The 55,542-nt window shown below is 64.7% G+C and carries 57 protein-coding genes, 3 tRNA genes and 1 pseudogene (2 of these 61 running past the window's edge); 28 read left to right on the top strand and 33 right to left on the bottom strand.

Features of this window, described 5'->3' with window-relative positions; genetic code table 11:
• From alsS to G557_RS0105915, 3 genes and pseudogenes are all read left to right on the top strand, one after another.
• On the top strand, positions 1-1,164 hold the 3' portion of the coding sequence (gene alsS, locus G557_RS0105925; protein ID WP_036961501.1) for an acetolactate synthase AlsS. Its footprint begins 561 nt before the window's first position; 1,164 of the gene's 1,725 nt are visible here — the last part of the coding sequence; its start codon lies off the left edge, out of view; it ends in the stop codon at positions 1,162-1,164.
• On the top strand, positions 1,161-1,901 hold the full coding sequence (gene budA, locus G557_RS0105920) for an acetolactate decarboxylase (protein ID WP_028245315.1): 741 nt from the start codon (positions 1,161-1,163) through the stop codon (positions 1,899-1,901). The genes alsS and budA overlap by 4 nt, the downstream gene beginning before the upstream one ends.
• A 199-nt stretch (positions 1,902-2,100) precedes the next feature.
• Positions 2,101-2,526, top strand: a pseudogene (locus G557_RS0105915) (MFS transporter); the annotation flags it as partial.
• Positions 2,527-2,663: 137 nt separating this feature from the next.
• On the opposite strand, the gene G557_RS0105910 reads toward G557_RS0105915, so the two are convergent.
• From G557_RS0105910 to galU, 3 genes are read right to left on the bottom strand one after another with little or no spacing between them, the layout of a single operon-like run.
• Entirely contained in the window at positions 2,664-3,596 is a 933-nt protein-coding gene (locus G557_RS0105910) for a hypothetical protein (RefSeq protein WP_028245313.1), read from the bottom strand.
• A gap of 59 nt (positions 3,597-3,655) precedes the next feature.
• Positions 3,656-4,252 (bottom strand): GNAT family N-acetyltransferase, encoded by a 597-nt coding sequence (locus tag G557_RS12050; RefSeq protein ID WP_036961498.1) that lies wholly within the window; start codon positions 4,250-4,252, stop codon positions 3,656-3,658.
• Between the two features lie 37 nt (positions 4,253-4,289).
• The gene (galU, locus tag G557_RS0105900) at positions 4,290-5,204 is read right to left on the bottom strand and encodes a UTP--glucose-1-phosphate uridylyltransferase GalU (RefSeq protein WP_051224739.1); all 915 of its coding nucleotides are present in this window, start codon (positions 5,202-5,204) and stop codon (positions 4,290-4,292) included.
• A 40-nt stretch (positions 5,205-5,244) separates the two neighbouring features.
• Here galU and G557_RS0105895 point away from each other — a divergent pair, with 40 nt between their 5' ends.
• Together G557_RS0105895 and mscL are read left to right on the top strand one after the other, a co-directional pair.
• The gene (locus tag G557_RS0105895) at positions 5,245-5,844 is read left to right on the top strand and encodes a 5-formyltetrahydrofolate cyclo-ligase (RefSeq protein ID WP_028245311.1); all 600 of its coding nucleotides are present in this window, start codon (positions 5,245-5,247) and stop codon (positions 5,842-5,844) included.
• Positions 5,845-5,977: 133 nt separating this feature from the next.
• Entirely contained in the window at positions 5,978-6,406 is a 429-nt protein-coding gene (gene mscL / locus G557_RS0105890) for a large conductance mechanosensitive channel protein MscL (protein ID WP_028245310.1), read from the top strand.
• An 11-nt stretch (positions 6,407-6,417) separates the two neighbouring features.
• Here the strand turns inward: mscL and G557_RS0105885 are convergent, their stop codons facing one another.
• Both G557_RS0105885 and G557_RS12045 read right to left on the bottom strand, forming a co-directional pair.
• Positions 6,418-6,624, bottom strand: coding sequence for a hypothetical protein (locus tag G557_RS0105885; protein ID WP_028245309.1), 207 nt, complete (start codon positions 6,622-6,624; stop codon positions 6,418-6,420).
• Positions 6,624-10,244: a DEAD/DEAH box helicase family protein gene (locus G557_RS12045; RefSeq protein WP_156877089.1), complete on the bottom strand. Its 3,621-nt coding sequence runs from the start codon at positions 10,242-10,244 to the stop codon at positions 6,624-6,626. The genes G557_RS0105885 and G557_RS12045 overlap by 1 nt, the downstream gene beginning before the upstream one ends.
• 199 nt (positions 10,245-10,443) lie before the next feature.
• Between G557_RS12045 and G557_RS0105875 the strand changes: the two genes are divergently transcribed.
• Entirely contained in the window at positions 10,444-11,376 is a 933-nt protein-coding gene (locus tag G557_RS0105875) for a CHAP domain-containing protein (protein WP_028245308.1), read from the top strand.
• Positions 11,377-11,409: 33 nt separating this feature from the next.
• Positions 11,410-11,485 (top strand) — tRNA-Arg (locus G557_RS0105870).
• A 23-nt stretch (positions 11,486-11,508) separates the two neighbouring features.
• Here the strand turns inward: G557_RS0105870 and G557_RS13725 are convergent.
• From G557_RS13725 to G557_RS0105855, 3 genes are all read right to left on the bottom strand, one after another.
• Positions 11,509-12,153, bottom strand: a complete 645-nt coding sequence (locus G557_RS13725) for a C40 family peptidase (RefSeq protein WP_084627037.1) — start codon at positions 12,151-12,153, stop codon at positions 11,509-11,511.
• A 67-nt stretch (positions 12,154-12,220) separates the two neighbouring features.
• Complete coding sequence (locus G557_RS13340; RefSeq protein ID WP_169337748.1) at positions 12,221-13,006, bottom strand: M23 family metallopeptidase; 786 nt, start codon at positions 13,004-13,006, stop codon at positions 12,221-12,223.
• A gap of 262 nt (positions 13,007-13,268) precedes the next feature.
• Positions 13,269-13,964 carry an iron-dependent transcriptional repressor DtxR gene (locus G557_RS0105855; RefSeq protein WP_028245307.1) on the bottom strand — a complete coding sequence of 232 codons (696 nt, stop codon included), beginning with the start codon at positions 13,962-13,964 and terminating at the stop codon, positions 13,269-13,271.
• Between the two features lie 102 nt (positions 13,965-14,066).
• Here G557_RS0105855 and serC point away from each other — a divergent pair, with 102 nt between their 5' ends.
• Entirely contained in the window at positions 14,067-15,173 is a 1,107-nt protein-coding gene (serC, locus tag G557_RS0105850) for a phosphoserine transaminase (protein ID WP_028245306.1), read from the top strand.
• Here the strand turns inward: serC and G557_RS12030 are convergent.
• A complete protein-coding gene (locus tag G557_RS12030; RefSeq protein WP_051224732.1) occupies positions 15,144-15,653 on the bottom strand; it encodes a DUF3027 domain-containing protein in 510 nt (169 codons plus the stop codon). The genes serC and G557_RS12030 overlap by 30 nt on opposite strands.
• Before the next feature lie 13 nt (positions 15,654-15,666).
• The gene (locus G557_RS0105840; RefSeq protein ID WP_028245305.1) at positions 15,667-16,050 is read right to left on the bottom strand and encodes a cold-shock protein; all 384 of its coding nucleotides are present in this window, start codon (positions 16,048-16,050) and stop codon (positions 15,667-15,669) included.
• A gap of 69 nt (positions 16,051-16,119) precedes the next feature.
• Between G557_RS0105840 and G557_RS0105835 the strand changes: the two genes are divergently transcribed.
• Genes G557_RS0105835 through G557_RS0105825 form a run of 3 tightly spaced genes read left to right on the top strand, consistent with a single transcriptional unit; the run spans position 16,120 to position 19,470 of the window.
• Positions 16,120-16,359, top strand: a complete 240-nt coding sequence (locus tag G557_RS0105835; protein ID WP_028245304.1) for a hypothetical protein — start codon at positions 16,120-16,122, stop codon at positions 16,357-16,359.
• A 4-nt stretch (positions 16,360-16,363) separates the two neighbouring features.
• Positions 16,364-17,848 carry a helicase-associated domain-containing protein gene (locus G557_RS0105830; protein ID WP_028245303.1) on the top strand — a complete coding sequence of 495 codons (1,485 nt, stop codon included), beginning with the start codon at positions 16,364-16,366 and terminating at the stop codon, positions 17,846-17,848.
• Entirely contained in the window at positions 17,836-19,470 is a 1,635-nt protein-coding gene (locus G557_RS0105825; protein WP_028245302.1) for a DNA repair helicase XPB, read from the top strand. Before G557_RS0105830 ends, G557_RS0105825 begins: the two co-directional genes overlap by 13 nt.
• Before the next feature lie 116 nt (positions 19,471-19,586).
• On the opposite strand, the gene groL is transcribed toward G557_RS0105825, so the two are convergent.
• The 4 genes from groL to G557_RS12025 all read right to left on the bottom strand — a co-directional run bounded on the left by groL (position 19,587) and on the right by G557_RS12025 (position 23,408).
• Positions 19,587-21,206 carry a chaperonin GroEL gene (gene groL / locus G557_RS0105820; protein ID WP_028245301.1) on the bottom strand — a complete coding sequence of 540 codons (1,620 nt, stop codon included), beginning with the start codon at positions 21,204-21,206 and terminating at the stop codon, positions 19,587-19,589.
• A gap of 122 nt (positions 21,207-21,328) precedes the next feature.
• A complete protein-coding gene (locus G557_RS0105815; protein WP_028245300.1) occupies positions 21,329-22,471 on the bottom strand; it encodes a DUF3048 domain-containing protein in 1,143 nt (380 codons plus the stop codon).
• Positions 22,472-22,508: 37 nt separating this feature from the next.
• Entirely contained in the window at positions 22,509-23,144 is a 636-nt protein-coding gene (locus G557_RS0105810) for a LytR C-terminal domain-containing protein (RefSeq protein ID WP_028245299.1), read from the bottom strand.
• A gap of 21 nt (positions 23,145-23,165) precedes the next feature.
• A complete protein-coding gene (locus G557_RS12025; protein ID WP_051224730.1) occupies positions 23,166-23,408 on the bottom strand; it encodes a DUF3263 domain-containing protein in 243 nt (80 codons plus the stop codon).
• An 86-nt stretch (positions 23,409-23,494) separates the two neighbouring features.
• On the opposite strand from G557_RS12025, the gene msrB reads away from it, so the two are divergent.
• From msrB to G557_RS0105780, 5 genes are all read left to right on the top strand, one after another.
• Complete coding sequence (gene msrB, locus G557_RS12020; RefSeq protein ID WP_036961494.1) at positions 23,495-23,914, top strand: peptide-methionine (R)-S-oxide reductase MsrB; 420 nt, start codon at positions 23,495-23,497, stop codon at positions 23,912-23,914.
• Entirely contained in the window at positions 23,901-25,160 is a 1,260-nt protein-coding gene (locus tag G557_RS13335; protein ID WP_051224728.1) for a sensor histidine kinase, read from the top strand. Before msrB ends, G557_RS13335 begins: the two co-directional genes overlap by 14 nt.
• Entirely contained in the window at positions 25,157-25,819 is a 663-nt protein-coding gene (locus G557_RS0105790) for a response regulator (RefSeq protein ID WP_028245298.1), read from the top strand. The genes G557_RS13335 and G557_RS0105790 overlap by 4 nt, the downstream gene beginning before the upstream one ends.
• Before the next feature lie 96 nt (positions 25,820-25,915).
• Positions 25,916-26,716: an ABC transporter ATP-binding protein gene (locus G557_RS0105785; protein WP_084627033.1), complete on the top strand. Its 801-nt coding sequence runs from the start codon at positions 25,916-25,918 to the stop codon at positions 26,714-26,716.
• Positions 26,713-28,155 (top strand): FtsX-like permease family protein, encoded by a 1,443-nt coding sequence (locus G557_RS0105780; RefSeq protein WP_051224726.1) that lies wholly within the window; start codon positions 26,713-26,715, stop codon positions 28,153-28,155. The genes G557_RS0105785 and G557_RS0105780 overlap by 4 nt, the downstream gene beginning before the upstream one ends.
• A gap of 230 nt (positions 28,156-28,385) precedes the next feature.
• Here the strand turns inward: G557_RS0105780 and G557_RS0105775 are convergent.
• Positions 28,386-28,461: transfer RNA gene (locus G557_RS0105775), tRNA-Thr, on the bottom strand.
• A gap of 54 nt (positions 28,462-28,515) precedes the next feature.
• Positions 28,516-29,391, bottom strand: coding sequence for a DsbA family protein (locus G557_RS12010; protein ID WP_169337747.1), 876 nt, complete (start codon positions 29,389-29,391; stop codon positions 28,516-28,518).
• A gap of 117 nt (positions 29,392-29,508) precedes the next feature.
• Here G557_RS12010 and G557_RS0105765 point away from each other — a divergent pair, with 117 nt between their 5' ends.
• Positions 29,509-30,603, top strand: a complete 1,095-nt coding sequence (locus tag G557_RS0105765; protein WP_028245295.1) for an ABC transporter ATP-binding protein — start codon at positions 29,509-29,511, stop codon at positions 30,601-30,603.
• Here G557_RS0105765 and rlmB read toward each other — a convergent pair.
• The 4 genes from rlmB to G557_RS0105745 are packed head-to-tail and all read right to left on the bottom strand — an operon-like array spanning position 30,591 to position 34,010.
• The gene (gene rlmB / locus G557_RS0105760; RefSeq protein ID WP_028245294.1) at positions 30,591-31,568 is read right to left on the bottom strand and encodes a 23S rRNA (guanosine(2251)-2'-O)-methyltransferase RlmB; all 978 of its coding nucleotides are present in this window, start codon (positions 31,566-31,568) and stop codon (positions 30,591-30,593) included. The two genes, G557_RS0105765 and rlmB, sit on opposite strands and share 13 nt — an antisense overlap.
• A complete protein-coding gene (gene cysS / locus G557_RS0105755) occupies positions 31,561-32,967 on the bottom strand; it encodes a cysteine--tRNA ligase (RefSeq protein WP_028245293.1) in 1,407 nt (468 codons plus the stop codon). Before cysS ends, rlmB begins: the two co-directional genes overlap by 8 nt.
• 30 nt (positions 32,968-32,997) lie before the next feature.
• Positions 32,998-33,507, bottom strand: a complete 510-nt coding sequence (gene ispF / locus G557_RS0105750; RefSeq protein WP_084627031.1) for a 2-C-methyl-D-erythritol 2,4-cyclodiphosphate synthase — start codon at positions 33,505-33,507, stop codon at positions 32,998-33,000.
• 20 nt (positions 33,508-33,527) lie between these two features.
• The gene (locus G557_RS0105745) at positions 33,528-34,010 is read right to left on the bottom strand and encodes a CarD family transcriptional regulator (protein ID WP_028245291.1); all 483 of its coding nucleotides are present in this window, start codon (positions 34,008-34,010) and stop codon (positions 33,528-33,530) included.
• A 152-nt stretch (positions 34,011-34,162) separates the two neighbouring features.
• On the opposite strand from G557_RS0105745, the gene G557_RS13330 reads away from it, so the two are divergent.
• Positions 34,163-34,720 carry a hypothetical protein gene (locus G557_RS13330; protein WP_051224722.1) on the top strand — a complete coding sequence of 186 codons (558 nt, stop codon included), beginning with the start codon at positions 34,163-34,165 and terminating at the stop codon, positions 34,718-34,720.
• Positions 34,721-34,781: 61 nt separating this feature from the next.
• Here G557_RS13330 and G557_RS0105735 read toward each other — a convergent pair whose 3' ends face one another.
• Together G557_RS0105735 and G557_RS12000 are read right to left on the bottom strand one after the other, a co-directional pair.
• Positions 34,782-35,459 (bottom strand): response regulator transcription factor, encoded by a 678-nt coding sequence (locus tag G557_RS0105735; protein WP_028245290.1) that lies wholly within the window; start codon positions 35,457-35,459, stop codon positions 34,782-34,784.
• Complete coding sequence (locus tag G557_RS12000) at positions 35,456-36,664, bottom strand: sensor histidine kinase (RefSeq protein WP_051224720.1); 1,209 nt, start codon at positions 36,662-36,664, stop codon at positions 35,456-35,458. Before G557_RS12000 ends, G557_RS0105735 begins: the two co-directional genes overlap by 4 nt.
• A 138-nt stretch (positions 36,665-36,802) precedes the next feature.
• Between G557_RS12000 and phoU the strand changes: the two genes are divergently transcribed.
• Positions 36,803-37,462 carry a phosphate signaling complex protein PhoU gene (gene phoU / locus G557_RS0105725; RefSeq protein WP_028245289.1) on the top strand — a complete coding sequence of 220 codons (660 nt, stop codon included), beginning with the start codon at positions 36,803-36,805 and terminating at the stop codon, positions 37,460-37,462.
• 74 nt (positions 37,463-37,536) lie between these two features.
• Here phoU and G557_RS0105720 read toward each other — a convergent pair whose 3' ends face one another.
• The 3 genes from G557_RS0105720 to G557_RS0105710 are packed head-to-tail and all read right to left on the bottom strand — an operon-like array spanning position 37,537 to position 40,000.
• On the bottom strand, positions 37,537-38,295 hold the full coding sequence (locus tag G557_RS0105720; RefSeq protein ID WP_028245288.1) for a phosphoglyceromutase: 759 nt from the start codon (positions 38,293-38,295) through the stop codon (positions 37,537-37,539).
• A gap of 26 nt (positions 38,296-38,321) precedes the next feature.
• On the bottom strand, positions 38,322-39,389 hold the full coding sequence (ygfZ, locus tag G557_RS11995; RefSeq protein WP_036961490.1) for a CAF17-like 4Fe-4S cluster assembly/insertion protein YgfZ: 1,068 nt from the start codon (positions 39,387-39,389) through the stop codon (positions 38,322-38,324).
• Complete coding sequence (locus G557_RS0105710) at positions 39,386-40,000, bottom strand: heme-binding beta-barrel domain-containing protein (RefSeq protein WP_028245287.1); 615 nt, start codon at positions 39,998-40,000, stop codon at positions 39,386-39,388. Before G557_RS0105710 ends, ygfZ begins: the two co-directional genes overlap by 4 nt.
• Before the next feature lie 207 nt (positions 40,001-40,207).
• On the opposite strand from G557_RS0105710, the gene G557_RS0105700 reads away from it, so the two are divergent.
• The 8 genes from G557_RS0105700 (at position 40,208) to pstB (ending at position 49,143) form a co-directional block, all read left to right on the top strand.
• Entirely contained in the window at positions 40,208-40,918 is a 711-nt protein-coding gene (locus G557_RS0105700) for a winged helix-turn-helix transcriptional regulator (protein WP_028245285.1), read from the top strand.
• Positions 40,915-41,796, top strand: coding sequence for a mycothiol synthase (mshD, locus tag G557_RS0105695; RefSeq protein WP_028245284.1), 882 nt, complete (start codon positions 40,915-40,917; stop codon positions 41,794-41,796). The genes G557_RS0105700 and mshD overlap by 4 nt, the downstream gene beginning before the upstream one ends.
• Positions 41,797-41,803: 7 nt before the next feature.
• Complete coding sequence (locus G557_RS11990; protein ID WP_036961487.1) at positions 41,804-43,948, top strand: RNA degradosome polyphosphate kinase; 2,145 nt, start codon at positions 41,804-41,806, stop codon at positions 43,946-43,948.
• Entirely contained in the window at positions 43,945-44,901 is a 957-nt protein-coding gene (locus tag G557_RS11985; protein WP_051224718.1) for an NUDIX hydrolase, read from the top strand. Before G557_RS11990 ends, G557_RS11985 begins: the two co-directional genes overlap by 4 nt.
• Positions 44,902-45,024: 123 nt before the next feature.
• The gene (gene pstS / locus G557_RS0105680) at positions 45,025-46,116 is read left to right on the top strand and encodes a phosphate ABC transporter substrate-binding protein PstS (protein WP_028245283.1); all 1,092 of its coding nucleotides are present in this window, start codon (positions 45,025-45,027) and stop codon (positions 46,114-46,116) included.
• A 111-nt stretch (positions 46,117-46,227) separates the two neighbouring features.
• Entirely contained in the window at positions 46,228-47,190 is a 963-nt protein-coding gene (pstC, locus tag G557_RS0105675) for a phosphate ABC transporter permease subunit PstC (protein WP_028245282.1), read from the top strand.
• 11 nt (positions 47,191-47,201) lie between these two features.
• Entirely contained in the window at positions 47,202-48,329 is a 1,128-nt protein-coding gene (gene pstA / locus G557_RS0105670) for a phosphate ABC transporter permease PstA (protein WP_028245281.1), read from the top strand.
• Between the two features lie 34 nt (positions 48,330-48,363).
• Positions 48,364-49,143 carry a phosphate ABC transporter ATP-binding protein PstB gene (gene pstB / locus G557_RS0105665; protein WP_028245280.1) on the top strand — a complete coding sequence of 260 codons (780 nt, stop codon included), beginning with the start codon at positions 48,364-48,366 and terminating at the stop codon, positions 49,141-49,143.
• 10 nt (positions 49,144-49,153) lie between these two features.
• On the opposite strand, the gene G557_RS0105660 is transcribed toward pstB, so the two are convergent.
• The 4 genes from G557_RS0105660 to G557_RS0105645 all read right to left on the bottom strand — a co-directional run bounded on the left by G557_RS0105660 (position 49,154) and on the right by G557_RS0105645 (position 52,578).
• Complete coding sequence (locus G557_RS0105660) at positions 49,154-49,975, bottom strand: siderophore-interacting protein (RefSeq protein ID WP_051224716.1); 822 nt, start codon at positions 49,973-49,975, stop codon at positions 49,154-49,156.
• A gap of 148 nt (positions 49,976-50,123) precedes the next feature.
• Positions 50,124-50,750 carry a hypothetical protein gene (locus G557_RS0105655; RefSeq protein WP_028245278.1) on the bottom strand — a complete coding sequence of 209 codons (627 nt, stop codon included), beginning with the start codon at positions 50,748-50,750 and terminating at the stop codon, positions 50,124-50,126.
• Positions 50,633-52,129 (bottom strand): MFS transporter, encoded by a 1,497-nt coding sequence (locus G557_RS11980; RefSeq protein ID WP_084627047.1) that lies wholly within the window; start codon positions 52,127-52,129, stop codon positions 50,633-50,635. The genes G557_RS0105655 and G557_RS11980 overlap by 118 nt, the downstream gene beginning before the upstream one ends.
• Positions 52,126-52,578: a MarR family winged helix-turn-helix transcriptional regulator gene (locus tag G557_RS0105645; RefSeq protein ID WP_028245277.1), complete on the bottom strand. Its 453-nt coding sequence runs from the start codon at positions 52,576-52,578 to the stop codon at positions 52,126-52,128. Before G557_RS0105645 ends, G557_RS11980 begins: the two co-directional genes overlap by 4 nt.
• 100 nt (positions 52,579-52,678) lie before the next feature.
• Between G557_RS0105645 and G557_RS0105640 the strand changes: the two genes are divergently transcribed.
• Positions 52,679-52,751: transfer RNA gene (locus tag G557_RS0105640), tRNA-Lys, on the top strand.
• Positions 52,752-52,945: 194 nt separating this feature from the next.
• Here G557_RS0105640 and G557_RS0105635 read toward each other — a convergent pair.
• The 4 genes from G557_RS0105635 to prpB form a co-directional block, all read right to left on the bottom strand.
• Positions 52,946-53,296, bottom strand: a complete 351-nt coding sequence (locus G557_RS0105635; protein WP_028245276.1) for a fluoride efflux transporter FluC — start codon at positions 53,294-53,296, stop codon at positions 52,946-52,948.
• Positions 53,293-53,742: a fluoride efflux transporter FluC gene (locus G557_RS13325; protein ID WP_051224714.1), complete on the bottom strand. Its 450-nt coding sequence runs from the start codon at positions 53,740-53,742 to the stop codon at positions 53,293-53,295. Before G557_RS13325 ends, G557_RS0105635 begins: the two co-directional genes overlap by 4 nt.
• 135 nt (positions 53,743-53,877) lie before the next feature.
• Positions 53,878-55,005 (bottom strand): bifunctional 2-methylcitrate synthase/citrate synthase, encoded by a 1,128-nt coding sequence (locus G557_RS0105625; RefSeq protein ID WP_028245275.1) that lies wholly within the window; start codon positions 55,003-55,005, stop codon positions 53,878-53,880.
• Between the two features lie 30 nt (positions 55,006-55,035).
• Positions 55,036-55,542, bottom strand: partial view of a methylisocitrate lyase gene (prpB, locus tag G557_RS0105620; RefSeq protein WP_028245274.1) — the 3' portion only. The gene runs 405 nt beyond the window's last position; the window shows 507 of its 912 coding nt (coding positions 406-912); its start codon lies off the right edge, out of view; its stop codon occupies positions 55,036-55,038.

Genomic DNA, 55,542 nt, shown 5'->3' with positions numbered 1-55,542 from the left:
CCAACCAGTGTGCCGCTGCCGCCGCTGCATCGCGTGCCCGCTCTCGGGCCGGCCCGCGCCGAGTCGATCGCGCAGGCAGCGAAACTGCTGCGCGAAGCGCGCTTTCCGGTGGTGCTCGCCGGAGTGCGCTCGGCCTGTGCCGAGGGCGCCGAGGCCCTGCACACACTGCTCGAACACACTGATCTGCCCGTGGTCGAAACGTTCCAGGCCGCCGGGCTGGTCTCGCGCGAACTTGAGGATCACTACCTCGGCCGCGTCGGACTCTTCCGCAACCAGCCGGGTGACGTGGTGCTCGACCAGGCCGACGTGGTGCTCGCGATCGGGTACGACCCGGTGGAATACGATGCGAAGCTGTGGAACCACGACGCCTCGCGCACCATCATCAACCTTGACGAGGTGGCCGCCGACATCGACGCGTTCTACGCGCCGACCCTCGAGCTGCGGGGCGACATCCCGACCACCATCGAAGCGCTGGCCGAGGCACTTGACGGCCTCGAGCATCCTGCCGCCGACCGCACTGTGATCGACGAACAGCGCGCCCGGCTCGATGCCACTGCACAGGTCGACGCCCGGCACGACGACAGCTTCGGCCTCGACCCCAAGGCGGTGACGCTTACCCTGCGCGAGCTGGTCGACGACGACACCACCGTGATCTCTGACGTGGGCAGCCACTACATCTACCTGGCCCGCTACTTCCGCACCTACCGGCCACGGCACCTGCTGTTCAGCAACGGGCAGCAGACCTTGGGCGTCGCGCTGCCCTGGGCCATCGCTACCGCACTGGTGCGGCCCGGCAAGCCGGTACTCTCAGTCTCCGGTGATGGCGGGTTCTTGTTCTCGGCGATGGAGCTCGACACCGCGGTGCGTCTCGGTGTGAACTTCACTCACATCGTGTTCAACGACGGCACCTACGACATGGTCGCCTTCCAGCAGATGAAGAAGTACGGCCGCACCTCTGGCGTGCAGCTCGGCCACCCCGACTTGGTGGCCTACGCCGAGGCGTTCGGCGCCCACGGCCACCGCGCGACCACGCTCGAAGAGCTTGCCCGGGCCATCCGCCTGGGTCAGACTGAAGACGGGCCCACGATCATCGACGTGCCCGTCGACTACCGCGACAACCTCGCCGGTCTCGCCGGCGACCTCAGAGAAGGAGTCCTGTCATGAGCGACGGAAACAACGGTCACATCGTGCGCCACGAGGTCTTTCAGACCTCGCTGATGAGTGCACTGCTCGACGGCATCTACGACGGCGAGATGAGCATCGCCGAGTTGCTCGGGCAGGGCAGCTTCGGCCTCGGCACCTTCAACGGGCTCGACGGCGAGATGATCATCCTCGACGGCAAGTGCTGGCAGATGAAGGTCGACGGCAGCGTGCGGCCGGCCGATCTCGATCAGCGCACCCCGTTCGCGGTGGTCACCAATTTCGTGACCAACCTCACGGCCCAGGTGAAGCCCCACTCCACCCGCGATGAGGTGTCGGCGCTGGTCGACTCGCTGACCGTCTCGCCGAACTACCTGTACGCGCTGCGCATCACCGGCACGTTCGACTGGGTCAAGACGCGCACAGTGCAGTTGCAGAGCAAGCCCTACCCGCGCATGGTCGACGCCACCGACAACGAGCCGACGCTGCGTTTCGAGAACGTCACCGGCGTGGTCGGCGGCTTCCGCACTCCGGTGTACGAGCAGGGCATCTCGGTGCCCGGCTGCCACGTGCACTTCATCGACGACGACCACACCAGGGGCGGGCACGTACTCGACTTCCAGATGGCCGAGGGCACCGTCGAGGTGTGTCTGGGCACCGACCTGCGTCTGTCGCTGCCACGCACCGAGGCCTTCGAGGCGGCCAACCTCTCGCCCGAAGACCTGCACGAGGAGCTGCACAAGACCGAGTCGCACAGTTAACCCAGCACCCATATACGATTCTGGTCGGCAGGATGCGCCACTCCAGCACCAGCCGCTTGATGCGGCCGTTCGCGGGAGAATTCGATTCTGTGCGCTAACGCACAGATATTGTGCAGAATCGTCCCCCGGTGCTGCAGAGACGCACCACCTTCGATGTTTCAGGATGATCTGAAGATTCCTGACTACAAGGAGGTAGCAGATGTCCGCACTCACCCCCGCGTCCGCACCCACGAAGGGCCTGCGCCGCGTGGTGGCCGCCTCAATGGCCGGCACCATCGTCGAATGGTACGAGTTCTTCCTCTATGCGACGGCGGCCACTCTGGTGTTCAACAAGGTGTTCTTCCCGCCGAGCGAAGACCCCTATATGCCGATCATCGCAGCATTCGTCACCTATGCTGTGGGCTTCATTGCGCGCCCACTCGGCGGCATCGTCTTCGCGCACTTCGGCGACAGATACGGTCGCAAGCACCTGCTGCAGGTGGCCATCATCATGGTCTGTGCCTCGACGTTTTTGATGGGCTGCCTGCCCACCTTCGACACGGTCGGCTACTGGGCGCCTGCACTGCTGGTCACCCTGAGATTTCTACAGGGCATCGCCGTCGGCGGTGAGTGGGGCGGCGCCATGCGGCGTGTGTAGGCCACCGAGCCACACAAGTGTCGTCAATTGCGCAAAAGAAAGCTCATACCCGCATTTCACGACACCTCTTACGCGGCAGAGCTGAAAAACAGCCCGCTCGCAGTGTCACACGCAGTGTAGGAGGGTCAGCCGACGTCGCGACGGCGATCAAGGATGTCGTCGAGTCGTTCCGAGTCGAAGCTCGCGTCGACCCCGGCCCGCTGGTCCATCCAGGCATAGCCGGGCTCGACCTCTTCGTTTTCAAGGGCAGCGACCACTTCGTCGACCTCGGCGTTGTGCCCCGAGACCTCGGGGTGCAGGCGATGCACTTCGGCATCTGGTCCTGTCGGCACGCCAGGTCGCAGACCGGGTGCATCGACCGACTCGCCGGTACGCGCTGCTTCGGCGAGGGCGGCCGCAATGACGGCCTCGCGGGTCACCCCGAGTGGCTCGGGAATCGGCGTCGGGGTCCATTGGCGGTGTTCGGCGCTGGCCTCGTCACGCTCATCTTCGGCCTGCGCATCGGCGAAGCCTGCCTGATCGAACACCGGCACGTCAGCTGGCGCAGCGGCAGGCTGAGCGCTCTGATGGTGGCCACGCAGGTTGCGCAGCGCAGTCGAACGCATGAGCAGACCGAGCGCACCAAAGACCAAACCCGCAGTGATCAGCAGGATGCCGAACAGACCGGTCTGAATCTGAGTGACTCCGATGAGCAGCCCCATGATCGACACCAGGGCAACGCCAGAGCCCACCGCGATGCCACGGCGAGCTTGGCGCACATACTCAGGCACGGCACGACGCGCGGCCTGGCGCTCGTTGTGCACCCGCTGCCGCTCGAGGCGGCGAGCCTCGCGCTCAACGATCATGGCCCGTCGAGCATCGACCTCTTGCTCGTATTCTTCAGGAAGCTCTTGGTTGCGTGCGATGACGTTGACCGCGCGCTGCACCCGTGCTGCGTTTCGGGCGGTGGTGCGCATATTGCGGCGTTCTACCCAGCCCGGCACCAGCACCGCGAGCCACAGGCCGACGACGCAGAGCACCAGCAGCGCCCCACCGATCTGACCGAAGACTCCATCCATGCTCACTAAGGTACGAGCAAACCGCATCCGCGGCACGCATTGACACGGTGTGGCGCAGATCAGCCCTGAAGACGTCGCTGTTGCAGCGCCGCCAGCACACCCCCGGCGGGAACGTCTTCGGCGAGCATGGCGAACACATGATGGTCACGCCACGCACCGTCGATGTGAATGTACCCCCTGCGCACGCCTTCATAGTGAAAGCCGAGTTTCTCGGCCACCCGTCGTGAGGCCTGGTTCTCAAGCCGCATGCAAATCTCGATACGGTGCATGCCGAGTGCCTGAAATAGGTGATCGGCCATGAGCGCGACGGCAGTCGGGGCAAGACCGTGCCCGGCCATCCGCTCGGCGATCCAATACCCGATCGAGCACGATCGCAACGACCCCCACGCAATCTGCGAGACGCTCACCTGTCCGATAATGTGCTCCCGCCAACACATCACGCAGGTGATGCTCTCGCCACGGCGCATCCATGAGACCATCGCACGCACCGCTGATCGGGTGCCGGCTTGCCCCGACACACCCGGCTGAGTGGCCTCCCAACGCTGCAACCAAGCTCGACCCACCGCCAGCTCATGGTCGAGTTCTCGCCAGTCAGCGTTGCGAATGGGCCGAACCGTCAAGTCACCGCTGACCAGCGCCGGAACACTGCTCAGCATGCCGCCTCATTCTCGGGCGACTGATCGGCGTGTCGGGTCACTGCTGTGCACGCTCGGCCAGCCATGCGTTGAACGCCGGGCCGAGGTCATCGCGCTCTGATGCGAGCGTGACCACCGTTTTGAGGTACTCGAGCTTGTCGCCCGTATCGAAACGCCGACCGGTGTAAACCACACCAAGCACCGGCCCTGCGATGGATGCGTCGCTTGCGAGCGTCTGCAGGGCGTCGGTCAGCTGAATCTCGCCGCCACGACCGGGCTCAGTCTGTTCGAGCACGTCAAAGATCTCGGGGCGCAGCACGTAGCGGCCGATCACGGCGAGGTTCGAGGGTGCGGTGCCTGCCGGGGGCTTCTCGACCAGCCCAGTGATGGTCACCACATCTGCTTCTTCGGTGGGTTCAACTGCGGCAACGCCATACAGGTGAGCGCGGTCTTCGGGCACCTCGAGCAACGCCACCACGGTCGCCGAGCGAGTGCGCTGCACCTCGAGCATGCGCTCGAGCAGCGGTTCGTCGGCGTCGATCAGATCGTCACCGAGCAGTACTGCGAAGGGTTCATCGCCCACATGCTCCCGGGCGCGCAGCACAGCGTGGCCCAGCCCCTTGGGGTTGCCCTGTCGCACCGCGTGCACCTCGGCCACCTCGGTGGCATGTTGCACCTCGGCCAGCAGAGCGTCTTTGCCGTCAGCGGCCAAGCGCTCTTCGAGATACGGTGCAGCATCGAAGTGATCTTCGATGGCGTCTTTGCCACGGCCGGTGATCAGCAGCAGATCGTCGAGGCCAGCACGTGCAGCCTCTTCAACCACATATTGAATGGCTGGCCGGTCAACCACCGGCAGCAACTCTTTGGGAATCGCTTTCGTGGCCGGCAGAAATCTCGTGCCGAGCCCCGCCACCGGAACCACCGCTTTGCGCACGCCAGTGACCGGTGAAGAGGTGTTCGCATACTCATTCATGTGCCCCAGCCTACCGTCTCGCGCATTCTAGACTGGCAGCGTGGCCGTAACCGACATCTCACCCGAGCAGCGCAAAGCGCAGCTGCGCACCCGGTTGCGCGCCGCCCGAAAGGCTCGATCGAGCACTCAACGAGCACGTGACGAGCAGGCGATCGCCGCCCAGATTGTCACGCTTGCCAAGCAGCAGTCGGTGGGCAGCCTGGCCGCTTTTCTCTCTGCCCCCACCGAGCCGCCCACTGCGGCTCTGCTGCACTGGGCCGCCGACTGCCAGATGCCGGTGCTGCTGCCGCGCACCCGCCCCGACGGCGCGCTCGACTGGGTCTGGGCAGCTGAGGTCGAAGACACGATCACGCATTTAGGCATCCCCGAAGCACAAGGCCCGCTGGCCGAGGCGCAGGCGATCGAACACGTCGACCTGATCATCATCCCGGCTCTGGCGGTATCACCACGCGGTGCCAGACTCGGCCAGGGCGGCGGCTTCTACGACCGCACGCTCGCTGCTCTGTCGCACGTGCCGCCCACGGCTGCACTCGTGTTCGACGAAGAGGTTCTCGACGATCTGCCGCTCGAGCCCCACGACCGCTCTATCGACCTGATCGTGACGCCGAAACGCATCATCACCTGCACCCCAGGCGAGTGACCGGCGGCGCCCAGCCCCGTCATCCGTGCGCTGACGGCCAATGCCAACTAGCATTAAGACGTGTGGAGCGCACATCTCCGCACTCTCTGCCCTGCATCCGCACGGCTGAACCGCACACACAGGAGTTTCCAGCATGAAACAGGTCTTCGCCGGCTTCCGCGACTTCATCTCTAAAGGCAACGCCATTGACCTCGCCGTCGGCGTCGTCATCGGCACTGCATTCACCGCTCTGATCACCGCCCTGGTCGAGAAACTGATCATGCCGCTGATCGCCGCCATCTTCGGTCAGCCCAATTTCGACTCCGTCGGCAACTTCACCATCAACGGTGCCGATTTCTCGCTCGGCGCGGTCATCACCGCCGTCGTGAACTTCCTGCTGGTGGCTGCAGCGCTCTACTTCGTGATCGTGCTGCCGTTCAACAAACTGCGTGAGTTCCAAGAAAAGCACAAGAAGGCGGTCGCTGAAGAGCCCGGCGACACCCGCACCGAGCTCGACGTGCTCAAAGAGATCCAGGCAGCCCTCGCCGCGCAGCAGGGTGGGTCAGGCGCACCCCGCGCATGAGTTGAGGCGTCTCAGCCCCAATGAGGAGGCCGCTGTGCTTTGAGCCAGCGGTCTTCTTCATGTTCGGGCGAAGCATCGCCCCAGCTCTCAGCCCGTTCACCGTCGGCCGCAGCCGCGAGCGTCTCGTCACGCACCACCGCCTGTTCGGGGTTCGGCAACTCGCCATAGACCACCCGGCGCGGGCCGAGCCGGCGAACCTGAGGCTGGTCACCAGTCATCACTGCCCCTGTTCGGCCGCGGTCTCGCGTCGCTGCTGCTCAATCTGCTCGTGCTGCCGCGCCAGCTGCTGAAACTCAGCCTGAATCTCGTCGGCGATGTGCTGCGGATTGGCGAACAACTCGAACGAGTACACGCGGCGGAAGCGCCAGCCCATACGCGTCAGCAGCGACGGATGCAGGCGAAGCGACTCGCGCAGTGTGTCACGGCTGTAGTCGGCGTCGGTTTCGATGACCATCTTGGTGATGCCATCGGTGACGGTGAGCCCCAGTTGGTCGTCGAAGTGGTCGTCGACGGTGAGCCCCTTGCGCTGCAGGCGCCGACCAAGATCGACCAGCAGCGCCTGCGCCGAGAAGTAGGTGCGCTCCGGTTCGGGCTCACGTGCTCCACCGAGCAGATCGAGCAGCGCACGGGGAGCGCCCTCGAGCCGACGTACCTCTTCGTCACGGGCACCGAGTGCTGCGACCACGGTGAGGTGTCGCCGAGCGCGGGTCAGGGCAATGCCGAGCCAACGCCATCCGGTGTCATCGGCGCGAATGGGGCCGAATTCGCTGAGCAGCCGCCCATGCGGAGTGCGGCCATACCCAAGCGAGAAGATCACCCGATCGCGACGCCGAGTGGCTGCCTGGGCGATGGTGAGCACCACGAACGGGTCATGCCGTCGCGTGTCGAAGAATTCGGCGACTTGAGGATGCTTCAGCACCTCGGCGCGCACGGCTGCCCGAATGCGGTGAGCCGTGAGCGCACTCGCCGAGACTACCATCAGTGACTCATCGGGGCGCCACACAGCGTGAGCGATCACGAGTTCGACCACGCGCGTCACCTCGGCCGGCATAGCCTCGACCGTGCCACTGTCGGGGTTGGGCTGTTGGCGCCCGTGCACCTCAAGATCGATGGTGGTCAGCGCAGGTTCACCAACGAACTCGGCAGCTGAGGGCAGTGAATGGATGGCCTGGTCGTACCAGCGTCGGTTCACCAGCGCGGCAAGCGCGCGCCCGCCCGGCTGGTAGCTGAAGTCGAGACGCAACTGCGGCAACAAGTCGGCCAGGGCACGGAACGCAGAAGGTTCATCGACCACCGGCCGCAGGCTGGCGTCGGCGGCGTCGATGCTGAACCCGGTGGGCGCTCCGAGCACTGGGTCGCCGATGGCGATCACCTGTTCTGCCTGCGCGATGGGCAACACGGCCTCGGTCAGGGTGATGCTCGCCGCATCAAGCAGAATGACTGTGTCGAAGTGCGCTCGCTCAGGCACCTCGCCGCCGTACTGATAGGGCGAGAACAGCCACACAGGAGCGACCGCTCGGCCAACGTGCGGCAGGTGCTGAATCAGCGTCTCGGCCGAAATGGTGCCGTCGAGCAGCTGCTCGCGCAGCACCTTCGCCTCGTTCGGGTACACATCGACGGCATCGGTCCAGCGCTGGGCAAGCGTGGCCGCGAGTTCACGTGCATGGTCTTCGAGAATGCGGCGGTCTTCGAGCACGAAGTCGCGCTCGAGCCGGGCGAGCACCTGTGTGTTGGCGTTAAGGAGCGATCCGTCGCGCTCGAGCAGCAGTTCGAGCACCGACTGCCACCAGGCGAGTTCGAGTTCATCACCGGCACGCTCAGCGGTGACGTGACGACGTGAGAAGTCCTCGACGAGTTCGGCCAGCCCCATGCGCTCGAGCGCAGCCAGCAGTTCGGCGCGCTCATGCAGATGCCCGAGCGCACTGACATCTCGGGTGAGCTGATCGAGCAGCGTCTGCAGCTGGTCGAGCGACTGGGTGTTGACATCGCCGGCCTGTGCAGAGTCAAGCGGCAGAGCAAGCACTTTCAGGTCGGCCGCCACGGCAGTGAACACGATGTTCGCATCGCCCAGCCCCGTCGGCACCGACGGCGGCTGGTGCGAGCGCGCCAGGCGCTGCCACAGCTGGCGATCCCGCTGAATCTGCTGCAGCGCGACATGCACATCGGAGACGTGAGCACCGGGGCGCAGGTATTCTTTGGCCAGCTGCCGCAGACGTCGCCGAGCACCAGAAGCCATCTCTTGGTCACGCCGCGGCGCGGTCGCCGCGATGAGCTCTTCAAGAGAACGGTCATACACCACCGGGTGGAAGCGGTCGAGGGTGTCTCGCACACTGAGCAGCAGCTGCAGCCCCTCGTTGATCTCGGTCAGTGTCTGAGGTTCGCGCAGACCAGCCTCGTCGAAGACGGCCCAGACTTTTCTGACCATCGTGCGCAGATCGGTCTCAGACAGACGCTTGGCCAGCAGATACATGTTTTCGGCATCTTGCGGCGAGTGAAACGTTGCCCCGTACCACGGCGAGTCTTCGGGGCCGAAGTCGAACTGGCCGAGATCGGCAGCCTGTCGCAGCAGGTTGGCCGCGGAGGAACGATCGATGGCTAAGGCCTCGAGCACACTGGAGTGCAGTCGCACACGAGTCTGCGGAGCGTCTGGCAGCAGCGACAGGCGTGCGAGCTCACTGAGCGCCTGCGATACCGAGACGCCGTATGAGGGGTGCACTGCCTGCAGACTGCGCCGGTAGCCCAACAGTGCATCACGCAGCCGGGCGTAGCCAGCGGCACGCTGCTCGCGGTCAGTGACTGGCTGAGCGTGCTCGTTGCGATTGATGGCGCTGATCAGGTCACGGCGCAGTGAGGCTGGTGAGACGGCCAACCCGCCCAAGCCGCGACTGCGCAATTTGTCGGCCACGGCATCCAGCGATGCGCGCGACGGCGCCACGATGGCAATGCGTCGCCCCATCGGCACCAGTGTGGCGACAATATTGGCGACTGCCTGCACCACGCCGGCGCCGGGCACGCTGCGCACCACAAACGAGGTGCCGGTGCTGGCCTGAGCCACAATATTCTCTTGCTCTGCACTGGCGTCGAGAATGAGCGCATCACTCAGCGCGCTGCGTTCATCGGCGCTGTTGACCGTGACGAGTCGCACGTTCTCGGCCAAAGCCGAGCGCGCGCCGGGCACGTCGATGACCGCATCGAGCAGCGGGTGGATGCGGTCGACCGCGCGTGCAGACAGCTCTTGAGGTGCACTGCTGAACATGCCGAGTCTCAGCGCACGGGCGAATTCGAGACCTTCGACGAGTCGAAACTCCTGACTCAGGCGGCGCAGCGCCTCATCGGGGTGAAACCCGTCGGTGCTGTGCGCCAGCTCTTGCAGGCCGGCCACGTCGATGTCGGCGTTGAAGCGCCGACTCAGCTGCCGCACGACTTCGGGGTTGATGACCGGCACCGAAGTGATCTTGAGCTCGAAATCGCCGGGAACGCCTTGGATGATCGCCGGCTGCAAGATGACGGGAAGTCGTTGTGAACGAGCACCGTCATGCCAGAGCATCTCGCCAGCGAGCAGCTGAACGGCATCAAGGCCACGATCTTGCGAGAGCTCTGCGGCCTTGTGCTCGATCTGACGGGCGATGCGAGCCGCACGCACGTAGTTTTTTTCGTCGCGAATCAGGTTCGACAGACGGGTGACTCTGCCAGAGAGCAGTTGCGCGATGCCCCCGGGATGGCCGGTGCTGAGTTCGAGCACCGCCGGCTGTTGAGCGCGCGCCGATGCCCCGACCGCAGCAAGTCTGGTGCGCCACTGCGACCACGCCGTCGCACGCTCGCCGTCCTGTGCCGTCACCTGCACCTCCAATTGCCTCAGTGATCACAGCCCAGACTACCCGTGATCGCCCGGTGGGCTTCGCATTCCTCGCCGATTGCCACGCAACCAGCTACTGCTTCTGTGCATTCTCCATCACACTGTGACGCCTACGTCATCGACGGGTAAGATTGGTTGAACGATTTCTGTTTTCTCTGTGTTGAAGGGGCGAGTACCAGTTTTGTCGAAGCACGCGCTGAACGCCACGGCCACTGCCCCGAACAGCGATCTTCAACACCCTCTCACCCGCCGTGAGCTGCGCGCACTTGAGCGCCGCGGCAGTGCTGCCACACCACCTTCGGCGCTTCTCCCTGTCGGGGTCACCCGCCGCTCCAAGGCCTCCTCTCTAAAGATCTCAAGCGCCGTCGACCGAACCTCTGTCTTCGAGCACCGCGGAGTACGGCCAAATTCCTCGCGCAAGTCGCGGCGCATCGCCGCCACTGCTTCCACATTCACGCTCACCAGTGCACTCGTGCTCGGCATCAGCCTTCCCTCTTATGCAGACAGCACTGCAGCGCTGATCTCGGCTCGAGCCCAGCGTCAAACACTGACCGCCTCTCAGATCGAATATCTGTATCAGCATCCCGAGGCTCTCACAGCTGAGACCATTCAGCCGATCGCCGGCCCGAGCAGCAGCCAGGCAAACCCCACGCAGCTGCCCGACGAATCACTGGTTGCAACAGAGCGGCCCACCGGCGACGATTACCCCGGCGCCCTGGGTGTCGGGTACGTGGTCAACAACTGCACCGACTTTGTAGCGTGGCGCATCAATCGTGACGCCGGGGTCACACATTCACCGTGGCTTTACACAAACGCTGTGCTTACGCCGAATGGCGGCAACGGCGGCGAATGGGCTCGAAGCGGCAACTTGGTCGGCTGGGAGACCACCACTGAGCCTCAGGCCGGCGACATCATCGTCTACCCAAAGACCGGTCTGTTCAACTCCAGCACCACCTATGGTCACGTGGCCTATGTCGGCAAATCTTATATCGATGGCAGTATCCTCACGGAGAACTACGGAGCCTCGTCCGGTTACTTCACTCGGTACATTCCAGCTGCCGAAGTACAGCAGTACATTGCCTCCGGCGACCTGATCTTCAAACACAAGATCTGATTGGCACCTGCTGGTAGGCTTAATCGCTGGTGAGCCGCCGTAGCTCAGTGGATAGAGCGACAGTTTCCTAAACTGTGCGTCGCGAGTTCGATTCTCGCCGGTGGCACCAACCTGCGAGGCTTCTCAGAGGCCTCAGCCGATGTGCGAGTAATACGGCGTGCCGTAGACCGGAGCCACAACCGTGCCCACACCAGGCTTGGAGGCATGCACCATCATGCCGTTGCCAATGTAGATGCCGATATGGCTGCTGCCATAAACCACAAGGTCACCGGGCACTGGTGTGGTGGTGCGAGTGCCCGCCGCCCCCTGAGCACCTGATGTGCGCGGCAACTGGATGCCGTTCTGTGCGTAGACCCACTGCACAAAGCCTGAGCAGTCCCAGCCGGACGGCGACGCACCGCCCCAGACATAAGGCACACCGACATATGCAAGACCGGTGGCTACGATGCCCTGTGCCCCTGCGCCTGTGCCATCAACCACAGCAATGGCTGCATTACTTGTTGTCGAAGATGCTGCCCGAGTAGAGGAAGAATTGCTCGTCGTGGTGGTTGTCACCGGAACCTCAACGACCGGAGTCTCAGCACCGACGCTGCCGCTGCCGGCCACATTGACTGCGCTGGCACCAGCGTGAAGCTCTTGGGCGCTGTAGCCGGTCTGGACGGCCTGCTCGACCTCCGCAGCTTGAGAGGGCACAGCAGTGGCAAAAACCAGAGCGCCCGAAACCAAGACGGTGGCGAATGTGCTGGACAGTTTCACTGCAGGCGTTCTCTTCAGCATCTGTTCAGTATAGCGCACATGGCCTGAATCGCATTGAGTCGACTACCTCAGAACAACATGTGAGGCTTCAAGCACACCCTGGAAGGACGTACGCACCATGAGCGCTGAGCCAATTGAGCCCGTCGATGGTCTCTCCGCCGACACCCGGATAGACGCTATCGCCACCGTTGAGCCGCATCTCGAAATGTAGGTGATTACCTGTCGACTGCCCCTCGCTAGCAACCGCGGCGATCACATCTCCGGTGCGCACAGTATCGCCCTCTTTGACCTGAACAGAGTCAAGCGTCTCATGCAGATAGAAGCTGTCGATCTGGGTGCCATCTGAAAGATAGGTGCGAACCTGCACCGTGGGGTTGGCATTCACCAGGCCGACACTGATCACGGTGCCCGACATGGCAGCAACAATCGTGGTGCCGTAGGGCGCAGCCATGTCAACACCGTTGTGCTGACGCCCCCAGCGCGCGCCTGGGCGGGATGTGACGGTGTAGCTGCCGGCTGGCAGCGGGATGACATAGTCAGTGCCTTCGGGTACGACATTTTCGTCGAGTGTGCACGCACGCCCAGAAGTCAACCGCGCCACAGCGCGAGCCTCTGCCCCGACCGACGACGCGTCGGTGGCCGAGACCAAACCAGAGGAGCCGGTGAGCGCTTGGGGCTCAAGTGCACCCGTGGCCACAAGTTCAGCTTCACGGTCTGCGAACTCTTGGTAATCTGCACTGCTCAGATCTACGGTGGCCGACACGGATGGCGAAACAGCATAGGCCGGAACGGCTGTCGTGAACCCTAAACCGAAAGCGATGAGCACACCGGTGACTGCTTTGGCCTGGGGAGAACGGAACAGCGTGGACCGCATGGAGGCAGCCCTGCGAGGAGCAGTTTGCGAGGCTGCGGTCGAGGAACGAGTTGTCGAACGCTGCTGTGCGCGAGCTGGACGATGGGCAACTGCGCAAATGCGAGAGGTCGCTTCATGAACCTGCTGGTCGCGAAGTGCACGCAGTTGTCTGCGTGTCATCGGCTGCTCGGTCATCGGCGTAAAAAGTTCCTCTGTGCATGTGGGCCACCAGAAAAAGATGGCCCAAGGGTCAGTTTAGCCGACCCAGAAGAGGGCGATCTAGTCAGTGATCCGCAACGAAGATATGCGTCGCAATCTCAGGCGCGAGCTCAAGCCCCTCGTCGCGGCCCTCGACTTTGATGCGCGTGTACTCTCCTACTGGCTCGAGGCTCACCTCGGCGTCTGGCACGAGACCCACGTCATGAAACTGCTTGAGCAACTCGGGATCGAACTGCACGGGCTCGCCCATGCGTCGAATGGGGCGCACCAGCGGCGCACCGGCAGAGCGAGCCAGAGAGTAGATGTCGATGACTCCGTGGCGAAAGTCGTCGTTCTCGGGCAGCCCCAGCTCTTCGAGCCCGGGAATCGGATTGCCATAAGGACTTTCGTCGAGGCGGCTGATCAGCGGGATGATGCGACGTTCGACGTCTTCGCTCATCACGTGCTCCCAGCGGCAGGCCTCTTCGTGGACGAGATCCCAGTCAAGCTTGATCACATCAGAGAGCAGGCGCTCGGCCAGACGATGCTTGCGCATGACACGCACTGCTTTGGCACGGCCCTCTGGCGTCAGCTCGAGGTGGCGATCGCCACTCACGATGACCAGCCCGTCGCGCTCCATGCGCGAGACCGTCTGTGACACCGTGGGCCCTGAGTGCCCGAGGCGTTCAGAGATGCGCGCGCGCAGCGGCACGATGCCTTCCTCCTCGAGTTCGAGGATGGTGCGCAGGTACATCTCGGTGGTATCGATCAGATCGGTCACAGAACACTCCTTCTCGCCCGACTCTCCCCAGAAGAGACAACGTGGTTAGTGTAGCCTAAATTCCCGCATGCCTGACTAGTCTCCAGCGAGTACCATAGTCGCATGGCCTCGATCGACATTCCCACAGACCTCCTGCCTCTCGACGGACGATTCGGCTCGGGGCCGAGTCGCATTCGCGACGCGCAACTCGACGCGCTCCACGCCAGCGGCCATTCACTGCTCGGCACATCGCATCGCGCTGCCCCGGTAAAGAACTTGGTCGCGCACATCCAAGAGCTGCTCGCCGATCTTTATGCGCTGCCCGACGGCTATGAGGTGGTGCTCGGCCTCGGCGGTGCCAGCGTCTTCTGGGACACTGCTGCCGCAGGCCTGATCGAACGACGCAGCCAGCATGTGGTCATCGGCGAGTTCTCGGGCAAGTTCGCCCGGGCAGCGAGCGCGCCATGGCTCGAATCACCCAGCCTCATCGAGGCCCCCGCCGGCACTTCAGCCACAAACATCGCCGAAGAGGGCGTCGACGTCTACGCCTGGCCGCAGAACGAGACCTCGACAGGCGTTCAGCTGCCCGTGACTCGCGTCGCCGCAGACGGCCTGAGTGTGGTCGACGCCACATCAGCGGCCGGTGGCACACAGGTCGACGCCACGCAGTTCGACGCATATTACTTCTCACCGCAGAAGAACCTCGGCAGCGAAGGCGGGCTCTGGGTGGCACTGCTTTCGCCAGCTGCCGTCGAACGAGCTGCCCGCATCGCTGCCAGCGATCGGTTCATCCCGGCGGCGCTCTCGCTACAGGGTGCCATCGAGAATTCGCGCAAGCAGCAGACGATCAACACCCCGGCGATCGCCACCCTGTTTCTGCTCGAACAGCAGCTGCAGTGGCTCAGTGACAATGGGGGGCTTGCTTGGGCAAATGCGCGCACTCGCGAGTCTTCAGATCTGCTCTATGCCTGGGCCGAGTCACACGAGCACCTGTCGCCGTTCGTCGGTGACCCCGCTGACCGCTCGCAGGTGGTTACCACGATTGATCTCGACGAGCGCTACGATGCGGCCGAGATCAATCGCATTCTGCGTGAAAACGGCGTGGTCGACATCAATTCGTACCGCAAGCTTGGTCGCAACCAGCTGCGAGTGAGCACCTTCGTGGCCATCGACCCCGACGAGGTGCGCAGACTCATCGCCTCACTCGACTACGTGTTCGATCGCCTCTGAGCTGTCGGTCGGCTGGCCCGACTGAGCCTCGTCTGACGCCTCTGCCGCCTCTGGCGCCAGAGCTTCGTGGGGCACACTCTCGCCGTCAGACGCTGCCTCAGTATCAGACGCAGCTTCAGCATCTTCGGGTGACTCTTCGTCAGGCTGCTCGGCGCGAGCCGCCTTGTATTCGGCAAAACGCTCAGACCAAGGCACCCAGGCAGGTGGCACGAGCGCACCTTCGCCGGGCAGCAGCCCGACTTCGAGCACCGTGGGGATGGCCGAGGCATCGGCCCGACCCATCACTGCGGCCCACTCCCAGTGCGGGTACCCCGGCACATCAGAGGCAAAGCGCAGAGTGCACGCGTTGGGGTCGGCCTCAGCTTCGGCGCGCAGAAGCGCACCGATCTGCCTGGCATCGGCGATCTCTTGCAACGCAGCCTGTGCCAAAGGAGCCTGATCGATGAAGGCCTGCAGGTCTTGTGCGTGTTCGTCTGCCATTGCGGAGTCGGCCTCAGACATCGAGTTCGTCCGCAACCTTGCGCAGCACTGCCGCGACTTTGCGTGCGTGCGCATCAGACGGGTAGCGACCATGTTTGAGCCCACCACCGATGCCGTCGAGCAGTTTGATGAGGTCTTCGACCACGATCGCCATGTCTTCAGCAGGGCGTCGACGCTGTTTGACGACGCTCACCGGCGCGTCGAGCACACGCACTGAAAGCGCCTGCGCGCCACGCTTGCCCTCGGCAATGCCGTACTCGAGACGAGTGCCAGCTCGCAGCGCGGTAACACCCGCGGGCAGCGCAGAGGCATGCAGGAACACCTCCTGACCATCGTCGGAGGTGATGAACCCGAAGCCCTTGTCTTCGTCAAAGAACTTCACTTTTCCGGTTGGCATCGCACTTCTCTCTTGAACATTCGGTGATCGGCCTGCGCACTTGTGTCGTGCGAGAAGTATTCTATAAGGATGACCCCGCAAGAGACACCCCGCACCTCTCGTCTCGAGACCATACTCGGAGCCATGGCGACGGGGGTCATCCTGCTCTCGGTGATCTGCATATTGCTCACCTTTTTCGCACCGACGCTAGCAGGCTCGGCTGCGCCGATCGTAGAGAGCATCCCCCTGATCGGCCTGCCCATAGGCATGCTGCTGCTGGTGGGGCTGACTGTCGCCACCATCGTCAGACGGCGCAGAGAGCAGTCGTGATGCCATGAGCACGACGATGACCTACGTCGATGCCCTGCTTTCTCTCGACACCGATTCGCTGACCAGAACGGTCACGCTGTCTCGCCTGCCGACCACACACCCGGCCGACATCTATGACCTCGCAACGCGCCTGGCACATCCTGAAGCCATTGCACGCCGAGCAGAGCACTTGAGCGCAGACGATCTGCATGCGTTGGCAACCGGCTCCCCGGCGGGTGCAGCTGCCAACGCGCTGCTGCTCGCCGACCACACCGGCAACGCCCTGCCCACTGTGCGTGAGACCGTGGGCAGCCTGCTCGAAGAAGTTTCACCCGACCAGCCGAGCACAGCAGACCTCTCCGAGACCGCACCCGAGCCCTGGCACGCGGTCACTGCACTGCAATCGCTGCTGCTCACCTGGCATGGGCACCTCGTGCCGGTCACCAGCAGCGGGCATGTGCCGGTCTCTGCCCTCGCTGACCCCGCTCGAGTGCTCGATCTCGAGCCCGGAGCGCTCGCGCAGCTCTCCGCCATCGCACAGCAGGCCGGCCTGCTGTGCCCGGTCGACGGTGGGCTTGCTGTCACGAGCCGAGCCGACGACTGGCTCGTCCTGCCCACGGTCGATGCCTGGCGCACACTGGCCGATACTGCGGCTGATGACGATCTGGCCACCATCGCACGCACAGACGCCGGCGGTGCGGGCGCGCTCGCACTGATCGGCGCTGCACAGCGGCGCTGGCCACTCGGCGGACGGTGGCTCTCACGCAAACTGACCGACCAGCTCGCGCAATGGCGCACCTTGGGCCTTCTCGACGCTCACGGTGCGTTCACCGCGACTGGCGCCGCCTGGCTGAACCGCGATGAGGCAGCGCTTGCCGACATTGCAGAAAGCTGGCCCGCCGTCACCGAGTACGGCTACCTCTACAACCACCTCGAGCTGCTCGTGCCCGGCTTGTTGCCGCCACGCCTGGCTCGCCGCCTGCGGCTGCTTGCCGACCCAGTGCGACTCGTTGAGACCCACACCTACCAAGTGAGCCCTTCCAGCGTGCGGCGTGGGCGAGCCCACGGGCTGAGTGTGGGCGAAATTCGCGAGTTTCTCGCCTCACTGCTGCGAGGCGACCTGTCACAACCGCTGCAGTACGTGCTCGATGCCGAGGATCATGCGCCCGCGCCAACGGCGGCGCGCCCACCGGCACTGCCCGAGATCACCTCTGGCTCGGCTCCCAGACGCAGCGCGACTGCGCTACGGGCCCACGAGCTCGTCGACGGGTACCGTAACGCCGACGATGACGAACGGCGCCAAGGCGTACTGACCTGGGCGCTGCGCGAACATGCGCCCGTGCGCCTGACCGTGCGGTCTCGAGACGTCGAACGCACCATGACTCTCGAGCTGACCGGTGTCAGCGGCCCGCGCGTTCGCGGGCGAGAGCCCGGCTCCGAGCTCGAACGCACTATCCCGATGAGCGCAGTCACACAGATCACCCCTGAGGAGGACACATGGGACCGCTGATCGTGCAGAGCGACCGAACCGTATTGCTCGAACTCGACCATCCTCAATCAACCGAGGCACGGCAGGCGATCGCCGGATTCGCCGAGCTGGAGCGCGCTCCGGAGCATGTGCACACCTATCGCATCACCCGCATGGGGCTGTGGAATGCAGCGGCGGCAGGGGTCACCGCCGACGACATAATTTCGACGCTCGAGCGCTACGCAAAGTTCGCCGTACCCGACACCGTCACCCGGGCAGTTACCGACGCCATCAGCCGCTACGGTCAGCTCGAGATCATTCGCGACCGCGAACAGCGCCTAGTGCTCACTTCGAAACAACCCCGCCTGCTCACCGAGGCGGCCGGCCACAAGCGGGTTGCCGCTCTGCTGACCGAACGCGTCGACGAAGCGCACTGGCTCGTGCAAGAGTGGGCTCGCGGGCAGCTCAAACAAGAGTTGCTGAAGATCGGCTGGCCCGCCGAAGATCACGCCGGGTACACCGAGGGCGATCCTTTTCCCACACAGCTCGTCGAAGACGACTGGCACCTGCGCCCGTATCAGCGCGATGCCGTCGATGCCTTCGCAGCCGGAGGCTCAGGCGTGATCGTGCTGCCCTGCGGTGCGGGCAAGACCGTTGTGGGCGCCGGCAGCATGGTGGCGCTCGGGCGCAAGACACTGATCTTGGTGACCAATACGCTCGCAGCACATCAGTGGCGCGACGAGCTGTTGCGTCGCACCTCGCTGACTCCCGATGATATCGGCGAGTACTCGGGCGAGACCAAGCTGATCGCGCCGGTCACCATCGCCACGTATCAGATGCTGACTGCTCGCCGGCAGGGGCACTACACACACTTGGGTCTGCTCAGCGCCGAAGACTGGGGCCTGATCATATATGACGAAGTGCACCTGTTGCCCGCGCCGGTGTTCAAGCTCACCGCCGAGCTGCAGGCGCGCCGCCGCCTCGGCCTCACTGCGACACTGGTGCGCGAAGACGGCAAAGAGTCAGACGTGTTCTCGTTGATCGGCCCCAAGCGCTACGAGGCACCCTGGCGCGATATCGAGGCGCAGGGGTATATCTCCCCGGCAGACTGCGTCGAGGTGCGCGTGCGCCTGACCGAGACCGAGCGCGACCGCTACGCCATGCTCGACGACGCCGAGCGATACCACGCCACGGCGTTAGCCGAGGCCAAGTCGAGTGCGGTGACTCACCTGCTGGCACAGCATGCCGACGCCCCGACCTTGGTCATCGGACAGTACCTTGACCAGCTCGAGCAGGTTGCTGAGGCCAACGACCTGCCGCTGATCACCGGCAAAACGTCGACTGCTGAGCGAGAGCGTCTGTTTGAGGGCTTCCGCAACGGCGAGATCGGCGCTTTGGTGGTATCAAAGGTTGCCAACTTCTCGGTTGACCTGCCGGATGCCCGGGTCGCCATTCAGATCTCAGGAGCGTTCGGCTCGCGGCAAGAAGAAGCCCAGCGACTCGGGCGCATTCTGCGCCCGAACAGTGACGGCTCACGTTCGTTGTTCTACAGCGTGGTGGTGGCAGACACCGTCGATCAGGATTATGCGCTCGCTCGACAGCGATTCCTGAGCGAGCAGGGGTACTCGTATCGCATCGTCGACGACACCGAACTCGCCGACTGACCCCCTCCCCCGCTCAGGCGCACTCACCAGACGCTTCGCACAGACAGAGGCCCCGATGCAGCTTGCGCTGCCTCGGGGCCTCTGTGATGCGCCTGTGATCAGTCGCTGACCTCAGATTAGAAGTCCATGCCGCCGGTGGGGTCGGCAGCAGCTGCCGGAGCAGCCTTCTCGGGCTTCTCGGCGACAACTGCCTCGGTGGTCAGGAACAGACCGGCGATCGAAGCGGCGTTCTGCAGCGCCGAACGGGTCACCTTGACCGGGTCGGCAATGCCAGCGGCCAGCAGGTCGACATACTCACCGGTGGCTGCGTTGAGGCCCTCGCCCTGCTTCAGGGTCGAGACCTTCTCGGCGACCACACCGGGCTCGAGGCCCGCGTTGACGGCGATCTGCTTCAGCGGAGCGGTCGCGCCCTTGCGCACGATCGCTGCGCCGGTGGCCTCGTCGCCGACGAGGTCGAGGGTGTCGATAACCTTCGAGGCCTGGATCAGAGCCACGCCGCCGCCGGCGACGATGCCTTCTTCTGCCGCAGCCTTGGCGTTGCGCACGGCGTCTTCGATGCGAGCCTTGCGCTCCTTGAGCTCGGGCTCAGTGGCAGCGCCGACCTTGATGACGGCCACGCCGCCCGAGATCTTCGCCAGACGCTCCTGCAGCTTCTCGCGGTCGTAGTCAGAGTCGGTCTTCTCGATTTCGGCGCGAATCTGCTGTGCACGGCCATCGATCTGTGCCTTGTCGCCAGCACCCTCGACGATGGTGGTCTCGTCTTTGGTGACGACGACCTTGCGTGCGCGACCCAGCAGGCTGAGGTCGGCGTTCTCGAGCTTGAGGCCGAGCTCTTCAGCGATGACCTGGCCACCGGTCAGGATGGCGATGTCGTTCAGGATGGCCTTGCGACGGTCGCCGAAGCCCGGAGCCTTGACGGCAACCGACTTGAAGATGCCGCGAATCTTGTTGACGACCAGCGTCGCCAGAGCTTCGCCCTCGACGTCTTCGGCGATGATGAGCAGCTCTTTGCCAGCCTCGCGCACCTTGTTGAGCACGGGAACCAGGTCGTTGATGCTCGAGATCTTCGAGTTGACGATCAGGATGTAGGGATCTTCGAGCACTGCCTCTTGGCGCTCGGGATCAGTGATGAAGTACTGCGAGAGCACGCCCTTGTCGAAACGCAGGCCCTCGGTGATCTCGAGGTCGATGCCGAAGGTGTTCGACTCTTCGACCGTGACCACGCCCTCTTTCGAGACGGTGTGGATGGCCTTGGCGATGATCTTGCCGATCTCGGGGTCGCCCGCAGAGATCGATGCGGTGGCAGCGGTCTCTTCTTCGGTCTCGACCTCTTTGGCGTTGCTCAGCAGATCGGCGACAACAGCGGCAACAGCCTTGTCGATGCCGCGACGCAGCGCGACCGGATCAGCACCGGCTGCGACGTTGCGCAGGCCCTCGCGCACGAGCGCCTGGGCGAGCACGGTAGCCGTGGTGGTGCCGTCGCCAGCAACGTCATCGGTCTTCTTGGCGACCTCTTTGACGAGCTCGGCGCCGATCTTCTCGTACGGATCTTCGAGCTCAATCTCTTTGGCGATAGAAACGCCGTCGTTGGTGATGGTGGGTGCGCCCCACTTCTTCTCGAGCACGACGTTGCGGCCGCGAGGGCCGAGCGTCACCTTGACGGTGTCAGCCAAAATGTTCAAGCCGCGCTCAAGGCCGCGGCGAGCTTCTTCTTCAAAGGCGATGATCTTAGCCATGAAAACTCGTCCCTTCTGGACATTAGTGTCTACTTCGTTGGCACTCGCGCTTCACGAGTGCCAACTACATAATTAGCACTCACCCCTGACGAGTGCAAGTCTCATGACGTTGTGCGAGCCACTCACTGAGCAGCGCTGGGCAAGGCTTCCGTCGGCGTCGCAACCCGGCCATCCACCGTTGCGGTGCCATTGGTCTGCGGTACCAGCGAGATCCAGGTATTGCCCGGGCTCAGCAGCACCTGCTGCGTGGTGCCAGCAGCCACCAGCACGAACGGCGACGTGGCGTCAGCCTTGCTCCAAGTGATGTCAATCACCTTGCCGTCTGAGAGCACATACCCGCTGCCAGACTGGCCATCGAGCAGGTACCGTGGCGACAGCCCCTTCGAGCCGAGATTGTAGGCATCGCCCATGGGCGACTGGATGACCACCAGGTTCGTTGCGGCAATCTGTTCGCTCACTGCCGATGACGCGTCATCTTCGGTGAGGGTGACGTCGGCCTGCCCGGCGGCAGTTGAGCGCACCCATTTGCCGAGGTCGGCAGACCACGCCCAGCTGCGCGGCGCGTCGGAGCCGACGGTGACCGAGAGAGATGTGAGGCTGTCACCCTGCTCGGCAGCCGTGCTCTGTTCACCCTGTTCGGCATATGAGTACTGCGCCGCCGGTGCGGTGGTCTGCTGATCTGCTGACAGTGCAGACAGCGCCGCTGATGGATCGGCGAAGAGGTTGTTCGGGGCTTTCTTGCCCCACGAGCTGTCTCGCTGCAGCACAGTGCCGTTGTTCTCGTCGATCTGCGTGGCATTCATACTGCCGATGATCGAGGCGAACTCGCTGTTGAGACCTGAATACACGAAGGCGCCGCTGATGGGCGAGACCACCGAAACGTCGGTGGGTCGAGCTGATCGCACAGGCCCGACGACCTTCGGCAGCTGAGAGTGGTAGACGGTCACATACCGAGTGATGTTGCCCTCGACCTGCTCTTCGTAGATGAGATCAGCCTTGTTCAGATTGACCTGCGGGCGAGCACCGTCAGCGGCGTTGGGAATCTTGACGGTCACCGCAGCGTGATCGAGTGAGCCCTGTTCGATCTCAACGCCGGTCAGTGGCGCATAGTAGTGCTGCTCTTCTGCCTGTGCTGTCTCGGAGGGCTGCGGCTCGTCTTGCTGCCGACTGCAGGCTCCCAGGCCAACGCCCAGCGTTGCGACCATTGCCGCAGCGGTGATCACGCGCGCCCAAGAACGTCGCTGACTGCTGTCGTTATGGGTCATGGAAATCTCCTTGCTCATGCTCTGCTGGCGGGTTCGATCATCGGTTGTATGTCGTGCCAAGCACCACGGAAAGCTGCGTGGTGCCGATGCTGCGCTGCACCGTGCCGCCAGCCAGCGAGAGCGCGTCGGCCAGTTGCTGTGCAGCATCAGCGTATGCGGCATCAGAGTAATAGACCACCGAGTTCGCCTGGCCACGCACCCCAGAAGGTGCGTTGGTTGTTGTGCTGACCGTCCAGCCGGCGGCCTTCACCTGTGCGGCAGCCGTTGCTGCCAACCCTGACCTGCTCGTGCCGTTGTACACGCCGACCGTCAGCGAATACGGGTCGACCGCTGCCGTGGTCTGCTCTGGCTCGGCGCTGGGCGTTGTCGTCTCGGTGGGCGAGGCGGTCTCGGTGGCGGTGGCATCTGCATCATCAGTAGCAGCCTCAGAAGCCTCAGTAGACGCCTCTGCCGATGCGGAGTCGTCGCTCGCCGCAACATACTCGTTGAAGACGCTGCCGTTACGAACGATCTGCAACGCTCCGTAGACTCCGGCGACCAACAGCGCGGTCACCACCAACGCACCAATCAGGATGCGCGCGCTGCGCCATCCTCGTTCGGCTGCGCGATGCGCACCGACCTTGTGCACCGATGACAGATCGTCAAACTCGTCTTGCGGATATTTCTGCGCCATAACGGCCATTCTCCCTTAATGTCACTCGCTTCGGGGCGTGGCACGTCGTGCAGCACCGGCGCGAACCAGGCGATTCATCAGTTCTGGGGCGGCGCGCACTGCCTCAGGGTGATGTCGCAACGAGAGCAGAATCTGCTGATATCTCGCCGCACTCATCGCAAACGTTTCGCGGATCGCCGCCGCTTTGCCCGCACGAGCGGGCGGCCATGCCTGTTCGAACTCAAGAATTCGCCGTTGCAGCGAAGTGAGCGGTTCGGCGGTCATAGGCGCAATTCTATGACCAGACTCGCAGCGGTAACGTCACAGGTGCCGCGTAGACTCGGTGCACGTCGAGAGAAAGCGAGCACCGCATGCCACACCATGACGACCGCCACTGGCGAGAGCGCCTCACCGACGACGAATATGCCGTGCTGCGTGAGGCCGCAACCGAGCGCCCCTGGACGGGCGCACTGCTCGACGAACAGCGCGAAGGCGTCTACCGCTGTCGCGCCTGCGGGGCCGAGCTGTTTCGCTCAACCACCAAGTTCGACTCCGGCTGCGGCTGGCCGAGCTTCTTCGACCCCGCCGAATCCAGCGCGGTCACTCTGCACCCCGACACGTCACTCGGCGTGCTGCGCACCGAGGTGCGCTGCGCCTCCTGCGGGTCGCATCTCGGTCATGTCTTTGCTGACGCCCCACAGACGCCCACTGGCGATCGCTACTGCATGAACTCCATTGCGCTGACCTTCGAGGCGGCAGCGCCCGGGGCCGACACCAGTGCCGGCGCCTAGCCGACTCGCCCGGCTCTACGCATGGGCCGATCAGCATCGCACCGCGCTCACTTGGGCGTGGGGAGCACTATGGGCTGCATTCGTCGCACTCATCGACATCGCCTCGGTCGGCCTCGGCACCAACGCCACCGTGCCTTGGCTGCTCTTGGCGGCAAGCGCACTCACCGCACCGATGTTCGCGGTGCGCCTGAAACATCCCGCATTGGCGCTGGGTCTGGCGTGGCTGAACGCGATATTGCAGATGGCCACGCTGTCGGTGGTTGCGTTCATGTCATCGGTGAGCATTCTGCTCACCCTCTTCTCGGTCAGCCGACACGCTGAGGGCCGCACCCGAAAAGCCGCAACAGCATCCGTCCCGGTCGGCGCTGCAATCGCCAGCGGCTACCTGACACTGGCCACCCTCGTACAGCCGGCTCTGCAGCAGAATGCGCTGCACAGCCCCGGGTACTCCCGCGTCATCTGGCAGGGTGAGGTCGCGTATCTGATGTTCGTGTCGTTCGCCCTCGGCTGCGCCTGGCTCGCCGGGCAGCTGATGCGCAGCCGCGACTCCTACCGGGCCAGCCGCACCCAGACGCGCGAGGCACAGCGCGAGGCACAGCGACAACGCGAGCGCACCGACCTCGCCCGCGACCTGCACGATGTGCTCGCGCACTCGCTGTCGGTGATGATCTCACTGACCGACGGCGTGCGCATCGGCACCCCCGATCTGCCCGAACGCTCGAGACAGGCACTCGACGAGGTGTCTGACACTGGTCGGCAGGCACTCGGTGACGTGCGCTCGTTCTTGGCCCGGCTGCGAGCCGAACAGCCAGACGAGCTCAGCGCCACCACCGTTGAGCAGCTGTGCGAGCGCATGCGCACCGCCGGGCTCGACGTCGCGCTGAGCACCACCGGGCGAGCACCCGAGCTGGCGACGCCGGGCTATGCGGCTACAGTGCGCATCCTGCGCGAGGCGCTGACCAACGCTCTGCGACACGGCGACACGACACAACCAGTGCAGCTGCTGCTCGACTGGGGCGAGACGATCACGCTGCAGGTCAGCAATGCGCGTCTGCTCGCGTCAGCGCTCGCGGGCGACAGCCGAGGGATGCCCGGGCACTGGGGCCTGACCGGCATGCAGGAGCGTGCCCAGTCGGCTGGTGGCACGCTCTCGGTGTCGCAGACCCCCACCACGTGGACCATCATCGCCCGGCTGCCGCGACATGCTGACGCTGCCGCAGCACCCATCGCAGAGGAGCACGCATGAGCGAACCCAACGCCACCCCAGCCACCAGCGTGCTGCTGGTTGACGACCAAGACCTCTTTCGCGCCGGGCTGGCCATGGTCATCGATGCCCAACCCGATTTCACCGTGATCGGTCAGGCCAGTGACGGCCAGGCCGCGATCGCGAGCGTCGCACGCCTGCACCCAGCTCTCGTGCTGATGGACATCCGCATGCCCGGCATCGACGGCATCGAGACCACCCGCCGCATCATCGCGCACTGCGCCGAGCCCAACGTGCCGCCGCCGCGCATCCTGGTGCTCACCACGCTCGACACTGAAGACGCCACCCGTCAGGCGCTGGCAGCCGGAGCCACCGGCTTCATGCTGAAGAACACCGAGCCGGAGTTTCTGCTGGCCGCGCTGCGCACTCTCGCCGCCGGCATGCACGTAATCGCCACCGCTCAGACGGTGAGTCTGCCCGAAGCCCCCAGTGCACCACCCGAGTTCGCCGAACTCACCGATCGCGAGCGCGAGGTCTTTCGCGCGGTCTCACATGGACTCAACAATCGTGAGATCGCGGCCACACTGTTTCTCGCCGAAGCCACGGTCAAAACCCACGTGACGGCGGTGTTGCGCAAGCTCGGCCTGCGCGATCGCGTGCAGCTGGTGGTCTACGCGTACCGACACGGGCTCGCCGACTGACCGCCAGCGGCGCGCCTGAGGTTAAGACTTTCGGATGAGTCAGCTGCGACCGATGCCTGATGTCTCAGTCGATCTGCCTCACATACCGTCGAAGGCATGAACACCACAATTGCCTCTGTTCCCACTCAGCCGCAGCGCGTCTCCGGGGTGCAGGCCCACGACCTCGTGCGCCGCTTCGGCAGCGGCGACTCTGCAGTAACCGCCATTGATCACGTCAGTCTGCATGTGCCGCCGGGCGAGTTCACTGCGATCATGGGCCCCAGCGGGTCGGGCAAGTCGACGCTCATGCACACCTTGGCCGGGCTCGACCGCCCCACCTCGGGTCATGTCGAGATCGATGGCATCGACCTCGGCACGCTCAACGACGACGCCCTCACTCGACTGCGCCGCGACCGCGTGGGCTTCGTCTTTCAGTCGTTCAACCTGCTGCCCACGCTCGATGTACGCGAGAACGTGCTGCTGCCATTTCTGCTCGCCGGCAAGCGCCCGAGCGGTGAAGACAGCGCACGCGCTGACCAGCTCATCGCACGACTTGGCCTCAGTGAGCGTGTGCGGCATCGCCCGGCGCAGCTGTCGGGCGGTCAGCAGCAGCGGGTGGCCATCGCGCGTGCCCTGGTCACTCGCCCTGCGGTGGTGTTCGCCGACGAGCCCACTGGCGCTCTCGACTCGCGCAGCAGCCGCGAGGTGCTCGATCTGCTGCGCAGCATGGCCGACGACCAGCGCCAGAGCATCGTCATGGTCACCCACGACGCTCTCGCCGCATCGCGCGCCGACCGGGTGATCATCTTGCAAGACGGCCGCATCGTGCAGCAGCTGCCGCGCACCTCCGCCGCCGAGATCTCACGGGTGATGCTCGCACTCGAGGCCGAGGGCGTCGACGCGGAGGTGGCACGATGAGTACCCGCTCCACACTCGGATCGGGCCTGCGCGCTGGTGAGTACAGCGCGGCTCTGATCGTCACTGCACTCTCCGCCGCATTCGGCACGGTGCTCGTTGGTGCGGCCGATGCCATCGTCACCTCGATGCGTGCCAACGGGTTCGACCAGCTCACCGAGGTGCGCACCGTGCTCGGGGTGATGACGTGGATCTTCCTCGGCATCGCTCTGTTCGTGGGCGCTATCGTGACAGTCAACACGTTTGCCACCATCATCGCCGGACGAGCCCGCCGGCTGGCACTGCTGCGTCTGCTGGGAGCCTCCAGCGCATCCTTACGCCGCAGCATCGCACAGGAGGGTTTGATCGTTGGTCTCGCCGGTGCGGCACTTGGTTGGCTGGCTGGTGCTGCCCTGTTGCAGGGAGGCCTCGCCGCCGCCCACACCTGGTGGGGGCTGCCGGTGCAGACGACGACACCATGGTTCATCACCGATGCGATCGCGCCTGCGGTTGCCGCAGCGCTGGTCACTCTCGTCTCTGCCTGGCTCGGCTCGCGCCAGATTCTCGGCATCTCGCCCATTCAGGCCTTTGGGTCGGCGCAGGCGGCAACTGAATCCGGGTCAGACGCGCGCAGCAGCCGCACTCGCGTGGTGATCGCGGCCTTGATCGCGGTGCTGGGTCTCGGCATGCTCGCGCTCGGAGCCAAGATGGGGCTGCACAGCCTCGACCAAGCACAGGCAGGGCTGCCGATCGCTTTCTTCGGCGGCGTGCTCACGGTGACCGCACTCGTGCTTGCAGCCGATCGCGTGCTGCCGCCGCTGATGCGCATCGCTCCGGGCATCACCGGAAGCGCCGACCTGCTGGCCGCCCGCAACGCTCGTCGTGCACCCCGTCGCAGTTCGCGGAGTGCACTGGGCATCCTCATCGGTGTCGGCCTGGTCACCATGTTCGCCGTGGCCGCGTACACCTATCAGGACACGCTCACCGCCTACGCCACACAGCAGCGCGAGCTGAGCGCCGAAGATCTGGCCCTGTTCGCCGACTCCATGCGCCAGGTGCTGTTGGTGTTCTTGCCGCTCGTGGGCTTCTCTGCGCTGATCGCCGCGGTTGGCATGGTGAATACGCAGGTGCTGGCCACCGTGCAGCGCCAACGTGAGATCGGTCTGCTGCGCGCACTCGGCCTGACCCGGCGGCAGACATTGTGGATGCTCACTGCAGAAAGCGCCCGATCTGCGGTTGTCGCCGTGGTCGTCGGGCTGCTGCTCGGCATCGGTTTCGGATGGGTGGGTGCGCTCGCCAGCATGGGTGAGATCATGCGCAAGACTTCGCTTTGGCCCACGGTGCCATGGCAGCTGGTGGCCAGCGCACTCGCCGGTGCCCTGCTGCTCAGTGCGGTCTCAACCCTGGCCGCGAGTCGGCGGGCTCGTCGTGTCACCCCGCTCGACGCAATCGCCGCCGAGTAACTGGATGCAGCCGACGCGATGTCGGCAGCTGCTGCGCAATGTCTGCACGACACGCCAGCGAGCTGCCGACATCGTGTTGTGTCTGCGGATGTTTTGCTCTGACCCGTTCGAGGCGCACAGTGTCGGTGTTTTGTCTAGGAATTGCACGCATATTGCACGGGCTCGTTCATCGTGCAGGTGAGCCATGGGGCCGATGTGCATTTGTCCCCTTGGCCGCAGGGGAGAAACAGTGGAGCCGACTGCGGGGCTCGAACCCGCCACCTCCTGTTTACAAGACAGGTGCTCTACCAGATGAGCTAAGTCGGCCAGTCTCCGTCACCGGAGCCTGCAATAGTCTACAGGTCGGTGACGGAGGCTCGCTCACTCGCCGGCGTTCGGGTCGATGCCCTTGGCCTCGAGTAGGTCGTTCACATAGTCAGGGAAGTCGCTGTACAGCGTGTCAGACGACTGCGCAGTGGAGTTCCACGCCTCGCCGTTGACGGTCACATAAGGCGTGCCGTTCTCAGCGGCAGGCGATGCCTTGGTCGCCGCGGCGACCCAACTCTTGAACTCGCCCGAGCGAATCGAGTCTTCGACCTTCTGCTGCAGGTCGGCGTTGTCATCGCCAATGGCCTCGCGCGCATACTGCACGAGCTCGTCTTCGGTCAGCCCCGCGGTGTTCTCTTCAGGCTTGACATCGGTGTCGAACAGGCGCGACTGGAAGGTGATGAAGCTGTCGGGTGCATAGTTGGCCACCGACGCCGCAGCAGCCGCAGCACGAGTCGAGTAGTTTGTGCCCTGCGACAGGCGGTCGAGAATCTCAACCGGGTGGTACACCACATCGATGTTGCCAGCCGACACCTGCGTAGTGATGTACTGACCATTCGTCAGCTCGAACTGCTGGCAGTAGGGGCACATGAAGTCGAGGTACACATCGACGACGATATGATCGTCAGCCGACTCATAGGCGACCGGGTCGCTGCCCGACTCGCGGGCGTCGGTGAGCACGGGCGTGAGCCCCGTGGTGAACGCGATGCCATCGCTCTGCATGTTGGCTGGCATTGCGGCAGGCTTCGTCAAAGTGGTCACGAGCAGTGCGACGGCCGCCACCACTGCGATGACGCCCACCACGACAGAGCTCTGGATGATCAGCCGCTTGCGCTTTTCGCGCCGATGCTGCTCTTCACGCAGCGCCTTGGCCTTCTCGCGAGCGGCCTGACGTCGCTCGTTCTTGGTCGTCGGGGTCTTGTCGGTCATGTCTTCCTCAGCCATTTCGGTTGTCATTGCAACTATGTGCCCTACTCGCGTGGGCGAGCGCACCTCTCGCATCCTAGCAGTCGAACCTTGCAATCGGTTCGGTCTCATAATGGAAGAATGTCGTCGCTCACCCTTGACCACGCCTCATGCGTCTACCCCGGCGGCGCCACGCCGTCGGTGGCCGAAGTGTCACTCGCTGTTCGCACCGGCGAGTTCCTCGTGCTGCTGGGTGCGCAGGGCGCCGGCAAATCAACGCTGCTGCGCCTGATCGCCGGGCTCGAAGAGACCAGCGCCGGCAGCATTCTCATCGATCACCGCGACGTCACCCGCCTGCCGCCCAAACACCGCGACGTGGCCATGGTCTTTCAGAACTACGCCCTCTACCCGCAGATGTCGGTCAGCGAGAATATGGCCTTCGCACTGAAGGTCGCCGGCGTCTCTCGCGAAGAGCGCACCCAGCGCGTCGCGCTCATCGCCCAGGGCCTCGACCTTGCCGACCAGTTGGATGCCTCTCCCGCAGACCTCACCGGGCGCCAACGTCAGCGCGTGGCCGTCGGCAGGGCTCTGGCACGCATCCCGAGCGTGCTGCTGCTCGACGAACCGTTCACAGGGCTGGCGCGTGCCGAACGCCGAGAACTGGTGGGGCGCATCCGTCGCCTCACCGACACACTGGGCATCACCACCGTGTATGCCACGCGCGAGCTGCCCGAGCTCGACGATCCAATCGAACGCGTTGCCGTCATCGCTCATGGGCGCCTGCGCCAGGCCGACAGCCTCGAACACCTGCGCAGCGACCCCGCCGATCTCGATGTCGCGCGCACCGTGGCCGGCCAACCGATGGCCTGCTGGACCATGACGCCCGATGACGACGGCACCCTGCACCTCGACGATCAGCGCCGCCGCGTTGGAGGCCAGCCTGCTGCGGTGGTGGTGGGCGTGCCCGAACGACAGCTGCATTTGGCTGACGGCGCCGAAGGGCTGCCCGCCATCGTCGAGCACACGGAGCGTCATGATGACGGCACGCAGTCGCTGATGCTGCGCATCACCGATCGCGACCGCTCAGAGTGCACGGTACGCGTTGATTCGGTTGGTTATGAGCCCGGCGATCGGGTCTTCATCGCAATCGATCTCGATGAGCTCGCAGTGTTCGACAGTGCTACCGGCATCCAGCTGGCATTGCCCCTGCGCACGCCAGGCGCTCAGCCGGCCTGACGCGCCACCGAGATGCCGTAGAGCGCAACCGCTGCCGCAATACCTGCGTTGAGGCTCTCGGTGCTCGCGGTGATCGGAATCGACACAATCTCGTCGCAGGTCTCGCGCACCAGGCGTGAGAGCCCGTCGCCCTCAGAGCCGACCACGACCACGAGCGGTTCGGCGCCCAGCTGCAGATCGGGCAGCGACACCTCGCCGCCGCCGTCAAGGCCGATCACGAACAACCCCTGCTTCTTGAGCGCGCGCAAGGTCTGCGTGAGGTTGGGCACCATGGCCACCTTCGTGCGCAGAGCCGCACCTGCCGAGGTTTTCCATGCCGACGCGGTGACCCCAGCGCTGCGCCGTTCGGGCACGATGACGCCATGACCGCCGAACGCCGCGACCGAGCGAATGATGGCGCCCAGGTTACGCGGATCAGTCACTCCGTCGAGCGCCACCAGCAGCGGGGCCTGCCGGCCAGCGGCTTCGAGCAGCTGATCGACTGAGGCATACCGATACGGCGGAATCTGCAGCGCGATGCCTTGATGCACGGCCCCCTCGCCCACCAAGCGGTCGAGATCCGTGCGGCCAGCAGTGAGCACCGGAATGCGCTGCTGCGTGGCACGAGCCAAGGCGTCGCGCACTCGGTCGTCGGCCTCGATATGGTCGGCGACATAGAGCGCAGTGGCCGGCACCCGGGCGGCGAGCGCCTCGGCCACGGCATTGCGGCCGCTGATCACCTCGGCGGTGCGCTGCTTGTGCACAGTGGATGCCGGTGCCCCAGTTCGCCGCGGGCGGTCACCTCCGCGCTGTTGACCGCTGCGCTCGGCGCGCGCCTTGGCCTTCGCCTTGGCATGGTACGGGCGGTCTTCGGCCTTGGGCGTCGGCCCGCGACCCTCGAGCCCCTTGCTGCGTTGACCACCAGAGCCTTTCAACGGCCCCTTCTTGTGCTTGCGCACTGCTCCTGCGCGCTTTCGCTCAGCCATTGATGCTCCATTTCGCTCCGTCGGCGGTGTCTTCGATGGTGACACCGGCCTCAGTCAGTTCGTCTCTGATGCGGTCTGCCGTCGAGAAGTCGCGCTGTTGGCGGGCCGCTGCCCGTTCGTGCAGGCGCTGCTGCACGAGCACGTCAAGCGCCTGCTCGAGCCCTGACTCGGCCTGCGCATCGGTGCGGTAGTCGTCAGGATGCAGGCCCAAGACCTGCAGCATCGCTGAAACCTCGCCCGCCGCAGATCGCAGCCCGTCGAGATCGCCAGTGGCCAGGGCGGCATTACCCGCACGCACCCGCTCGTGCAACACAGCCAGCGCCTGCGGCACATTGAGATCGTCGTCCATCGCAGCGGCGAACTCGTCGGGCACGGCAGCCTCGGGCACCTCGCCGGCCAGCGTCTCGGCAGCACGCGCCACGAACCCATTGATGCGCTCGACCGCACGTCGAGCCTCCTCGATCGCGGTGGCCGAGTATTCGAGAGTTGAGCGATAGTGCGCCGAGCCCAAGAAGTAGCGCACAGCCTGTGCCGGCGCACTGCCCAGCAGATCTGCCGCGAACACCGAGTTGTGCAGCGACTTGCTCATCTTTTGCTCACCAACCGAGACGAGACCGTTGTGCACCCAAATGCGGGCGAACTCGAACCCCGCCGCCGCCGACTGCGCCAGCTCGTTCTCGTGGTGTGGAAAGCGCAGGTCGCGCCCACCGCCGTGAATGTCAAAAGTCTCACCCAAGTACTGTGTCGACATCGCCGAGCACTCGATGTGCCACCCGGGGCGACCTGCGCCCCACGGTGAGGCCCATGAAGCGGTCTCGGGTTCACCGGGTTTGTGTCCCTTCCAAAGCGCGAAGTCGCGGGGGTCACGTTTGCCGCGCGGGTCGGCGTCTGCCGCATCGACCATGTCTTCACGGCGCTGGTGCGTAAGTGCGCCGTATTCAGGCCACGAGGCGGTGTCGAAGTAGACGTCTCCGCTGCCATCGGCAGCCGGGTAGGCGTGCCCGCGCTCGATCAGGCGCTCGATGATCAGCTGCATGCGCTGAATGCTCGCGGTCGCCCGCGGCTCATAGGTGGGCGGCAGCACGTGCAGTGCGTCGTAGGCAGCTGAGAACTCGCGTTCGACCCGATAGGCCAGCGCCCACCAAGGCTCGCCGGTAGTCTCGGCGTTGACCAAGATCTTGTCGTCGATGTCAGTGACGTTACGCACCAGTGTGACCTCGAGGCCGCGCGCGCTCAGCCAGCGGCGCATCAGGTCGTAGCTCAGCGCCGAGCGCAGATGCCCAATATGCGGCGCCGACTGCACTGTGGGGCCGCAGACGTAGATGCCCACAGCACCTGGGCGCACCGGTTCGAGGGCGCACAGCGTCTGCGTACGAGTGTCATAGAGCTGGATGTTCACGCCTCAAGCCTACCGTCGCGCGACCGAGCGTCAGCGTGGGCGGCGCAGTGTGGCGACCGCCTGCGCGTGCACGCCCTCGCCACTGCCGATGGCTCCAAGCCCGTCGGCGGTGGTGGCAGTAAAAGAGACCGGTGCACCCACGAGCTGCTCGAGCACCTGCTGTGCCTCGAGTCGGCGGGGTGCGATACGCGGCCGGGCAGCGATCAGCTGCACCGCGACGAATTCGACGGCAAACCCCTGCTCGGTGACCAGGCGCAGCGCCTCAGTCACAAAGAATCGACTGTCGGCGTCGCGCATCTCGGGCCGGTCGGTGCCAAAGTGCTGACCCAAATCGCCGAGCCCGGCTGCGGAGAGCAAAGCGCCTGCGATGGCATGCAGCACGGCATCACCGTCGCTGTGGCCGATCAGTGGTGGCTGGCCCGGCCAGGTGAGCCCGGCGAGCACCAGCGGGCGCTCACCGACTTCGGCGGCATAGGCGTGGATGTCGTTGGCCAGCCCCGTACGCCAGCTCATGTCAGCAGCACTGCGGGTCTCGCCCATGGAATGTGGTGTGGGTCGCCTCAGGAGGCGAGCACCTGATCGAGCACCTCGCTGGCGTGCTCTTCATCGGTCTTCTCGGCAAGGGCCAGCTCAGAGATGAGAATCTGGCGCGCCTTGACCAGCATGCGCTTTTCACCGGCAGAAAGCCCGCGGTCTTGATCGCGGCGCCAGAGGTCGCGCACAACTTCGCTGACCTTGATGACGTCGCCGGAGGCGAGTTTCTCGACATTGGCCTTGTAGCGACGCGACCAGTTGGTGGGCTCTTCGGTGAAGGGCTCACGCAGCACGCCGAAGACCTGCTCGAGGCCCTCTTTGTCGATGACATCGCGAACGCCGACTTCTTCGACGTTGTCTGCTGGCACCTGAATGGTGAGATCGCCTTGAGCCACCTCAAGCGTGAGGTACTTCTTCTCTTCGCCGCGCACAACGCGGTTGGTCACCTTGGTGATTTTGGCAGCCCCGTGATGCGGGTAGACAACAGTCTCGCCGACTTCAAAACGCATGGAATATCGCCCTCCGATAAGGGGCAAGTCTACCACAGCCCCCTCCCGCTGAACAGGGTCGATTCAGAGCAGAAGAGAATTCGCGGTAGACTGTGAGTACAGTTTGTATTCTCGCCGCGCCCAGTCAAGGCCGGCGCAACCGCGGAGGAATCGTGAGCATTCGCAGAGCATCTTTGGCCGCCGTCTTCGTCGCCCTGGTCGCCATGGGCACCACCGGCTGCAGTCTCGCCACCCCGGCGGCGACCCTGCACAGCTACAACGCCTCCGACGGCATCAACATCACCGTCGGCGATGCGCACCTCAACAACATCGCCCTGGTCTCTAACGATGAGGGCACGCTGGCGCGCCTGATCGGTCAGGTCTCCAACGTCGGCACCGAGGCGCTCACCGTCTCGCTTGCCATCGACGGCCAGTCACCGCTCACTTGGAACGTCGAGGCTGGCAAGAGCCTCAACCTCGAAGACGCAGCCAACGAGCAGCTGATCGCCGATCTCGACGTCAAGCCCGGCGCCACCGTGACCGCCACCGCCACCTCTGGCTCGGCCACCGAGAGCGCCAAGACCATCCCGGTGATCAGTGGCGCGCTCAGCGAGTACGCCTCGCTGGTGCCCACCCCGGCCACCGCCGATGACGGCGAGAGCGCAGACGACGCCACCGAGTCGGCCTCGCCGGCAGCCAGCGAATCAGCCACCGCATCCCCCGCAGCCTGAGGCCTCGGCACGCGCGCACCGCTGAGCAGTCAGCGGCTGCGACCCCGCAGGCTGAACAGACTCACCCCTCGAGCTTGTAACCGAGCCCTCGCACCGTCACCAGCCGCACCGGATGCTGCGGGTCATGCTCGATCTTCGCCCGAATGCGTTTGACGTGCACGTCGAGCGTCTTGGTGTCACCGAAGTAGTCGGTGCCCCACACCTGGTCGATCAGCTGCCCGCGGGTGAGCACTCGGCCCTGATTTTCGGCCAGGTAGGCCAACAGCTCGAACTCCTTGAGCGGCAGATAGACCTCTTGGCCGTCTACCTGCACCACGTGAGAGTCAAGATCGATTGAGATAGCCCCGGTGCTGATCACCGAGGTGGTGGTTTCGACCGCTCCTCGGCGCCGCAACACGGCGCGCACGCGGGCAAGCAGCTCCTGCGTTGAATAAGGCTTGGTCACGTAGTCATCAGCACCCACTTCGAGGCCCAACACCACGTCGAGCTCAGTGTCTTTTGCGGTGAGCATGATGATCGGCACGTCTGACTCCGTGCGCAGCTGACGACAGACCTCAGTGCCGTTGAGCCCCGGCAGCATCAGGTCGAGCAGCACCAGGTCAGGATGCACCTCATCGAACAGATCGAGCGCTTTCAGCCCGTCGTCGGCTACGCTCACCTCGTAGCCCTCCCGCCGCAGCAGGTAGGCCAGCGGCTCGCTGATTGAGGGTGCGTCCTCAACGAGCAGAAGATGCGTCACAGTGTGGTTCCTTCCTTGAGCACGACCGGCGATTCGGTCGGATGATCGGATTCTGTTCCGATGACGGCATGCGGAGCGCGTTGCGTGCGTGGCAGTGCCAGAGTGAAGCTTGAGCCCACGCCGGGCTTCGACCAGAGGCTGACGGTGCCACCGTGACGACGCACAATGTGCTTGACGATGCTGAGCCCGAGCCCTGTGCCGCCAGTGCCGGAGGTGCGCACCCGCGACGGGTCGACTCGGTAAAAGCGTTCGAACACGCGCGACTGCAGCTTCGCCGGAATGCCCTCACCGTTATCGGTCACGGTCACATGCACCTGCTCGCCCTCTTCTTTGGCGAGCACGCCGACGAGCCCGCCTTCGGGCGCATACTCCAAGGCATTGGCGATCAGATTGCCGATTGCGGTGGCCAGGGTGTCGGGGTCAGCCTCGAGCCGAACATTGCCCTCGGTGCGCATCGTCACCGTGATGTGCTTGATGTCGGCAGCCACTTTGGTCGTCGCCTGAGCGCGCCGGATGATCTGCGCCAGGTCTACCTCGTCGAAGTGCGCGGTCTCTTCGGCCGCGCTCTCGATGCGACTGAGCGAGATGATGTCGGCGACCATCGACGCGAGTCGCTCCAGCTCGAGCCGCAGCTTGTCGTTGAAACGCTCCACCATTTCGGAGTCGTCGGCGGCACCGCCGACTGCCTCGCTCAGCAGCATCGCTGCAGAGATGGGGGTCTTGAGTTCGTGGCTGACATTGGCAGTGAAGTCGCGTCGCATGGTCTCGACCAGCATGGCTTGGGTGCGGTCTTCGACCACAACCAGAATGTAGCGGTTGCCCAGCACGGAGATGTGGGTGGTGATGTGACTGTCGGAGTTCTCGCCGCGCCCTCGGTGCAGCACCAGCTGCTGCTCGAGGTGCTCACCAGTCTCGCGCACCTGATCGATGCCGTCGACGATTTCATCAACCACCACACGGTGCCCCTCGACGACTCCCAGTGCTTCGAGACTCGGGGTGGTCAGCAGCACTTCATTTGAGGCCTCGACGACGAATGCCGGAAACGGAAGAGCGCTGAGCGACTGTTCCACGCCATCCGGCAGCACCTGCTCGATCATGCGCCGACCGGCTTCGCCCTTCTGCCGCGAGCGCAGCAGCAGCATGCCGATCACCGCGGTGAGCACTGAGGCGATCAGCGCTGCCGCTACGACCGACAAGTACTCCATGAGTGACAGACTACCTGCTGGCAACTTGCGTCACCGTGCGGATCAGTGACAGGCTACGAGCGTTCAGTCTCCCGTCACCGAGTGTTCACCTCGGTGGGTGAGAATGGGCGCAATAGTCCGTCAGGCGTGAGGATCTCCGTGCGTATCGTTTTTCAGCAAGAGCTTGCAGAAGTGCAGAATCGGCTCGTCGAGGTGTCTACCGATGTGGTGACCGCGATCGAGAAGGCCGTGGCTGCGTTCAACGAGTCAGATGTGCATCTGGCTGAACAGGTCATCAGCAACGACGAGCACATCGATGACCTCGCCGCGAACCTCGACGAGCTGTCGATCACCATTCTGGCCAAGCAGCAGCCGGTCGCCCGTGACCTGCGCACCATCGTCAGCGCCCTGCGCATCAGTGCCTCGGTCGAGCGCATGGGCGATCTGGCCAGCCACATCGCGCAGCTGGCCCGCTACCGCTTTCCCGAGCGTGTGGTGCCCGACGACCTGCACGACACCTTCCAGCGCCTCGGCGAGCTCGACATCCAGATCGCTCGCCTTGTGCCACCGCTGCTCGAGCACCAAGATCTCGAGATCGCCCAGCAGATCAGCGAGCTCGACGATCAGGTCGATGCCCTGCACCAGCACGTGTTCGACACCGTGCTCTCTGACAAGTGGGCGAACGCGGCCACCGACACCGTCGACGTCACCCTGGCCAGCCGGTACCACGAGCGCTTCGCCGACCACGCGGTCAACATCGCTCACAAGGTGGCCTACCTGGCCACCGGCGACTGGGCCGGCGATATCGAGAACGCCTGAGCCACACAGCGAAAAGCGCCCGACCGCATCGGTGACGAACCGTTGATCGGGCGCTTGTGCGTGGGCGCAATGCGCTACTTCTTCTGTGCCCCCTGGGCGGCAACGGCGGCAGCACCGGCTGCTGCGGCCTCGGGGTCGAGGTATTCGCCTCCGGCGACGATCGGCTTGAGATCAGCGTCGAGGCGATACACCAGCGGAATACCCGTGGGAATGTTCAGCTCAGCGATCTCGTCATCAGGGATCTGATCGAGATGCTTGACCAGCGCGCGCAACGAGTTGCCGTGGGCGGTGACCAGCACCGTGCGGCCGTCGCGCAGGTCAGGCACGATCGAACCCTCCCAGTAGGGCAGCAGACGCGCCAGCACGTCTTTGAGGCACTCGCTGGCCGGCACCTGCTCAAGGTCGGCGTAGCGCGGGTCATCGGCCTGCGAATAAGGGTCGTCGTCGGCGATCGGCGGGGGCGGCACGTCATAGGAGCGCCGCCAGGTCTGAAACTGCTCGGGCCCGTACTGCTCGAGGGTCTCAGCTTTGTTCTTGCCCTGCAGAGCGCCGTAGTGGCGCTCGTTGAGGCGCCATGAGCGGCGCACGTCGATCCAGAGGCGGTCGGCGGTCTCGAGTGCGAGGTTCGCGGTCTTGATCGCGCGCTTGAGGCGAGAGGTGTGCACCACGTCGGGCAGCAGCCCGGCCTCGGTGAGCAGCTCACCGGCGTGCTTCGCCTCTTCGATACCCTGCGGAGCGAGGTCGGCGTCGACCCAGCCGCAGAAGAGATTGAGAGCGTTCCATTCGCTGTGGCCGTGGCGCAGCAGCACCAGCGTGTACGTCGATTCAGTCATGGCTCTAGTCTAGGCGACCGAGCGCATCAGCGCCCCTGACGCCTAGCCCGACGAAACTCACCAACGGCATCGGCAGCCAGCGCACCAGCCTCAGGCGGCACGATGACCTCTTGCACTGCCGCAACAGCCACGTTTTCGTGTCGCACCTGCAGCGTCGCGTCAACGGGCACGGCGCGCTTGATGACGGCGAGCGCGATCGGACCCATCTCATAGTGCAACCCTGCGGTGGTGACCAAGCCGACCTCGTGGCCATCCTGCAGCACCGCGTCGCCGTGTTCGACCCACGTGTCACCACCGTCGAGCTGCAGCAGCACCAAGCGCCGAGGCGGATGCCCCAAGTTGTGCACCTTCGCCACCGTCTCTTGCCCCGGATAGCAGCCCTTGTTCAGGTGCACCGCCGAACGCAGCCAGTCGAGTTCGTGCGGAATGCTGCGCTCGTCGACCTCGTCTGCCGTGCGCGGGCGACCGGCAGCGACGCGCAGCGCCTGCCACGCGTCTGCACCCGAACGCGTCACCGCTGCGGCATCGAGCAGGGCCCGGGCCTGATCGGCGTGTGAATCAGGCACAAAGGCGACGTTCCAACGCCAGGCGGCATAGTCGACGGTGGGATGCACGGCATACTGCCAGCCCCCGCTCGCCACTTCGGCCCACGGGTCGCGCCACACGAACGCGCTGAGCTGCGCGAGCTCTGCCTGCCAGGGCCGGTCGGCGGCAAACCAGCCGATCTGCACGAAGGCGTCGGTGACGGCCTGCGCCTCGACCTGCATCATGAAGCGCATGCGATGCACCCAGTCGACCACCCGATCTGCCTCGCCGTGATCGGGCAGCAACCACACCCCGTCGGCATCGGCGACGGCGCCCACGGCAAACTGCACGTGGCCAGCGGCATCGAGCAGCAGGGCCTCGCTGCTCTCATCGGGTGCGAGTCGCCCCAAATCGCGCGAGAGCAGGGCATCGAGAAAACGCTGGTGGTCTGCGCCGGTGATGCGCACCACGTCAAGAGTGGGAGCGGCCAGCACTGCATCGCCAGCCGTGAGCCGACGCTGCTCGCCAACGGGGTCGCCGAGCTGTCGCGGTTCGAGCGAGGTGGTCATTTGGTGCCGACAGCGCCCACACTGCGGCGTTCGAGCTCGGCAGAGGCATGTGAGGCCAATGGATGCCCGAGTGCGGCGATGTCCCACGCCCAAAGCAGTCGACCTTCGACCAGGCCGTACATGCGCTGACCGGCGGCATACTCGCGAGCGTTCGACGAGCGTAGCACCGCATCGGTGCCCAGCTGCACGCGGGGGCCGTCGATCGCGCCCAAGTAAAGTTCGCTGACGCCGTCGGGATGCAGAAAGCTGACCTCAAGCGGAAAGCCTTGGTCGGTGCGCAGTGCGTCGATGTCTTCGTGGCTGCGCTCGGCGGCCAGGCCCTCGCCCAGCAACAGCGCCGGGCCCTGATCGCTCGGGCGCAACGGCGCGCGCAGACGCCAGTAGCCGGTTTCGGTGGTCAGCGGCGTGCGCTCTTCGTCGAGCAGCCAGTAGTACGCGTTGTACTGCAGGTATGGCAGACCGTCGTTGGTGAAGCTCACCCGCTGGCCGAATTCGTACTCTACGTGCTCGTCATCGAGCCCGTAGCTGACCACGCCGGTGCCCTCCCAGACACCCAGCAGCCAGCTGAGCGGGCCGACCTCAGCGGGAAGCCCCTCAGCAAATTCCAGCATGCTCAGCGCTGCCCTTTAAAGAGCTTGACCAGTACTGTGCCGGCCACGAATGCGATGGCCGCGCTGGCCAGAGCGAGCAGACCGACGAAGAAGATCTCAAGTGCGACAATTCCATCCATGGCTTCAGTCTAGCCGCACAGCTGTGCCTGACACGATCTTGCGCCGCAGCACACTAATATAGAGTCACCTGTACCGGAAGGCCCCAACGTGTCAGACCTCGTCGTTCTCACCAAGGCGAGAGACGGCGTGCTGCCATCGCTGGCCCTCCTGAACCACCATGTGACCGTGCTCGCCCCCACCGCGAGCAGTCTGCTCTCGACGGGTCAGGCTGACGCGCTGCTGGTCGACGCCCGCCAAGATCTGCCCGGCGCCAAGCAGTTCTGCTCGATCATCGCCACTGCCGGCGTCGAGCTTCCCGTGCTGCTGGTGGTCACCGAGGGCGGCATTGCCGCAATCAGCCAAGACTGGGGCATCTCCGACTTCATTCTCGCCACGGCAGGGCCAGCCGAGATCGACGCTCGCATTCGGCTCGCACACCGCCCGGGAGCCGTCGCCGCAGACGACCCTTCGATCATCCGCGCGGCCGGCCTGGTCATCGACGAGGCCAGCTATTCCGCCAAAGTCAATGGCAAACCACTCGACCTCACCTTCAAAGAGTTCGAGCTGCTGCGCTACCTGGCCTCGCGCCAAGGCCGCGTGTTCACCCGCGAACAGCTGCTCAGCGAAGTCTGGGGTTATGACTACTTTGGCGGCACCCGCACCGTCGACGTGCACGTGCGACGGCTTCGCGCCAAGCTCGGCGAGCTCGATTCGCTGATCGGCACGGTGCGCAACGTGGGCTACCGCTTCAACCCCACCGAAGGCGAGTTTCCCCCGGTCGCCGCCAATCATGAGAGTGATGAGTCCACCGAGGAATGACAGAAATCAACATCCAGGCCCTGCGTGAGCTGGCCCAAGCCGCCTATATCGCCGACGGCCACCAGCCGTTCAGTGACCACACATGGGCCATGCTCGACGCTGAGCAGGCCGTGGTCATCACCGACCTCGATCTGGCGATGACCACGTCGATCCAGCTCAACGCGCCGGTGGCACCTCAGCGGCTGCTCGCAGCCGCCGTGCTGCTCGACGACCAGTTCGAACTCGTCGTGCGACCCGAGGCGCGCAGCCACGGGCTCGGCCGACGCCTGCTGCGTGCGGCCATTGCCGCCGGCGGGAGAGGCTTCTGGTCGCATGGTGACCTCGAGACTGCACGACTGCTGGCCGAGAACATCCGTGCCAAACGCGACCGCGAGCTGCTGCAGCTGACCTTGAGCAACGAGGCGACCGGCACGCAATCAGCGCCCGCGCTGCCAGCGGGGCTGAGCATCCGACCGTTCGAAATCGATGCCGATGAGCAGGCCTGGCTCGACGCCAATGCGAGTGCCTTTGCCGACCATCCCGAACAGGGTGCAATCGACCTCGCTGAGCTGCGCTCGCTCGAAGCCGAGACTTGGTTCGACCCCGAAGACGTGCTGCTGCTGTGCGACGGCGATACCGTGGTCGGCTTCAACTGGCTGAAAGTCACGTCGGCTGCCGACGGCGCCACCGAGGGTGAGATCTACGCGATCGGGGTGCGCCCTGAACAGGCCGGGGCCGGGCTCGGGCGCGCGCTCATGCAGGCCGGGCTTCAGCGCCTGCACGACCGCGCAGACGAAGTCACTTTGTTCGTCGAGGCCGACAACGCCGCTGCCCGACATCTCTACGAAAGTCTTGGCTTCCGCGAGCGTTCACGCGATATTCATTGGCGAGTGGGATGATAGAGAGATGAGCACCACAGCACCCAAGGGCAAGACCACTCCGAAGGCCGCGGCCACCGCCGTCGAGACCCTCCCCGACGATCGCTACCTCGATCGCGAGCTTTCTTGGCTCGGGTTCAACGAACGTGTGCTCGAGCTTGCCGACGACCCGTCGCTGCAGCTGCTCGAGCGGGCCTCGTTTCTGGCCATCTTCGCCAACAACCTCGACGAGTTCTTCATGGTGCGCGTCGCAGGCCTCAAGCGCCGCATCGCGCTCGGCATCGCGGTGCCCTCGAACTCAGGGCTGGCACCACTCGAGCTGCTCAGCGCCGTCAGCCGCGAGGCGCATCGCCTGCAAGACCGGCAGAGCGAGATTCTGCACGACGGCGTGCTGCCCGCCCTTGAACAGGCCGGCATCAGCATCGTGCACTGGGGTCAGCTCGGCGCTGACGAGCACGCGCGCCTGCGCACCTACTTTGACGAGAAGGTCTTTCCGATTCTCACGCCGCTGGCCGTCGACTCAGCGCACCCCTTCCCCTACATCTCTGGGCTGTCGCTGAACCTCGCAGTCGTGGTGGTCAACCCCAAAAACGGCAAGCGCGAGTTCGCCCGCGTCAAGGTGCCGCAGTCGCTACAGCGCTTCGTGCCGATTCCTGACGACGGATCAGGCAAGACCCGTTTCATGCCCCTCGAAGAGCTGATCAGCGTGCACCTCGACCAGCTGTTTCCGGGCATGCAGGTCGAAGAGTCGCACACCTTCCGCGTCACCCGCAACGAAGACCTCGAGGTTGACGAAGACGAAGCCGAGAACCTGCTGCAGGCACTTGAGAAAGAGCTGCTGCGTCGCCGCTTCGGCCCGCCGGTGCGTCTTGAGGTGGCCTCTGACATCAACCCGCGCATCCTCGATCTGCTGGTCAGCGAGTTGGGCGTGCAGGGCGAAGACGTGTACAAGCTGCGCGAGCCGCTCGACCTCACCGGTCTGTTCGCCATCGCCGGCCTCAACCGCCCTGAGCTGCACTACCCGGTGGCGGTGCCGGTGACCAACCGGTACCTCAAGAACATCGACCCGCACCAGCATGCCGAGTTCTTCGGGGCTATCCGCAAAAACGACATTCTGCTGCATCATCCGTACGAGTCGTTCGCCACCAGTGTGCAGGCTTTCCTTGAGCATGCCGCGGCCGACCCCAATGTGCTGGCCATCAAGCAGACGCTGTACCGCACCTCGGGCGACAGCCCCATCGTGCAGTCGCTGATCGACGCCGCCGACGCCGGCAAGCAGGTGCTCGCCCTCGTCGAGATCAAGGCACGCTTCGACGAGGCCAACAACATCTCATGGGCACGCAAGCTCGAACGGGCCGGCGTGCATGTGGTTTACGGCTTGGTCGGCCTCAAAACACACTGCAAGCTCTCACTCGTGGTGCGTGAAGAAGAGGGGCGCTTGGTGCGCTACAGCCATGTGGGCACCGGCAACTACAATCCCAAGACCGCGCGTCTCTACGAAGACCTCGGTCTGCTGACCGCCAGCGGCGAGGTGGGCGACGATCTCGGCCGCCTGTTCAACCATCTCTCCGGGTTCTCCACCGAGACCAAGTACGAGCGACTGCTGGTGGCCCCCAAGACCATCCGCACCGGCCTGATCGAGCTGGTCGACAACGAGATCGCCCATGCCCGCGCCGGCCGTGCCAGTGGCATCAAGATCAAGGTGAACTCTTTGGTCGACGAGCAGGTCATTGATGCGCTCTACCGTGCCAGCCAAGCGGGTGTTCCTGTTGAGGTGTGGGTGCGCGGCATCTGCTCGCTGAAACCCGGCGAGCCCGGCCTCAGCGAGAACATCACCGTGCGCTCGGTGTTGGGGCGCTACCTCGAGCACTCCCGCATCTTCTGGTTCGCCAACGACGGTGACACGCAGGTCTACATCGGCAGCGCCGACATGATGCATCGCAACCTCGACCGTCGCGTCGAGGCGCTGGTGCGCCTGACCTCGCCCGAGCAGATCACCGAGCTGACCGACTTATTCGCGCTGGGCCTGGCCGACACGTCATCGTCATGGCATCTGGGCACCGACGGTGTCTGGAAGCGTCATCACCTTGATGCCGATGGGCGCCCGCTGCTCGATGTGCAGAGCGAGCTGATTCGCATCGCTTCGACGCGTAAGGCGGCAAAGCGCAAATGATCATCGCCGCGGGCGTGCTCTGCTGGCGCCACATCGGCGGCCGCCCCTACATTCTGGTGATCCATCGGGCGGCACACGACGATTACTCGTTTCCGAAAGGCAAACTCGATCCGGGTGAGACGGTTCCCGAGACGGCACTGCGCGAGCTCTACGAAGAGACCTGCCTGCGCACGCGGCTCGGGCCGTTCTTGGGCGAGGTGCACTACGACGTCAACGGCAAGCCCAAAACCGTCTCTTACTGGACGGCACATGTGACCGCGGAGCAGGTCAAGCAGAGCTCACGCCGGTTTACACCCAACCATGAGGTCGACGAGCTGCTCTGGCTGCCTTTCGACGAGGCCCGACGGCTGCTCACCTACGAGTTCGACCGCGATCTGCTCGACCAGCTCGAGCAGATGCTTCCCGCACTCGACCGCCCCACCTTCAACGTCGGTGTGCTGCGTCACGCGAAAGCCACCTCGCGAGCGGCCTGGTCTGGCGGAGAGGCCACTCGCACGCTGACCGAACGAGGCCAGGCGCAGGCCAAGTCTCTGGTGGGTCTGCTCGACTGCTGGGCGCCGTATGAGAGCATCCTCACCAGCCCATGGCAGCGCTGCGCGTCGACCATCGCGCCGTTTCTCAAAGCACACAGCATCCGTGCCACACCGGTCGACCAGCTCACCGAGGCCGCATACACCGCCGATCCGGCCGCGACCGAGCGGCTGGTGTCGGCTGCGGTGAGTGCTGCACGTCCGCTGCTCATCTGTTCGCATCGACCGGTGCTGCCGGCCATCCTGTCGGCTGTCGGCAGCGTGCTCGACGAACCCGCTCGCGCCCGACTGGTGGCATGTTCGAGCATCAGCCCAGCCGATCTGGTCATCGCGCAGATCGCGCAGACCAACGATCCCGAGCATCCTTTCGAACTCGTGACCCTGGCCACGTACACCCCCTACGAGGCGTCGCCCAGCAGTTGATCGCTGTTCACTCTGCGTTAAGGAGCCGGTGGGCTCTGAGTCACCCGCGGTCTTTAGCGTGAGCAGTGAACGGCCTGGCATGTTGCGGGCCGTGAACTGACCAGACACCTGAAAGGGTACACAGTGAAGAACACACGCCTTCTCCAGACCGTCGGAGTGGCCTCGCTCGCCGCCATCGCACTGACCGGCTGCTCCAGCGCCGACAGCTCCTCGAGCAGCGCCAGCGGCTCCGGCCTGAGCGGCACGCTGAACGCCACCGGCGCATCGTCGCAGGAGAAAGCCCAGCTCAACGGCTGGATCCCCGGATACAAGAAGATCGAGTCTGGGGTCACCGTGAACTACACCTCGACCGGTTCGGGCACCGGGCGTGAGAACTTCATCGCCGGCTCGAGCGACTTCATCGGCTCCGACCGTGCATACAAGACCTCTGAGATCGCCGACAGCACCTTCCCGCTGTGCACCGCCGGCACATCGCTGGTCGAGTTCCCGGCATACATCTCGCCGATCGCGATCGCCTACAACCTGCCCGGCGTCGACGAGCTGAAGCTCGACGGCGAGACCCTGGCAAAGATCTACGCTGGCAAGATCACCACGTGGAACGACTCGGCCATCGCTGCGCTCAACGAGGGCGTCGATCTGCCCGACACCAAGATCAACGCTGTGCACCGCGGCGACAAGTCGGGCACCACGGGCAACTTCCTCGCGTACCTCACCGAGGCCGCACCCGACGTGTGGACCTACGGCGACGAAGACGAGTTCCCGGGCGATCTGGGCGGCGCATCTGCTGACAAGACCGCCGGCGTGGCAGCCGAGGTGCAGAACGGTGAAGGCTCAATCGGCTACCTCGATGCATCAGCCGCCACCCAGCTGCAGACCGCCAGCATCAAGTCGGGCAGCGACTTCGTGGCCTACTCACCTGAGGCAGCTGCAGAGGTCGTCGCGGGCTCACCGCTCGAAGACGGCCGCGAAGCGACCGACGTCGTCAAGAAGCTCGACTACACCGGTGTCGAGGGTGCCTACCCGATCGTGCTGGTCTCGTACCTGATCGGCTGCTCTGACTACGCCGATGACAGCAAGGCCGAGCTGGTCAAGTCGTACTTCTCGTACGTGATCTCTGACGATGCTCAGAAGGCCGCCGCCGCTGAGGCCGGCAACGCGCCGCTGAGCGACGACCTGCGCCAGGACGCACAGGCCGCCATCGACGCCATCAAGTAGTCGCCTACACTGAGAAGCGGCCCGGTCAGAGCGCAGGACTGACCGGGCCGCACCCCAGCCACTTCACACGATCCGCTGATCTCGCCCACGGCGAGAAAGGAAGTCGTCTGCATGACGAACACCGAGGCCTCCGAGGCCCAACGTCCACGAGCCCGGCGCCGTGCCGGCGACGCGATCTTCCAGAACTCGGCCACCATCTCTGGAGCACTCATTCTGCTCGTGCTGGCCGCAGTCTTCCTCTTCCTCCTCTTCCAGGGTGGCACCGCAATCACCAGCCCCGTCGACGCGTCGTCAAGCGCCGACCAGCTGCGAGCCAAGGCCGAGCCGGCCAATTTCTGGGGCTACGTGCTGCCACTCGTGTTTGGCACCATCTGGGCGTCGCTGCTGGCGATGGCCATCGCCCTGCCGATCGGCTTGGGCGTCGCGCTGTTCATCAGTCACTTCTCGCCACGGCGCCTGCGCGGCACCCTCGGCTTCATCATCGACATGCTGGCCGCAGTGCCCTCGGTTGTGTTCGGCCTGTGGGGCATCATGGTGTTCGCGCCCATGGCAGGCCCCTTCTACCAGTGGCTCAACGAGCACTTGGGCTGGATTCCGCTGTTCAGCGGCGACGTGATTCCGAGCGGCCGCAACATGCTCACCGCCGCCATTGTGCTGGCCATCATGATTCTGCCGATTCTCACCTCACTGTCGCGAGAGATCTTCTTACAGACACCCCGACTCGACGAAGAGGCCGCACTGGCCCTCGGAGCAACACGTTGGGAAATGGTGCGGTTGGCGGTGTTCCCCTACGCAAGATCCGGCATCTTCGCCTCGGCCATCCTTGCCCTCGGCCGCGCCCTCGGCGAGACCATGGCCGTGACCATGGTGCTCTCTTCAACCGGCGTGATCTCGTTTCAGCTGCTCACGTCAAGCAACCCGACCACCATCGCCGCGAGCATCGCCAAGAACTTCCCCGAGGCCCACGGCACCGATTCGTCGACACTGATCGCCGGCGGCCTGGTGCTATTCGCCATCACGATCCTGGTCAACTCGATCGGCCGCTGGATCATCGCACGCGGAACGAAGAAGTGAGGGGACGAACCGTGACCACCACAGCACGAACGCGTCACACGACGAACGCACTTACCGCGGGCGACCTGCCCCGCTGGACCCCACTGGCCGTACTGATCGGCGCCACCATCGTCAGCACGCTGATCTTCGGTTTTCAGTGGCTCAGCAGCGGCGACCCGCTGTACGTCTACACCGAGAAGACTGACAAACTCACCATCTACCCCAATGTGGGCGGCTGGTTGGCCACCATCATGGCCCTCTACCTGATCTTCATCTACTTGTTCTCGGTCGTGGCCGAGAACCGCCGCAAAGCCTTCGACCGACTGATCACGGGCCTGGTCACCGTGGCCTTCATCATCGCCATGCTGCCACTGCTGTCGCTCATCGTGACGCTGATTATCAAGGGGCTGCCCGGCCTGAACGCCACGTTCTTTCTCAACGATGCCTCGATGCCAGGCGAGCGCGGCGCCGCTCATGCCATTCTGGGCACTCTGCTGATCACTCTGGCCACCTCGGTGATCTCGGTGCCCATCGGCATCCTGACCGCCATCTACTTGGTCGAGTACGGCCGGGGCAACGCGTTCTCGAAGGCGATCGGCTTCTTCGTCGACGTGATGACCGGCATTCCGAGCATCGTGGCCGGTCTGTTCGCCTTTGCGCTGTTCACTCTGGTGGTACAGGCCACTGGCGGCGACCTCACCTCCGTGCGCTCCGGGGCCGTGGGCTCGGTCGCCCTGATCGTGCTGATGCTGCCGACCGTTGTGCGCTCGAGCGAAGAGATGATCCGTCTGGTGCCGCACGAGCTGCGTGAGGGTGCCTATGCACTCGGGGTGCCGAAGTGGCGCACCATTCTCAAGATCGTGCTGCCGACCGCCATCGGTGGCCTCGTCACCTCAGTGCTGCTGGCTGTGGCTCGCGTCATCGGCGAGACTGCTCCGCTGCTGGTCGCCGCGGGCATGAGCATCAACATGAACACTGATCTGTTCTCGGGCGTGATGTCTTCGCTGCCGACCTTCGTCTACCAGCAATGGGGCTTCACCACGCCAGAGGGCAACCAGTTGGCCTGGTCTGGCGCGCTGATCCTGATGCTCATCGTCGTCGTTCTCAACGCCATCGGCCGACTGGTGTCGTTCTTCTTCTCCCCCAAGCGCGACCGCTGATCGCCGGCCCCCGCTCTTTCGAAAGGAATCCACCATGTCAAAGCGCATCGTGATCAAAGACCTCGACATCTACTATGACAAGTTCAAGGCCGTCGAAGGCGTGAACATGTCGATTGAACCCAAGGCGGTCACCGCGTTCATCGGGCCTTCGGGCTGTGGCAAGTCGACCGTGCTGCGCTCGATCAACCGAATGCACGAAGTCATTCCCAAGGCGTGGGTCGACGGGCAGATTCTGCTCGACGGAGACGATCTGTATGGCCCGGGAGTCGACCCGGTGCTGGTGCGCCGGCACATCGGCATGGTCTTCCAGCGCCCGAATCCCTTTCCCACTATGTCGATTCGCGAGAATGTGCTCGCCGGAGTCACCCTCAACAACCGTCATATCTCACGCTCTGACGCCGACGACTTGGTCGAGCGCTCACTGCGCGGAGCCAACCTCTGGAACGAGGTCAAAGACCGTCTGAATGCACCCGGCGGCGGGCTCTCCGGCGGTCAGCAGCAGCGTCTGTGCATTTCGCGTGCCATCGCAGTCGAGCCTGAGGTGCTGCTGATGGATGAGCCGGCTTCGGCTCTCGATCCCATCTCGACGCTCGCAATTGAAGACCTGATTCACGAGCTCAAGCAGGAGTACACGATTGTGATCGTGACGCACAACATGCAGCAGGCGACGCGTGTGTCAGATCGCACGGCGTTCTTCAACATCGCCGGCACCGGCAAGCCTGGCAAACTCATCGAATACGACGACACCCGCAAGATCTTCGAGAACCCCACGCAGAAAGAGACCGAAGACTACATCTCGGGCCGCTTCGGCTGAAGCTCACACCTCACTCGGGGTCACTTGGATCAAGCGGGGCGTGATGGTCGAGGGCGATCACGCCCCGCTTCCAGTATCCCGATACGTCAATGTCGGCCCGGTCAAGCTGAGGCTGCTCGCGCAGCAGTCGCCGCACCGCAATCAGCGCCTGAGCCTCACCTGCAGCCCAGACGAACGCGCCCTCGGCCAGTTCGAGCGAACGCACTGCATCAAGCAGCCCGGCGTCGCCAGAGGCTTCAGACACCCACTGCAGGCTGGCGAGGCGAGCCCGCACCGATTCGTCGAAGTACTCTGCATCGGCCGCCGCCGCATTCCAGATCACGGCATCGATCACGGTCGGCTGCGACAGTGCCTCAACCCAGCGCACGAAGGCCGGGAACGCCGAAGGGTCGGCAACGAGTGCCACACGCCCAGGGGCGGTGGGTGCCAGTTTCGAGCCACGGGGGCCGGCCACCACGATCTCGTCGCCGGGTGTGGCACGGCGCGCCCATTCGGTTGCCGGGCCGCCTTCGTGCAGCACGAAGTCGATGTCGATGGCAACCGGCACCCCGGCAGCGTCGGTGTCCACCGCTCGGGGCGTGTAGTCACGCGTGGTCGGGGTGCCCTCAGGCCGCTGCAGCGACCCATCGTCGGCAACGAGGGGTGCGATGATCTGCCCGTTGGCATCGGGCAGAAACAACTTGACATGATCGCTGGGGCCGGGTGCGGTGAACCCCGCGAGATCGTCGCCGACGAGTCGCACGCGCCGCAGGTGCGCGCTGATCTGGCTGGTCTCGCTCACTCGCAGCCGCCGAAAGGCCAGCTCGTGTCGCAGTCGTTCTCTCTGGTGCACAGCGCTCAACCCCTTTGTCTCGACGCACAGCGGAAAAGGAAAAGAAGACCAGGCCATGAACGCCTCTCGGCGGAAGGCCGCTCGAAGCGGCAAAAATTGGAGCCCGGGGTTACACGACCTGGCCGTGCCCCCGTTGCCGGGAGCCCTGTCAGTCTAGGCGATCACTACGCCACAGCGCAGCCCCGCGTCGAAACACGTGCGCCATGTCGGTCAGGGCCGCAGCGCGCTCGGTCAGCGACTCGGCAGCCAGCGCATCAATCTCGTCGATGTCGTCAGCGTGCCGCAGGCAGCCGGCCGCCACAATCATGCAGAATGCCGCAGCGCGATTGAGTGCGAGGTGGAAGTCTCCGATGAACACCCCGCGGAGCACCTGTTCAGTCAGCTGCTGCACCTCGATGACCCCAGCCGGGGGCTGCACTCCGGCGACCACCGCATCCACCGTGCCAAGCCGGCCCTCGCCGAGCTGAAAGAGCGCTGCATTGTCGTCAGGATGACCCATCACCATGCTGCGCAGCAGATAGACGCGCCACAGCACACCGGGCAGGCTCTCGGGTGACATCTGCGCCCAGAGTTCGCTGATGGTCTCGATGCCGTGTTCGTCGGTGTAGTGAGTGAGGCGTTTGACTACGTTGGGATCGGCCCCGCCGCGAGCACGGCTCAGGAGCGTGCGGGCGGTCTCGTGTGCGATTCGGTGCGTGACCGCGGGGTCGGGTGCCCCGGGAAACCGGTCGAGCTCTCCCTCGCCGAAGAGGACGGGTCGGTGATGTTCGCGCATCGATCCAGTGTACGCGGTGGATGCGCGGCTGCGGCAGGTCGGCGGTGGCCCGGGATCACTGCGATCTCGGTGGTGATCGTCGGCACCTCGACTGCAGCCGGTTCGGCGTAGTCAATGGTAAACGCGTGACGCAGCCCACCGCCGTGATTGCGATGCACGCGGCCATGTTTTGTCAGCAGCAGCCACCAGAGCGCAACGACTGCGGCTGCGAAGCCGGAGAAGCCGGCGATGCCCATGGCCCAGCGCGGGCCAGCCACGTTGGCGACCCAGCCCACCAGCGGCGCACCAATGGGTGTGCCGCCCATGAGCACGGCCATATAGACGGCCATCACTCGGCCACGCACCGAGCCGGCGCTGGTCACCTGCACATAGGCGTTGGCACCCGAGAGCACGAGCTGCGAGCACAGTCCGAGCGCCACCAGTGCAGCACCGAAGGTCAGCAGATCTGGTGCCAGTGCAGCCCCGGTCGCGGTGAGCCCGAAGCCGGTGACCCCAGCGACGATGCTGCGCAGGCGTGGTCGGTCGCGGCTGGCGGTGAACAGTGCGCCAGCGACCGACCCCACACCCATCACCGAGGAGATCACGCCGTAGGCCTGGGCATCTTCGTCGAAGGTGACGGTGATCATGGCCGAGAGCACGACGGGGAAGTTCAGCCCGAACGTGCCGATCAAGAAGATCATGATCATCACGAGCATGAGGTCAGAGCGGGTGCGGATGTAGCGGAACCCATCGAGCAGACCGCCCCCGCCCCGGCGGTCGCGTGCCACCGCTGGCCGAGGCAGGCTGTAGAAGTCGCCGGGGCGAATGAGCAGAATCGCGGCGATGGCCGCCATGAACGTGAAACCGTTGGCGATGAACACCCAGCCGCTGCCCACCACCATGATGAGCAGACCGGCGACCGCCGGGCCAGCCAGGCGAGAGAGGTTGAACGAGGTGGAGTTGAGCGCCACTGCGTTGCCGACTGCATCGCGCGGCACGAGGTCAGAAACGAACACCTGACGAGCCGGGGTGTCGAAGGCACCGACGACACCGCTGACCAGACCGATCAGGTAGACCAGTGCGAGCGAGGGTGCGCCGAGAATCAGCCAGATGCCCAGCACGAAGCTCAGCAGCCCCATGAGCGTCTGCGTGACCAGCAGCACCTGACGGCGCGGAAAACGGTCGGAGATCACCCCGGTGATGGGAGTCAGCACCAGTTGGGGCCCGAGCTGCAGTGCCGTGATGATACCCACGGCGGAGGCATCGTGGTCGGTGAGCTGGGTCAGCACGATCCAGTCTTGAGCCGTGCGCTGCATCCATGTGCCCACGTTTGACACCAGTGCGCCGCCGAACCAGTAGCGGTAGTTGCGGATCGTCAGCGAGCGAAAGACGGCGCTCATCGGCATCCCATGCCGTTGAGCATCTCGGCAGCGCGCCCCAGCTGTGCGCGTTCGCTGTCGCTGAGTTCGAGCAGTCGTGCGGCCAGCCACTGATCGCGGTGCCGGCGCGTGCGCTCGGCCTCGAGCCGACCGGCGTCGGTGATCTGCAGCAGTGTGACCCGGCGATCGCTCGGCGACGGCGTGCGTGAGACGAACCCCTGCACCACCAACTGTGAGACGGTGCGGTTCATGGAGGGCAGACTCACCAGCTCTCGCTCGGCGAGTTGGCTGAGGGTCTGCTCACCGTGACGGTCGAGGATCAGCAGAACGGTCAGCTGTGCCGGGGTGACCCCGCCGGGGGTCTGCGCGCGCAGCCGTCGATTCATGCGCGCAATGGCGATGCGCAGCTGGTCGGCAAGCAGCACGACGTCTTCGGGAATGGTGGATGCGGGGGTATCGGGGATGCTCATGTCTCGCCCAGACTACTCGCTTAGTTAGGCTAAGTAAATAGTTGCCCAACATCTCGTGGCGGTTTGTGGCAGAATTGATCGGGTCGGTGTTGCCGGCCGGGCCCCTCTAGCTCAATCGGAAGAGCAGCGGACTTTTAATCCGCGGGTACTGGGATCGAAACCCAGGGGGGGCACTTTTCTTGCCGAATTACTGGTATTTCTGCCCCGCACCGCGATTTGTGCACGGTTTCTGCTCTCATGCCGCAAGAATGACTGCGCGATCGACGCGGAAACCGGCTCGTCGCTCAAGATGCGCAGTAGGGGTGAAGAAAACCCAAAATGTGCAGTAGGGGTGAAGCACACTCACCCCCACGGCAGGCTTTCACCCCTACCGCAAGGTGGCTGACAGCAGCGCTCCGGCCACAGCCAGCGTCACCGACCCCACAAGCGTCAGCAGCACGTAACCGGCGGCAGCGCCGTAGCGCCGGTGCACGATGAGCTCCACGCTCTCTTTGCTCGCCGTGCCGAACGTGGTGTACCCGGCGAGAAATCCCACGCTGATCGGCGACATGGGCGGCACGCCAAGCCCGGCGACGGCGCCCGCCGCCAGTGCACCGGTGAGGTTGATCGCCACCGTGCCCCAGGGAAACCCTCGCGAGGGTCGCGTCATCAGCACACCCACGGCATACCGGATGACCGACCCCAGCCCCGCGGCCAGAAAGATCCACAGCGCGCTCACTTGGCGTTCCCCTGCTCACGCCGAGCCAGACGCAGCGCATCGACGCGCCCTGCGGCCCACCAACCGACCCCCGCGGCGACGAGACCTGCGGCAACCAGCGCAAGTGCGTATCCTGCGGCCGCGACGAAGTCGCCGCGCTCGAACAGTCGCATAACCTCGACGGCGAAGGTGCTGTACGTGGTGAAGCCCCCGATCACGCCGGGGACAACCAGCGTGCGCACTGCCACGCTGCTCGACAGCAGCGCTGGCACGAATACGACAAGAAATGAGCCGACGATGTTGACGGTGATGGTGGCCGGCATGGTCTGCCCGCCGCCCAGCCAGAGGTCGAGCGACCAGCGCACGAGCGACCCCAAGCCGCCGCCGACGAACACCAGTGCGGCGTCGCGCGCGCGCAGAGCCTTCCAGGCGGGTTCGAGGGGAGGCTCAGTGGTGGCGCGGTTCATGACTCTCAGTGTACGACTGCCGCGCAAGCAGAGAAGAGGGGCGCAGACCGTAGCCTGCGCCCCTCTGTGCAACCGAGCTCAGCTCAGCTGTGCTGCGTCACGCGCCTTCCCCCGAATACACGTGACGCAGTCTGATCACGCCTCGACGTGACGCTCATCAACCCCGTTGTACAGCGACAGCGGGCGAATCAGCGCGTTGCTCGCGCGCTGCTCGATGATGTGCGCAGTCCATCCGGTCACGCGAGCGGCGACGAAGATGGGCGTGAAGGTCGGAATATCGAAGCCGAGCAGGTAATACGCCGGGCCAGCCGGGTAATCCAGGTTCGGCTTGATGCCCTTGGCATCGTCCATCTCTTTGGCCAGTGCCTCGTAGAGGCGCTTGATCTCGGGACGGTCGTAGCGCTCGATGAGCTTGTAGGTCGCCTCTTGCATCGTCGGGACGCGCGAGTCGCCCTTCTTGTACACGCGGTGGCCGAAGCCCATGATCTTCTTCTTCTCGGCGAACGCAGCCTGCAGCCAGTCGTGAGCCTTCTGCTCGACGTCGCCGTCGTAGCCGATCTCTTCGAACTCGTGCAGTACGGCCTCGTTGGCACCGCCGTGCAGCGGGCCTTTGAGAGCGCCGATGGCACCGGTGACTGCCGAGTAGAGGTCGCTCAGCGTCGAGGTGATCACGCGAGCGGTGAACGTCGATGCATTGAACGAGTGCTCTGCGTAGAGAATCAGCGAGACGCGGAACGCATCGACCTCGAAGTCGTCGGGCTTGCGGCCGAAGGTCTGCCACAGGAAGTTCGCCGAGTAGTCGAGGTCGACGTCAGGCTCGACATACGCTTCACCGCGGCGGCGGCGCTGATCGTAGGCCACGATCGACGGCAGCTTGGCGAAGAGGTTGACGGCCTTCTCGAGCTCGGCCTCAGGCGACTCATCAGCCGTCTTCGGGTCGTTGGCGCCGATGACGCTGACGGCCGTGCGCACCACATCCATCGGATGCGCAGTGGTCGGCAGCGAGTCGATCACGGCCTTGACGTTGGCGTCGAGGCCACGCAGCGAGCGCTCGGTCGAGACGAACTCGGCCAGCTGCTCGTCGGTGGGCAGCTCGCCGTTCCAGAGCAGGTACGCCACAGCCTCGAACGACTGTGTGGCAGCCAGCTCCTGCACCGGGTAGCCCCGGTACAGCAGTGAGTTGGTCTCGGGATTTACTTTCGAGATCGCGGTGAAGTCGACCGGCACGCCGGCCAGACCCTTGTAGATCTGTTGTTCGGTCATTGTTCTGCCTCCTTGCAGATGGTCAGCGGATCAGTGGTAGTTGTCGCGCTCGACGTCGAAGTTGAACACCGACGAATCGAACTCGCTGTAGGCGGGGTAGTCGACCAGATCGTAGAGGTCAGCGCGGGTCTGCATGAACTCGACCTGCGAACGCAGGCTGCCCTCGTTGACGATCGCATCGAGACCACGCTCGGCCGCACCCAGCGCCAAGCGCTGCAGCGACACCGGGTAGATCACGATGTTGTAGCCGAGATCGGTGAGCTGCTGGTTGGTGAACAGCTCGCTCTTGCCGAACTCGGTGATGTTCGCCAGCAGCGGGGCGTCGATCGCGGCGCGGAACGCCTCGAACTCACCGATGTCGCGCAGCGCCTCGGGGAAGATGCCGTCGGCGCCAGCGTCGATCAGCGCCTTGGCACGATCGATCGCCGCGTCGAGCCCCTCGACCGAGCGGATGTCGGTGCGCGCCAGGATCACGAAGTTCGGATCGCGACGAGCCTCGACCGCAGCACGAATGCGGTTGACCGCCGTGCCCTGGTC

Origin of the sequence: Pseudoclavibacter soli DSM 23366 (assembly GCF_000423505.1) — a bacterium.
GTDB classification, from domain to species: domain Bacteria; phylum Actinomycetota; class Actinomycetes; order Actinomycetales; family Microbacteriaceae; genus Pseudoclavibacter_A; species Pseudoclavibacter_A soli.
This window is presented reverse-complemented; position numbering and strand designations above follow the sequence as displayed.

Coding starts and splice junctions, on each gene's coding strand:
- G557_RS0105810 (WP_028245299.1), bottom strand. CDS start 23,144: ATGGCGCAGAAATATCCGCAAGACGAGTTTGACGATCTGTCATCGGTG.
- G557_RS0105720 (WP_028245288.1), bottom strand. CDS start 38,295: ATGACTGAATCGACGTACACGCTGGTGCTGCTGCGCCACGGCCACAGC.
- serC (WP_028245306.1), top strand. CDS start 14,067: ATGGCCTCGATCGACATTCCCACAGACCTCCTGCCTCTCGACGGACGA.
- msrB (WP_036961494.1), top strand. CDS start 23,495: ATGCCACACCATGACGACCGCCACTGGCGAGAGCGCCTCACCGACGAC.
- budA (WP_028245315.1), top strand. CDS start 1,161: ATGAGCGACGGAAACAACGGTCACATCGTGCGCCACGAGGTCTTTCAG.
- G557_RS0105745 (WP_028245291.1), bottom strand. CDS start 34,010: ATGCGTTTTGAAGTCGGCGAGACTGTTGTCTACCCGCATCACGGGGCT.
- G557_RS0105790 (WP_028245298.1), top strand. CDS start 25,157: ATGAGCGAACCCAACGCCACCCCAGCCACCAGCGTGCTGCTGGTTGAC.
- G557_RS12030 (WP_051224732.1), bottom strand. CDS start 15,653: ATGGCAGACGAACACGCACAAGACCTGCAGGCCTTCATCGATCAGGCT.
- G557_RS12025 (WP_051224730.1), bottom strand. CDS start 23,408: ATGACCGCCGAACCGCTCACTTCGCTGCAACGGCGAATTCTTGAGTTC.
- G557_RS0105785 (WP_084627033.1), top strand. CDS start 25,916: ATGAACACCACAATTGCCTCTGTTCCCACTCAGCCGCAGCGCGTCTCC.
- mscL (WP_028245310.1), top strand. CDS start 5,978: ATGAAACAGGTCTTCGCCGGCTTCCGCGACTTCATCTCTAAAGGCAAC.
- G557_RS12000 (WP_051224720.1), bottom strand. CDS start 36,664: ATGGAGTACTTGTCGGTCGTAGCGGCAGCGCTGATCGCCTCAGTGCTC.
- G557_RS13325 (WP_051224714.1), bottom strand. CDS start 53,742: ATGAACCGCGCCACCACTGAGCCTCCCCTCGAACCCGCCTGGAAGGCT.
- G557_RS0105825 (WP_028245302.1), top strand. CDS start 17,836: ATGGGACCGCTGATCGTGCAGAGCGACCGAACCGTATTGCTCGAACTC.
- G557_RS12010 (WP_169337747.1), bottom strand. CDS start 29,391: ATGACCGACAAGACCCCGACGACCAAGAACGAGCGACGTCAGGCCGCT.
- G557_RS11980 (WP_084627047.1), bottom strand. CDS start 52,129: ATGAGCGCCGTCTTTCGCTCGCTGACGATCCGCAACTACCGCTACTGG.
- G557_RS0105840 (WP_028245305.1), bottom strand. CDS start 16,050: ATGCCAACCGGAAAAGTGAAGTTCTTTGACGAAGACAAGGGCTTCGGG.
- G557_RS0105835 (WP_028245304.1), top strand. CDS start 16,120: ATGACCCCGCAAGAGACACCCCGCACCTCTCGTCTCGAGACCATACTC.
- G557_RS13340 (WP_169337748.1), bottom strand. CDS start 13,006: ATGCGGTCCACGCTGTTCCGTTCTCCCCAGGCCAAAGCAGTCACCGGT.
- G557_RS12050 (WP_036961498.1), bottom strand. CDS start 4,252: ATGCTGAGCAGTGTTCCGGCGCTGGTCAGCGGTGACTTGACGGTTCGG.
- G557_RS11985 (WP_051224718.1), top strand. CDS start 43,945: ATGATCATCGCCGCGGGCGTGCTCTGCTGGCGCCACATCGGCGGCCGC.
- rlmB (WP_028245294.1), bottom strand. CDS start 31,568: ATGGCTGAGCGAAAGCGCGCAGGAGCAGTGCGCAAGCACAAGAAGGGG.
- G557_RS0105910 (WP_028245313.1), bottom strand. CDS start 3,596: ATGGATGGAGTCTTCGGTCAGATCGGTGGGGCGCTGCTGGTGCTCTGC.
- galU (WP_051224739.1), bottom strand. CDS start 5,204: ATGAATGAGTATGCGAACACCTCTTCACCGGTCACTGGCGTGCGCAAA.
- G557_RS0105780 (WP_051224726.1), top strand. CDS start 26,713: ATGAGTACCCGCTCCACACTCGGATCGGGCCTGCGCGCTGGTGAGTAC.
- pstC (WP_028245282.1), top strand. CDS start 46,228: ATGACGAACACCGAGGCCTCCGAGGCCCAACGTCCACGAGCCCGGCGC.
- G557_RS11990 (WP_036961487.1), top strand. CDS start 41,804: ATGAGCACCACAGCACCCAAGGGCAAGACCACTCCGAAGGCCGCGGCC.
- G557_RS0105830 (WP_028245303.1), top strand. CDS start 16,364: ATGAGCACGACGATGACCTACGTCGATGCCCTGCTTTCTCTCGACACC.
- G557_RS0105815 (WP_028245300.1), bottom strand. CDS start 22,471: ATGACCCATAACGACAGCAGTCAGCGACGTTCTTGGGCGCGCGTGATC.
- groL (WP_028245301.1), bottom strand. CDS start 21,206: ATGGCTAAGATCATCGCCTTTGAAGAAGAAGCTCGCCGCGGCCTTGAG.
- G557_RS0105765 (WP_028245295.1), top strand. CDS start 29,509: ATGTCGTCGCTCACCCTTGACCACGCCTCATGCGTCTACCCCGGCGGC.
- G557_RS0105655 (WP_028245278.1), bottom strand. CDS start 50,750: ATGCGCGAACATCACCGACCCGTCCTCTTCGGCGAGGGAGAGCTCGAC.
- G557_RS0105645 (WP_028245277.1), bottom strand. CDS start 52,578: ATGAGCATCCCCGATACCCCCGCATCCACCATTCCCGAAGACGTCGTG.
- G557_RS0105710 (WP_028245287.1), bottom strand. CDS start 40,000: ATGCTGGAATTTGCTGAGGGGCTTCCCGCTGAGGTCGGCCCGCTCAGC.
- G557_RS0105625 (WP_028245275.1), bottom strand. CDS start 55,005: ATGACCGAACAACAGATCTACAAGGGTCTGGCCGGCGTGCCGGTCGAC.
- mshD (WP_028245284.1), top strand. CDS start 40,915: ATGACAGAAATCAACATCCAGGCCCTGCGTGAGCTGGCCCAAGCCGCC.
- G557_RS13725 (WP_084627037.1), bottom strand. CDS start 12,153: ATGCTGAAGAGAACGCCTGCAGTGAAACTGTCCAGCACATTCGCCACC.
- ispF (WP_084627031.1), bottom strand. CDS start 33,507: ATGGGCGAGACCCGCAGTGCTGCTGACATGAGCTGGCGTACGGGGCTG.
- pstB (WP_028245280.1), top strand. CDS start 48,364: ATGTCAAAGCGCATCGTGATCAAAGACCTCGACATCTACTATGACAAG.
- G557_RS0105885 (WP_028245309.1), bottom strand. CDS start 6,624: ATGACTGGTGACCAGCCTCAGGTTCGCCGGCTCGGCCCGCGCCGGGTG.
- ygfZ (WP_036961490.1), bottom strand. CDS start 39,389: ATGACCACCTCGCTCGAACCGCGACAGCTCGGCGACCCCGTTGGCGAG.